Annotated in this window: 49 protein-coding genes; 26 read left to right on the forward strand and 23 right to left on the reverse strand. The window is 66.6% G+C overall.

The window, feature by feature from the left end:
• The coding region (locus tag BMW72_RS18845) for a hypothetical protein (protein WP_208598222.1) at positions 1-346 on the forward strand (346 nt) is incomplete at its 5' end.
• A gap of 52 nt (positions 347-398) precedes the next feature.
• On the opposite strand, the gene BMW72_RS15365 is transcribed toward BMW72_RS18845, so the two are convergent.
• Positions 399-1,676, reverse strand: coding sequence for a uracil-xanthine permease family protein (locus tag BMW72_RS15365; RefSeq protein ID WP_092112100.1), 1,278 nt, complete (start codon positions 1,674-1,676; stop codon positions 399-401).
• A 105-nt stretch (positions 1,677-1,781) separates the two neighbouring features.
• Between BMW72_RS15365 and BMW72_RS15370 the strand changes: the two genes are divergently transcribed.
• Complete coding sequence (locus tag BMW72_RS15370; RefSeq protein WP_092112102.1) at positions 1,782-3,347, forward strand: carboxylesterase/lipase family protein; 1,566 nt, start codon at positions 1,782-1,784, stop codon at positions 3,345-3,347.
• 118 nt (positions 3,348-3,465) lie between these two features.
• Positions 3,466-4,893, forward strand: coding sequence for an NCS2 family permease (locus BMW72_RS15375; RefSeq protein WP_277871556.1), 1,428 nt, complete (start codon positions 3,466-3,468; stop codon positions 4,891-4,893).
• A 73-nt stretch (positions 4,894-4,966) separates the two neighbouring features.
• Here the strand turns inward: BMW72_RS15375 and BMW72_RS15380 are convergent, their stop codons facing one another.
• The 5 genes from BMW72_RS15380 to BMW72_RS15400 are packed head-to-tail and all read right to left on the reverse strand — an operon-like array spanning position 4,967 to position 10,064.
• On the reverse strand, positions 4,967-5,731 hold the full coding sequence (locus tag BMW72_RS15380) for a FadR/GntR family transcriptional regulator (protein WP_092112108.1): 765 nt from the start codon (positions 5,729-5,731) through the stop codon (positions 4,967-4,969).
• Entirely contained in the window at positions 5,715-6,503 is a 789-nt protein-coding gene (locus BMW72_RS15385; protein ID WP_241983998.1) for a 3-oxoacyl-ACP reductase, read from the reverse strand. The genes BMW72_RS15380 and BMW72_RS15385 overlap by 17 nt, the downstream gene beginning before the upstream one ends.
• Before the next feature lie 21 nt (positions 6,504-6,524).
• Positions 6,525-7,886, reverse strand: coding sequence for an aldehyde dehydrogenase family protein (locus tag BMW72_RS15390; RefSeq protein WP_092112110.1), 1,362 nt, complete (start codon positions 7,884-7,886; stop codon positions 6,525-6,527).
• Complete coding sequence (locus tag BMW72_RS15395; protein ID WP_198410942.1) at positions 7,883-8,710, reverse strand: gamma-glutamyl-gamma-aminobutyrate hydrolase family protein; 828 nt, start codon at positions 8,708-8,710, stop codon at positions 7,883-7,885. Before BMW72_RS15395 ends, BMW72_RS15390 begins: the two co-directional genes overlap by 4 nt.
• Complete coding sequence (locus BMW72_RS15400; protein ID WP_174843178.1) at positions 8,697-10,064, reverse strand: glutamine synthetase family protein; 1,368 nt, start codon at positions 10,062-10,064, stop codon at positions 8,697-8,699. Before BMW72_RS15400 ends, BMW72_RS15395 begins: the two co-directional genes overlap by 14 nt.
• A gap of 265 nt (positions 10,065-10,329) precedes the next feature.
• On the opposite strand from BMW72_RS15400, the gene BMW72_RS15405 reads away from it, so the two are divergent.
• The gene (locus BMW72_RS15405) at positions 10,330-11,874 is read left to right on the forward strand and encodes an amino acid permease (protein ID WP_092112114.1); all 1,545 of its coding nucleotides are present in this window, start codon (positions 10,330-10,332) and stop codon (positions 11,872-11,874) included.
• Positions 11,875-11,893: 19 nt separating this feature from the next.
• Here the strand turns inward: BMW72_RS15405 and BMW72_RS15410 are convergent, their stop codons facing one another.
• Together BMW72_RS15410 and BMW72_RS15415 are read right to left on the reverse strand one after the other, a co-directional pair.
• A complete protein-coding gene (locus BMW72_RS15410) occupies positions 11,894-12,769 on the reverse strand; it encodes a fumarylacetoacetate hydrolase family protein (RefSeq protein ID WP_092112116.1) in 876 nt (291 codons plus the stop codon).
• Between the two features lie 9 nt (positions 12,770-12,778).
• On the reverse strand, positions 12,779-14,362 hold the full coding sequence (locus tag BMW72_RS15415) for a DNA-3-methyladenine glycosylase 2 (protein WP_255576056.1): 1,584 nt from the start codon (positions 14,360-14,362) through the stop codon (positions 12,779-12,781).
• A 74-nt stretch (positions 14,363-14,436) separates the two neighbouring features.
• Between BMW72_RS15415 and BMW72_RS15420 the strand changes: the two genes are divergently transcribed.
• From BMW72_RS15420 to BMW72_RS15430, 3 genes are all read left to right on the forward strand, one after another.
• A complete protein-coding gene (locus tag BMW72_RS15420) occupies positions 14,437-15,828 on the forward strand; it encodes an FAD-binding oxidoreductase (protein WP_092112118.1) in 1,392 nt (463 codons plus the stop codon).
• A 51-nt stretch (positions 15,829-15,879) separates the two neighbouring features.
• Positions 15,880-17,124 (forward strand): PrsW family intramembrane metalloprotease, encoded by a 1,245-nt coding sequence (locus BMW72_RS15425; protein WP_092112120.1) that lies wholly within the window; start codon positions 15,880-15,882, stop codon positions 17,122-17,124.
• Positions 17,125-17,336: 212 nt separating this feature from the next.
• Entirely contained in the window at positions 17,337-17,708 is a 372-nt protein-coding gene (locus BMW72_RS15430; protein WP_092112122.1) for an FKBP-type peptidyl-prolyl cis-trans isomerase, read from the forward strand.
• 90 nt (positions 17,709-17,798) lie between these two features.
• Here BMW72_RS15430 and BMW72_RS15435 read toward each other — a convergent pair whose 3' ends face one another.
• Both BMW72_RS15435 and BMW72_RS15440 read right to left on the reverse strand, forming a co-directional pair.
• Positions 17,799-18,044, reverse strand: coding sequence for a DUF167 domain-containing protein (locus tag BMW72_RS15435; protein ID WP_092112125.1), 246 nt, complete (start codon positions 18,042-18,044; stop codon positions 17,799-17,801).
• A 66-nt stretch (positions 18,045-18,110) separates the two neighbouring features.
• Positions 18,111-18,554 carry a pyridoxamine 5'-phosphate oxidase family protein gene (locus BMW72_RS15440; protein ID WP_092112126.1) on the reverse strand — a complete coding sequence of 148 codons (444 nt, stop codon included), beginning with the start codon at positions 18,552-18,554 and terminating at the stop codon, positions 18,111-18,113.
• A gap of 219 nt (positions 18,555-18,773) precedes the next feature.
• On the opposite strand from BMW72_RS15440, the gene BMW72_RS15445 reads away from it, so the two are divergent.
• On the forward strand, positions 18,774-19,136 hold the full coding sequence (locus BMW72_RS15445) for a hypothetical protein (RefSeq protein ID WP_134450413.1): 363 nt from the start codon (positions 18,774-18,776) through the stop codon (positions 19,134-19,136).
• Positions 19,137-19,156: 20 nt separating this feature from the next.
• On the opposite strand, the gene BMW72_RS15450 is transcribed toward BMW72_RS15445, so the two are convergent.
• The gene (locus BMW72_RS15450; protein ID WP_134450412.1) at positions 19,157-19,423 is read right to left on the reverse strand and encodes a protealysin inhibitor emfourin; all 267 of its coding nucleotides are present in this window, start codon (positions 19,421-19,423) and stop codon (positions 19,157-19,159) included.
• Positions 19,424-19,432: 9 nt separating this feature from the next.
• Positions 19,433-20,527 (reverse strand): M4 family metallopeptidase, encoded by a 1,095-nt coding sequence (locus BMW72_RS15455; protein WP_092112132.1) that lies wholly within the window; start codon positions 20,525-20,527, stop codon positions 19,433-19,435.
• A 71-nt stretch (positions 20,528-20,598) separates the two neighbouring features.
• On the opposite strand from BMW72_RS15455, the gene BMW72_RS15460 reads away from it, so the two are divergent.
• From BMW72_RS15460 to BMW72_RS15470, 3 genes are all read left to right on the forward strand, one after another.
• Positions 20,599-21,498: an LLM class flavin-dependent oxidoreductase gene (locus tag BMW72_RS15460; protein ID WP_092112134.1), complete on the forward strand. Its 900-nt coding sequence runs from the start codon at positions 20,599-20,601 to the stop codon at positions 21,496-21,498.
• Between the two features lie 50 nt (positions 21,499-21,548).
• Positions 21,549-22,664, forward strand: coding sequence for an AI-2E family transporter (locus BMW72_RS15465; protein WP_092112136.1), 1,116 nt, complete (start codon positions 21,549-21,551; stop codon positions 22,662-22,664).
• A 75-nt stretch (positions 22,665-22,739) separates the two neighbouring features.
• Entirely contained in the window at positions 22,740-25,676 is a 2,937-nt protein-coding gene (locus BMW72_RS15470) for an aminotransferase (RefSeq protein ID WP_092112138.1), read from the forward strand.
• A 32-nt stretch (positions 25,677-25,708) separates the two neighbouring features.
• Here the strand turns inward: BMW72_RS15470 and BMW72_RS15475 are convergent, their stop codons facing one another.
• Positions 25,709-26,041, reverse strand: a complete 333-nt coding sequence (locus tag BMW72_RS15475) for a DUF7882 family protein (protein WP_092112141.1) — start codon at positions 26,039-26,041, stop codon at positions 25,709-25,711.
• 207 nt (positions 26,042-26,248) lie between these two features.
• On the opposite strand from BMW72_RS15475, the gene rpsO reads away from it, so the two are divergent.
• Positions 26,249-26,518 carry a 30S ribosomal protein S15 gene (gene rpsO, locus BMW72_RS15480; protein ID WP_092112143.1) on the forward strand — a complete coding sequence of 90 codons (270 nt, stop codon included), beginning with the start codon at positions 26,249-26,251 and terminating at the stop codon, positions 26,516-26,518.
• Between the two features lie 169 nt (positions 26,519-26,687).
• Complete coding sequence (locus BMW72_RS15485) at positions 26,688-28,226, forward strand: amino acid permease (RefSeq protein ID WP_092112145.1); 1,539 nt, start codon at positions 26,688-26,690, stop codon at positions 28,224-28,226.
• Here BMW72_RS15485 and BMW72_RS15490 read toward each other — a convergent pair.
• Complete coding sequence (locus BMW72_RS15490; protein ID WP_092112147.1) at positions 28,223-29,014, reverse strand: SGNH/GDSL hydrolase family protein; 792 nt, start codon at positions 29,012-29,014, stop codon at positions 28,223-28,225. The genes BMW72_RS15485 and BMW72_RS15490 overlap by 4 nt on opposite strands.
• A gap of 425 nt (positions 29,015-29,439) precedes the next feature.
• Between BMW72_RS15490 and BMW72_RS15495 the strand changes: the two genes are divergently transcribed.
• The 3 genes from BMW72_RS15495 (at position 29,440) to BMW72_RS15505 (ending at position 33,156) form a co-directional block, all read left to right on the forward strand.
• Positions 29,440-31,734: a polyribonucleotide nucleotidyltransferase gene (locus BMW72_RS15495; protein ID WP_092112149.1), complete on the forward strand. Its 2,295-nt coding sequence runs from the start codon at positions 29,440-29,442 to the stop codon at positions 31,732-31,734.
• 163 nt (positions 31,735-31,897) lie between these two features.
• Complete coding sequence (locus BMW72_RS15500) at positions 31,898-32,746, forward strand: SGNH/GDSL hydrolase family protein (protein ID WP_166787777.1); 849 nt, start codon at positions 31,898-31,900, stop codon at positions 32,744-32,746.
• 74 nt (positions 32,747-32,820) lie between these two features.
• Positions 32,821-33,156 (forward strand): ArsR/SmtB family transcription factor, encoded by a 336-nt coding sequence (locus tag BMW72_RS15505; protein WP_198410943.1) that lies wholly within the window; start codon positions 32,821-32,823, stop codon positions 33,154-33,156.
• Positions 33,157-33,180: 24 nt separating this feature from the next.
• Here the strand turns inward: BMW72_RS15505 and BMW72_RS15510 are convergent, their stop codons facing one another.
• The 7 genes from BMW72_RS15510 to BMW72_RS15540 all read right to left on the reverse strand — a co-directional run bounded on the left by BMW72_RS15510 (position 33,181) and on the right by BMW72_RS15540 (position 40,924).
• Entirely contained in the window at positions 33,181-34,710 is a 1,530-nt protein-coding gene (locus BMW72_RS15510; protein WP_092112153.1) for a hydrogenase large subunit, read from the reverse strand.
• Complete coding sequence (locus tag BMW72_RS15515) at positions 34,710-36,158, reverse strand: proton-conducting transporter transmembrane domain-containing protein (RefSeq protein WP_092112155.1); 1,449 nt, start codon at positions 36,156-36,158, stop codon at positions 34,710-34,712. The genes BMW72_RS15510 and BMW72_RS15515 overlap by 1 nt, the downstream gene beginning before the upstream one ends.
• Entirely contained in the window at positions 36,158-36,817 is a 660-nt protein-coding gene (locus tag BMW72_RS15520) for a hypothetical protein (protein ID WP_092112157.1), read from the reverse strand. Before BMW72_RS15520 ends, BMW72_RS15515 begins: the two co-directional genes overlap by 1 nt.
• A gap of 12 nt (positions 36,818-36,829) precedes the next feature.
• Positions 36,830-37,783, reverse strand: coding sequence for a respiratory chain complex I subunit 1 family protein (locus BMW72_RS15525; RefSeq protein ID WP_092112159.1), 954 nt, complete (start codon positions 37,781-37,783; stop codon positions 36,830-36,832).
• The gene (locus BMW72_RS15530; protein WP_092112161.1) at positions 37,780-39,795 is read right to left on the reverse strand and encodes a proton-conducting transporter transmembrane domain-containing protein; all 2,016 of its coding nucleotides are present in this window, start codon (positions 39,793-39,795) and stop codon (positions 37,780-37,782) included. The genes BMW72_RS15525 and BMW72_RS15530 overlap by 4 nt, the downstream gene beginning before the upstream one ends.
• Complete coding sequence (locus tag BMW72_RS15535) at positions 39,792-40,277, reverse strand: NADH-quinone oxidoreductase subunit B family protein (protein WP_092112163.1); 486 nt, start codon at positions 40,275-40,277, stop codon at positions 39,792-39,794. Before BMW72_RS15535 ends, BMW72_RS15530 begins: the two co-directional genes overlap by 4 nt.
• A 182-nt stretch (positions 40,278-40,459) precedes the next feature.
• Entirely contained in the window at positions 40,460-40,924 is a 465-nt protein-coding gene (locus BMW72_RS15540; protein WP_092112165.1) for an Lrp/AsnC family transcriptional regulator, read from the reverse strand.
• Between the two features lie 131 nt (positions 40,925-41,055).
• Between BMW72_RS15540 and pdhA the strand changes: the two genes are divergently transcribed.
• From pdhA to BMW72_RS15560, 4 genes are all read left to right on the forward strand, one after another.
• Positions 41,056-42,156: a pyruvate dehydrogenase (acetyl-transferring) E1 component subunit alpha gene (gene pdhA / locus BMW72_RS15545; protein WP_092112167.1), complete on the forward strand. Its 1,101-nt coding sequence runs from the start codon at positions 41,056-41,058 to the stop codon at positions 42,154-42,156.
• Complete coding sequence (locus BMW72_RS15550; protein ID WP_370448715.1) at positions 42,156-43,214, forward strand: alpha-ketoacid dehydrogenase subunit beta; 1,059 nt, start codon at positions 42,156-42,158, stop codon at positions 43,212-43,214. Before pdhA ends, BMW72_RS15550 begins: the two co-directional genes overlap by 1 nt.
• Positions 43,211-44,719 carry a dihydrolipoamide acetyltransferase family protein gene (locus tag BMW72_RS15555; protein ID WP_092112169.1) on the forward strand — a complete coding sequence of 503 codons (1,509 nt, stop codon included), beginning with the start codon at positions 43,211-43,213 and terminating at the stop codon, positions 44,717-44,719. Before BMW72_RS15550 ends, BMW72_RS15555 begins: the two co-directional genes overlap by 4 nt.
• Before the next feature lie 400 nt (positions 44,720-45,119).
• A complete protein-coding gene (locus BMW72_RS15560) occupies positions 45,120-45,782 on the forward strand; it encodes a VOC family protein (protein ID WP_092112171.1) in 663 nt (220 codons plus the stop codon).
• Positions 45,783-45,786: 4 nt separating this feature from the next.
• On the opposite strand, the gene BMW72_RS15565 is transcribed toward BMW72_RS15560, so the two are convergent.
• Positions 45,787-46,686 carry a LysR family transcriptional regulator ArgP gene (locus BMW72_RS15565; RefSeq protein ID WP_092112173.1) on the reverse strand — a complete coding sequence of 300 codons (900 nt, stop codon included), beginning with the start codon at positions 46,684-46,686 and terminating at the stop codon, positions 45,787-45,789.
• A gap of 69 nt (positions 46,687-46,755) precedes the next feature.
• Between BMW72_RS15565 and BMW72_RS15570 the strand changes: the two genes are divergently transcribed.
• Complete coding sequence (locus BMW72_RS15570) at positions 46,756-47,379, forward strand: LysE/ArgO family amino acid transporter (protein WP_092112174.1); 624 nt, start codon at positions 46,756-46,758, stop codon at positions 47,377-47,379.
• Between the two features lies 1 nt (position 47,380).
• Here BMW72_RS15570 and BMW72_RS15575 read toward each other — a convergent pair whose 3' ends face one another.
• The gene (locus BMW72_RS15575; RefSeq protein WP_092112176.1) at positions 47,381-47,983 is read right to left on the reverse strand and encodes an SACE_7040 family transcriptional regulator; all 603 of its coding nucleotides are present in this window, start codon (positions 47,981-47,983) and stop codon (positions 47,381-47,383) included.
• 79 nt (positions 47,984-48,062) lie between these two features.
• On the opposite strand from BMW72_RS15575, the gene BMW72_RS15580 reads away from it, so the two are divergent.
• The 5 genes from BMW72_RS15580 (at position 48,063) to BMW72_RS15600 (ending at position 54,354) form a co-directional block, all read left to right on the forward strand.
• Entirely contained in the window at positions 48,063-49,670 is a 1,608-nt protein-coding gene (locus BMW72_RS15580; protein WP_092112178.1) for a carboxyl transferase domain-containing protein, read from the forward strand.
• 4 nt (positions 49,671-49,674) lie between these two features.
• Positions 49,675-51,705, forward strand: a complete 2,031-nt coding sequence (locus BMW72_RS15585) for an acetyl/propionyl/methylcrotonyl-CoA carboxylase subunit alpha (protein WP_092112180.1) — start codon at positions 49,675-49,677, stop codon at positions 51,703-51,705.
• Positions 51,702-52,868, forward strand: a complete 1,167-nt coding sequence (locus BMW72_RS15590; RefSeq protein ID WP_092112182.1) for an acyl-CoA dehydrogenase family protein — start codon at positions 51,702-51,704, stop codon at positions 52,866-52,868. The genes BMW72_RS15585 and BMW72_RS15590 overlap by 4 nt, the downstream gene beginning before the upstream one ends.
• A 29-nt stretch (positions 52,869-52,897) precedes the next feature.
• A complete protein-coding gene (locus tag BMW72_RS15595) occupies positions 52,898-53,404 on the forward strand; it encodes a MaoC family dehydratase (protein ID WP_092112183.1) in 507 nt (168 codons plus the stop codon).
• A 167-nt stretch (positions 53,405-53,571) separates the two neighbouring features.
• The gene (locus BMW72_RS15600) at positions 53,572-54,354 is read left to right on the forward strand and encodes an HpcH/HpaI aldolase/citrate lyase family protein (RefSeq protein WP_092112194.1); all 783 of its coding nucleotides are present in this window, start codon (positions 53,572-53,574) and stop codon (positions 54,352-54,354) included.
• Positions 54,355-54,476 lie beyond the last annotated feature (122 nt).

Genomic DNA, 54,476 nt, shown 5'->3' on the forward strand with positions numbered 1-54,476 from the left:
GGCGATTCTGCTCTGCGCCCTGCACCACCTACTGCTCCACAACCGACACTGGAAAATCCTGCTCCGAGACGACGAATACTGGCTGCAACCCGCCGCCGAGATCGACCCCGAGCAGGCGCTCATCGCCCTACCGAGCAAGAACCCGCTCATGCTGCCAGCCTCACCCGATCTGTCGGCCACCGCCCGGCGCGTGCCCGGCGGCTCAGCAAGCGACAGTGCTTGGGGTAGCGTTCTGCCTGCACGATCGCAGCACGGTCTTCACGCGCTCGACCAGCGACACGCCCTCGACCAGAGACAGGGGAACGACCCGCGACCGGGCCACCCACTCGACGATTACCGCCACTAGGCGGAACAGTCCCGCTGTTCGCGCAGTTTCGGTCATTCGCTTGGTGAGCGGGTCAGGCGGTTCGGCGGACCCGCGCCAGCCAGGTCATCAGGTGGTAGATCACGATGGCGGCTACGGTTCCGAGCGCGATGCCGTTGAAGCTGAGCGCTCCGGCATTAAGCGTGAAGTCGGCGATGCCGATGATCAGCGCGGTCGCTGCCGTGAACTGGTTCACCGGCTTGGAGAAGTCGACCTTGTTGTCGAGCCAGATCTTCACGCCGATGACACCGATCAGCCCGTAGAGCGCCGTGGTGACTCCGCCGAGCACACCGTCGGGGATCGTGAAGATGATCGCACCGATCTTGGGGGAGAGACCGAGCAGGATCGCGACGATTCCCGCAACCCAGTATGCGGCCGTTGAGTAGATGCGGGTCGCCGCCATGACGCCGATGTTTTCACCGTAGGTCGTGGTACCGCTGCCGCCGCCGAAGCCGGCGAGCATGGTGGCCAGGCCGTCGGCAAGCAAAGCCCGCCCGGTCAGCCGGTTCACCTTCGCATCCGTCATCTGGGCGACCCCCTTGATGTGGCCGACGTTCTCGGCGATGAGCACGAGCACAACCGGGAGAAAAGCGGGCAGCACGCCGAAGACGGCGGCCGGGTTCTCAAACGGGTTAGCCGGCGCGGTGAAGGGCGGCAAGCCGATCCAGGCGGCTTCGGCGACCCGACTGAAATCAACTTCGCCGAAAAAGACCGCCGCGATGTAGCCGACGACCACGCCGAGAAAGATCGACAGCCGGCCGAGGATGCCGCGAAACAGCACGGTGCACAAAATCACGGCGAGGAGGGTGATGAGCGCGGTGAGCGGTGCCTTCTCGAAGTTGGCCTTGGCGACCGGAGCGAGGTTGAAGCCGATCAGTGCGACGATGGCGCCCGACACGATCGGCGGCATCAGCCGGTCGATCCAGCCGGTGCCGGTGAGTTGCACGATGACGCCGACCAGGGCGAGCAGTACCCCGACGGCGAGGATTCCGAACAGAGCGCTGCTCATTCCGGCCGAGGCCGTTGCCGCGGTGATCGGTGCGATGAAGGCGAACGACGAGCCGAGATAGCTGGGCAGTTTATTGCCGGTGATCAGCAGAAAGAGCAGTGTTCCGATGCCCGAGAACAGCAGCGTCGTGCTCGGCGGAAAATCGGTGAGCAGCGGTACCAGAAAAGTCGCACCGAACATGGCGACGACGTGCTGCGAGCCGATTCCGATGGTCAACGGCCAGTTCAAACGTTCGCCAGGACCGACGACCTCCTGCGCCCCGACCGTTTTTCCGTCGCCGTGCAGGGTCCAGGGCAGTGCCATTGTGGTTCTCGTTTCTTCAGGTGCGTGATCTGACTCGAGCGTAGTCGCCGAGCAGTGCCGCTCGCACGGCATCGCTCTGACAGCGCCGCGGAATAGACTCGCTGCATGAGTCAACTCGCTGATCCCACCACCGAGGCAGGTCTTGAGGTGCGAGTATCCACCGGTCTGCTGCGCGGGGTGCGCGAGCGCGGAGTGCTCGCCTGGCGCGGAATCCCCTACGCGGCAGCTCCGGTCGGTGACCGGCGCTTTCGTGCCCCGCAGCCGGCACCGTCCTGGCGCGGGGTACGCGATGCGAGCGAGTGGGGCCTCGTCGCCCCGCAGAGTCACAAGGGGCAGTTTCGTGGCGCTCATCCACGCATCCCGCAGGGGGAGGACTGCCTCAATCTCAACGTGATCGCTCCCGACGAGCGGATGCGTCAGGGTGCGGGGCTGCAAAGCGCCCTGCGCCCCGTGATGGTGTTCATCCACGGCGGTGCATACAGCGTCGGTTCCAGCCGCGAGGTGCCGCGCCAGGGCGAGGGACTCGTTCGGCGCGGCGGCATCGTCTACGTCAGCCTCAACTACCGGCTCGGGGCTCTCGGGTACCTGGACTTTTCCCGGTATGCCACGCCGGAGCATCCGTTCGAGAGCAATCTGGGGCTGCGCGACCAGGTCGCCGCACTGCAATGGGTGCAGGGCAACATTCGCGCCTTCGGCGGAGACCCGGATGCCGTCACCCTGTTCGGTGAGTCAGCCGGCGGTAACGCGGTCACCACCCTGATGACCGTACCGAGTGCCGCCGGGCTGTTCCACGGGGCGATTGCGCAGAGCGCGCCGCCCAACGCGGTGTATCCGAGTGACCTCACCGCGCGGTGGGCTGGCGAGTTCGTGGACAGTCTGGTGGACAGCCCCGGACCGCACAGCAACGCGGATGCCGCCCGCCTGCTGCTCGCGACCGACCCGGCCAGGCTCGCCGAGGCGACGACGGCGCTCACCGTGCGCACACCAGACCAAGACCCGGGAACGATTCCCCTCTGCCCGGTCATCGACGGCGACTTTCTGCCTGAACGCCCGCTCGACGCCTTCCGGGATGGTCGGGCCGCCCGCATCCCGCTGATCATCGGCACCAACGCGCGGGAGGGCTCGCTGTTCAGCGGCCGCATCGACATTCTCGCCACGACGCCCCCGCGCATCCGCGCGATTTTCAAGAACACCAAGAAGAAGGCGAAAAAGGCGCTCAAAGCGCAGTATCCGGGAATTCCGGCGCTGCGGGCCGCGCTCGATTTCGGCGGTGACTACTCGTTCTGGTACCCGAGCGTGAAGGTCGGCGAACGCCATTCCCGCTATGCCCCGGTGTACTTCTACCGCTTCGACGCGGCGCCGCGCCTGCTGCGGCTGATGGGACTCGACGCCACCCACGGCCTCGAACTGTTTCCGTTGTTCGACCGGCTCGACGGCTGGTTCGGTCGTGGCATGACCGCGCTGGGCGGTCGTCGCGCCTTCCAGAACATCGGCGCCCGAATGCAGGACTGGTGGCTCGGCTTCGTAGCCGGCGGCGTGCCATCGGCTACGTGGCCGCGCTACGACGAAACCACCCGTGAGACGCTCATCATCGACCAAACCGACCACGTCGAAGCCGACCCGAATCGGGAACGACGTCTGGCCTGGGGACGGTTCGTGCCGCACGTGTGAGGGGTCGGTGCCGTCGTAGACTGGAACCTTGCGTTAAACGCCACGGCACCGGGAGCACACCATCAGCAGCACCGAAACACCCACTCACGCGGCCTCGCCGCAGCCGGCAGCACGTGGCCTGAAGGCCCGCGTCGACTCGTATTTCGAGATCACCAGCCGGGGCTCCACCTGGTCCCGAGAATTTCGCGGCGGCGTCGTCACCTTTGTCACGATGGCCTATATCGTCATTCTGAACCCGCTGATTCTCGGCGGCTTCAGCGCCGACCAGGCCGCCGTCGACGTGGAAGGCGGCTGGCTGCCCAATGAGCAGGTCGCCGCCGTCACCGCACTGACGGCCGGCGTCATGACGATTCTGTTCGGCGTCATCGCCCGCCTGCCCTACGGCTTCGCAGCCGGGCTCGGCATCAACTCGTTCCTCGCCGTGAGCGTCGTCGGCCAGGTGACCTGGGCTGAGGCGATGGGCCTCGTCGTCATCAACGGCCTCATCATCGTGCTCCTCGCTTCGACCGGCCTGCGCGCACTCATCTTCAACGCCATCCCGCGGCAGCTGAAAATCGCCATTACCGTCGGTATCGGCCTGTTTATCGCGTTCATCGGCCTTGTCGACTCCGGCTTCGTGCGCGCCAGCGGCGCGAACTCACCGCCGGTTCAGCTCGGTGACGCCGGCTCGATCGCTACCCTGCCGACCGCGGTCTTTGTCGTCGGGCTCATCATTATCGGCGTGCTTCTGGCTCGTAAGGTCAAGGCTGCGCTGCTGATCGGCATCGTGGCGACCACCGCCATCGCCGTGATCCTCGAGGCCATCTTTAAGGTCGGGCCCTCGTTCGGCACCAACCCGGCCGGCTGGAACCTGAACGCCCCGGTGCTGCCGACAAGCGTTGTCGCGCTGCCCGACCTCGGCCTGATCGGCCAGGTCTCCTTCGGTGCGTTCGAACGAATCGGCATGCTCGCCGCGGTGATGCTCGTCTTCACCCTGGTCTTCACCAACTTCTTCGACGCCATGGGCACCATGACCGGACTGGCCAGTGAGGCCGGCCTGGCCGATCAGGACGGCAAGTTCCCGCGGCTGAAATCGGCACTGATCGTGGAGGGCATCGGCGCCGTCGCCGGCGGGGCCACGAGCGCCTCCTCGAACACCGTGTTCATCGAATCGGGCGCCGGAATCGGTGAGGGCGCCCGCACCGGCGCGGCCAACGTGATCACCGGCATCCTCTTTCTGGCCGCCATGTTCTTTACCCCGCTGACCCAGATCGTGCCTCTCGAAGTGGCTGCCGCCGCGCTCGTGATCGTCGGAGCACTCATGGTGTCGCAGATTCGCCACCTCGACTTCACCGAATTCTCCAGCACCCTGCCCATCTTCTTGACCATCATCGTGATGCCGCTGACCTACTCGATCGCCAACGGCATCGGCGCCGGGTTCATCAGCTGGGTGCTCGTGCGCAGCCTGTCGGGCAAGGGCCGCGAGATCAGCCCGCTGCTCTGGGTTGTCGCGGCCGGGTTCGTGCTCTTCTTCGTGCGCGGCCCGGTCGAGGCGCTGCTCGGCTGAAGCCCTGATCGGTGACTAGCGCGGCGAACGGATGTCGGGGCTCACGCCCGTGAGATTGGCCCGCTCAGCCCGCCTATTCGAGAAAACCGCGCAGCAGCAGGGCGGTCCCGCTCAGGTGCTCCCGCATGGCGTCGGTTGCGGCATCCGGTCGACCGGTGAGAATTGCGATGACGATCTGTTCATGCTGCTTGTTGGAATGGGCGATGTTGGGCGCCAGCAGGGGAATGGCATCGAGCAATTCGTTGAGCCGCATGCGCACGTCGGCGAGGAGCGGCACGAGCGACGGCGAACCGGCCAACTCGCCGATATAGAGGTGCAGGCGGGAATCGACGCGGCGGTACTCATCGGCGTCGGCGGCCGCGGCCGCCTCCAGGCTCGACCAGAGCAGCTCACGTTCCGGCGGGGACAGCACGCGGCCGGCGGCGGCGCGGGCGCCGCCGACCTCGAGAATGTCCCGCAGGGTGAGCACGTCATCGATCTGGGCTGCGGTGATCGACGGGTGCGAGGCGCCGGTTGGGTTTTTCTCCGCCAGCAGCGGCGGCGCGGGCAGCACGTTGCTGACGAAGGTGCCGCCGTAGCGCCCACGCCGGGAAATCAGGTAGCCGGCCCCGGCAAGGGACGCTATCGCCTCGCGCAGCGTGTCGCGACTGACGCCCAATTGCGCAGCCAGTTCTCGTTCGGCCGGCAGCCGCTCGCCCGGCGCGATCAGACCCAGCCGCACCGTTTGCAGCAGTCGTTGCACCGTCTCTTCGAACGTGTTGGTGCCAGAAACAGGGCCCAGGAGCAGGTCACTGCTCAGGCCTGCCGTCGGCGGTCCGGCACTACTCTGGCGTGACATAGGCCGAGCTGATGCCACCATCCACCAGAAAGGTGGTGCCGGTCATGAAGGACGAGTCGTCACTGGCCAGAAAAGCAACGGCCGCCGCGAGCTCTTCGGGTTCGGCGAAACGACCGATCGGAATGTGAACCAGCCGCCGAGCTGCACGCTCGGGGTCCTTCGAGAACAGTTCCTGCAGCAGGAGCGTGTTGACCGGCCCCGGGCAGAGTGCGTTCACCCGAATGCCCTGGCGGGCGAACTGCACGCCCAGTTCCCGGCTCATCGCGAGGACTCCGCCCTTTGACGCGGTGTAGGAGATCTGGCTGGTCGCTGACCCCAGCACGGCGACGAAACTGGCGGTGTTGATGATCGATCCGCTGCCCTGACGCACCATATGGCGCAGGGCCGCGCGGCAGCACAGGTACACCGATTTGAGGTTGACGTCCTGCACTTTTTGCCAGGCGGGAAGTTCGGTCGTCTCAATGGAGTCGTCGTCGGGCGGAGAAATTCCCGCGTTGTTGAAGGCCACGTCGACCGATCCATAAGCCTCGAATGCGGTGTCGAAGAGATGATCCACCTGGTCCTGATCGGTGACATCGACCTTGACGAAGAGACCGCCGACCAGATCTGCGGCCGCCTGGCCGGCCGTGTCGTCGAGGTCACCGATGACGACGATGGCGCCCTCGGCGCTGAACCGCCTGGCGGTGGCCAGGCCGATACCACTGGCCCCGCCGGTGATGACGGCGACCTTGCCTGCCAGGCGCTGGGTCAGGTCGATGGGCGTGATACTCACAGGTTCTCCTTCAGTGTGGAACTAGTCAACCGCGATGAAAACGTTCTTGGTTTCAGTGAAGTGCAGGGGGGCATCCGGTCCCAATTCCCGCCCGAGTCCGGACTGCTTGAACCCGCCGAACGGGGTCGAGTAGCGCACCGACGAGTGCGAATTGACCGACAGGTTGCCCGACTCCACGCCGCGGGCAACGCGAATGGCCCGGCCGACGTCCCTGGTCCAGATCGAACCGGACAACCCGTAGTCGGTGTCATTGGCGAGCTTCACGGCATCGGTCTCATCGTCGAAAGGCAGCACGGTCACGATCGGGCCGAAGATCTCCTCGGTCACGCAGCGATCAAGACGGCTGGAGGGCGTGAGTACGGTCGGGACGATCCAAAACCCCGGGCCGGTCGGAGCGCTCCCGCGGAAGGCGACCGGTGCATCCGCGGGCAGATACGCCGACACGGCAGCGTGATGCTGTCGTGAGACCAAGGGGCCCATCTCGGTGGCCGGGTCGGTCGGATCGCCGACCCGTACCGCGGCGACAGCCGGTTCGAGCAGCTCCATGAACCGATCGAACACGCTGGCCTGCACCAGGATACGACTTCGCGCGCAGCAATCCTGGCCCGCGTTCTCGAACACGCCCGACGGCGCTGCAGCGGCAGCGCGTTCCAGGTCGGCGTCGGCGAAGACGAGATTGGCGCTCTTGCCGCCCAGTTCCAGGGTCACCCGCTTGACTTGGTCGGCACAGCCGGCCATGATCTGCTTGCCGACGGCGGTCGAGCCGGTGAACACGACCTTGCGTACGTCGGGGTGCGTCACAAACCGGTTTCCCACGACTGAGCCACGCCCAGGCAGCACCTGGAAAAGTCCTTCCGGCAGACCCGCGTCGAGGGCGAGTTCTGCTAAACGGATGCTTGACAGCGGTGTCCATTCCGCCGGTTTCAAAACCACGGCGTTTCCGGCTGCGAGGGCCGGCGCGAATCCCCAGGCACCGATCGTCATCGGAAAGTTCCACGGAGTGATGACACCGACCACGCCGAGCGGCTCGTGGAAGGTGAGGTCGATACCGCCCGCGACGGGGATCTGCTGCCCGAACATGCGCTCGGGAGCTGCCGAGTAATAGTCGAGCACGTCACGCACGTGCCCCGCTTCCCAACGCGCCTGCGTGATCGGATGCCCCGAGTTGCGGACCTCGATTGCGGCCAGGTTTTCCCGGTCAGCGTCGACAACTTCTGCGAATCGCCGTAAGACGCGGGCCTTGTCAGCGGGCACCACGCTGGCCCACACCGTCTGGGCCAGCACGGCACGGGCGATCGCCTCGTCGGTTTCGTCCAGGCCCCGGTGCTCGACGGTTTCACCGATCGATTCATCGGCCGGGTTGACGACGGTGTAGCTGCTCATGCTGTTTCCTTTTCTGCCCCTGCCGGATACCGTGCCGGATGCGGTTCTGGCTTGGCCCGGTGCTGCCTGGCCGCTCGAAAGTCGCGCGCGGCGCTGATCAGTCCGGCGAAGAGGCGAAGGTCGTCGGGCGTTTGTTCCGGATGCCACTGAACGGCCATCCCGAACGGCACCGTCGTCAGCTCCACAGCCTGCACGATGCCGGCATCCGTTGCGGCTGTCACCCGCAGACCGGCGGCGACGCGGTCTATGGCCTGGTGGTGGTACACCGGCACCGCCGGCAGGAGCGTTTGGTTGCCCAGCAGTTCGCTGAGCCTCGACTCTGGTTCGACGGCAACGTCGACGACATTGAACACACCGTTGCCGGCTTGATAGGTGGTGTCGCCGACCAGGTCGGGCAGATGCTGGTGGAGACTCCCACCGAGGGCGACGTTGAGCATCTGCGCCCCCCGACAGATGCCGAGAAACGGCAGTTCGCGGGCGATAGCCTGGTGCAGCAGCACCTCTTCCCAGGCGTCTCGATCGGGTCGGGGCTCGTCGGTCTGGGGATGGGCGGCCTGCCCGTAGCGAGCCGGGTCGACGTCTTTACCGCCGGTGACGACCAGGGCGTCGAGCCCGTCGAGCACCCGGTTGGCGATGGCGGCGTTCACGGGCTGGGGCGGCAGCAGCACGGCGATGCCGCCGGCGTTGGTGATCGCGTCGAAATAGACGCGCGGCAGAATCGCGGCCGGCACATCCCAGACCCCGGTCTGGGCTTGTTCGAGATAGGTGGTCAGGCCGATCACCGGTCTGGCGTCAGAGTCACTGAAAGTCTCAGAGTCGCTCAAAGCCGCGCACCCGCTCCCAGTCGGTCACGGCGGCGTTGTAGGCGTCAACCTCGATGCGAGCGTTGTTCAGGTAATGCTCGACGACCTCGGTGCCGAACGCCTCGCGGGCGGCGACGGAACCGGCGAACAGTTCGGCCGATTCGCGCAGAGACGACGGAACTCGCGGCACGTTGCTGGTGTACGCGTTTCCCTGGTAGGCGGGTTCCAGCTCGAGTTCGTGCTCGATGCCGTACAGGCCAGCCGCGATCAAGGCTGCGACAGCCAGATATTGATTGACGTCGCCGCCGGGAACCCGGTTCTCCACCCGCAGAGCCGCGCCGTGCCCGACGACGCGCAGGGCACACGTTCGATTGTCGAGCCCCCAGGCCAGCGCTGTCGGCGCGAAACTACCCGGCACGTAACGCTTGTACGAGTTGATGTTGGGGGCGGAGAACAGGGTCAGTTCCCGCATGAGCGCAACCTGTCCGGCCAGGAACTGTCGGAAGAGCGTTGACATGCCGTGTTCAGCCTGGGCGTCGTGAAAGACCGGTTCACCTCCCGGGCCCTGCAGGCTGATGTGGATATGGCAGCTGTTGCCCTCGCGCTCGTTGAACTTGGCCATGAACGTGAGGCTCTTACCGTGCGCGTCGGCGATCTCCTTGGCGCCACTTTTGTAGACGGAATGGTTGTCACAGGTGGCCAGGGCGGTCGCATAGCGGAACCCGATCTCCTGCTGCCCGAGATTGCACTCGCCCTTCACTCCTTCGCAGTACATGCCGGCGCCGTCCATGGCAAGGCGAATATCGCGCAGCAGCGGTTCCATTCGAGTGGATGCCAACAGCGAATAATCGATGTTGTAGTCGCTCGCCGGCGTGAGGCCGTGATACCCCTTCTTCCAGGCCTCGCGGTAACCGTCGTCGAAGACGATGAACTCGAGCTCGGTTGCACAGAACGGCTTGAGACCATGTTCGGCCAGTCGGTCCAGTTGCCGGCGCAGAATCTGACGCGGAGAGGCGAGCACTGGCTTCTCGTCGAGCCAGTGCAGGTCGGCGGTGACGAGCGCTGTTCCGGGCAGCCACGGGGCCAACCGCAGCGTGTCGAGGTCCGGGATCATCGCCATATCGCCGTAGCCGTGCGACCAGCTCGACGTGGCATAGCCATCGACGGTGTTCATCTCGACGTCGACGGCGAGAAGGTAGTTGCAGCATTCCGCGCCATGAGCGGCAGCATCCTCCAGGAACAGCCGCGCGGAGAGTCGTTTACCAACGAGTCGGCCCTGCATGTCGGTGAACGCGACGATCACCGTGTCGATCTCGCGGTTGGAAACCAGAATGGTCAGGTCGTCGAGGGTGAGGTTTCCGGATCGAGTATTCACTGGGCTTCTCCTCGGTGCCGTTGAGTCGGTGCGGATGAGTCGGTGCGGGTGAGGCGTCAAACGGGTCAATCGTGCAATTTGCAACCATTAGACCACACTTCATCAGCGCGGGAGCGGTGCTCGGGCTTTGATTCACGAACCTGATTTTCTTCAAAGGTATATACAGCGAACCATTCCCCGCCTAGCATCGTGGCAACCTCACTGAACGATTGCGCCCCGCCTTCGGCTAAGTCCTCGGGTGCGCGACGAGCGCAAAGGAATTGAGATGTCCAAAGACACCTTGAAAGTTTCGGGCGTGAAGTACACCACGGCGCAGGCCGGCTACTTCGAGAAGCGCCGCCTCACCCGCAGCGCGGGCATCTGGGGCCTGTGGGGCCTGGCCGTGGCTGCGGTGATCTCCGGTGACTTTTCGGGCTGGAACTTTGGTATCGACTTCGCCGGTTTTGGCGGAATGCTGGTCGCCTTCCTGCTGCTCATCGTCATGTACTACGGGATGATCTTCAGCATCGGCGAGATGGCGTCTGCGATGCCGCACACCGGCGGGGCCTACTCGTTCGCCCGCGCCGCCATGGGCCCCTGGGGCGGGTTCGTCACCGGGCTGGCCGAGACCATCGAGTACGTCGCGACCACCGCCGTCATCGTGTATTTCTCAGCTTCCTACGCCGACGGGATCACGCAGGAACTGCTCGGTGTCTCCCTGCCGCCGTGGGTGTGGTGGCTCATCCTGTACGTCGCTTTCATCGCACTCAATGCTGCCGGAGCGGCCATCTCCTTCAAATTCGCCATCGTCGTCGCGATCATCTCCATTGCCATCCTGCTGGTGTTCTCGGTGATGGCCGCGTTCTCCGGTTTGTTCAGCTGGGACAGCCTCTTCAATATCACGCCGGATGCCGGTCAGAGCGCCTTCCTGCCACACGGAATCGTTCCGATCCTGTTCGCGCTGCCGTATGCCATGTGGTTTTTCCTGGGCATCGAGGAACTCCCGCTGGCCGCCGAGGAATCGCACAATCCGGTGCGGGATATCCCGCGGGCCGGCCTCATCGCTCGCACCACGCTGATCGTAACGGGCCTGCTTGTGCTGTTTCTCAACACCGGAGTGGTGGGTGCGTCCGAGATTGCCGGATCGAGCGAGCCTCTGCTCGATGGGTTCCGAGCGATTGTGGGCGACGGCGCCGCAGCGGTGCTGGCCCTGTTCGCGCTGATCGGGCTCTTGGCCTCGTTGCAGGGGATCATGTTCGCCTACGGACGGAACATGTATTCGCTGTCGCGGGCCGGCTACTACCCGAAGTTTCTGTCACTCACCGGAAAACGTCAGACCCCGGCCATCGCCCTGCTCGTGGGTGCGGTCATCGGTTTCGTCGCCCTCGTGCTGGTCGATTCGCTCGGCGGGGCCGGGGGCGTCGCGGGAGCCATCGTGCTCAACATCGCGGTCTGGGGTGCTGTGATCGCCTACGTGCTGCAGATGGTGTCGTTTGTGCTGCTGCGCAGAAAGTTCCCGAACGCGAGCCGCCCGTACCGCAGCCCCTGGGGCGTTCCGGGTGCCGTCATCGCCGGCATCCTCTCACTGGCGATCTTCTTCGGGTTCTTCATCAACGAACCGGCACGCCCGGCGATTGCGGCCATCGCCGTGGTCTACCTGGTGATGCTCTTGGCCTTCGCCTTCTGGGGGCGCAAGCGACTCGTTCTTTCACCCGAGGAGGAATACGCGGTCTCGGGCGGGTTGCACCGCGACCCGCAAGCGGATGGCTACGGCGGCACGGTCGAGGATGAACTGCTCGCCCGCGACGGCAAGGACGACCCGCGCCTCTGACCAGGACCTCGGGGCGCGGCTAGATCTCGCGACAGTGCGTCGTGAGCATGCCGATCTTGTCGATCGAGATGGTCACGGTGGAGCCGTCGCGCAGAAAGATCGGCGGTTTGCGGCTGTAACCGGCACCGCCAGGGCTGCCGGTGGAGATGAGGGTTCCCGGCATCAGCGTCGAGGTTTTGGACAGGTAGGCGATGATCTCCGCGACGGTGCGCACCATGTCGCCGCTCGAGGCGTCCTGCAGAATGCGACCGTCGACGTGCGTGGTCAGCCATAGGTTCTGCGGGTCGCCGATCTCATCGGCGGTGACGACGAGCGGACCGGTGGGCGTGAAACCGTCGAAGGACTTGCAACGGGACCACTGGGCCTCGGAGAACTGCAGGTCGCGCGCGGTGATGTCGTTCACGACGGTGTACCCGAAGACATAGTCCAGCGCGTTGGCAACCGACACGTTGTGCGCTGGGCGACCGATGATCACACCGAGTTCGGCTTCGTAGTCGACCTGGGTGGTGAGGTCACGCGGCCAGGTGATGGTCGAGCCGTGCCCGGTGAGCGAGTTCGGCCAGAGCGAGAAAACGGTCGCCGCCGTCTCGAGGCGCAGGCTCAGCTCGGACGAGTGCGCGGCGTAGTTGGCGCCAATCGCGATGATCTGCGGCGGGCGCAGCACCGCGGAGGAATGCCGCAGCTCGTCGATCGGCGTTAGTGCTGCACCGTTCGAGACGGCATCGAGGCTGAGCGCGCGAATACGTTCGTACCCGGCCTCGCCCTGTTCGAGCAGGTCCTGCAGGTCGCGGGGGGCATCATCGATGACCTCGTCGAGGAACAGCGCCGCATCATCGAAGATCACGGCCAATCGGGGAACGGAGGAGCCGTCAACTCGTAGATGCGCAAATTTCACTCTTCTAGGCTAACCGGCGCGGCCTGCGGGTTTCGCTGTGGGGTGCTCCAACCCTCGGTCGGTCTGCTTGGAGGAGTCCCATGCAGCAGCCACAGGAGCGCCGGCCGCGCGCCACAGGTGCATTCCGGCGTAACTGCGCCAGGGCGCCCAGCCAGCCCCGCGGGCGGCGAGGGTGCGCGGTTCCACCGCCAGGCCAAGCCGGCCAGCGCCCTGCCGCAGTGCCAGGTCGCTGGTCAGCAGAATATCGGGGCTGCCGAGCACCCGCATGGCCACGTAGCCGGCCGTCCACGGTCCGATACCGGGCAGGGCCATCAGGCTCCCCTCCAATTCTGCGCGGGTCTGTCCGGGGGACAACGCCAGATCACCCGCTGCCAGTGCCTGCGCGACCCGCAGAATGGTCTCGATGCGGGCGCGGGGCCCTCGTAACACCGCCAGGCCGCCCGCAGCGATCTGGGCCGGGGTGGGGAACAGTAGCTGCAGCTCGGGGCCGGGAAGTCGGTCGCCGAGGGCGTCGGCCAGCCTGGTCAGCGCGGTGCGGGCCGCAGCGACAGAGATCTGCTGCCCGATCAGCGCCCGGAACAGGGATTCCTCGGCGTCTATGCTGCCAGGTACGCGGATTCCGGGAGTCTGCGCGACCGAGAAGGCCAACGCCGGGTCAGTGGCCAGGTGGCGGTCGATCGCCTGGGCATCGGCGTCGAGGTCGAACAACCGGCGGATCCGACTCACCAGGGGGGCCAGGTCGGTGAGGTGCGCCAAGCGGATGCTGCAAGTCAGCGCGGGGGCAGCATCCGTTCCCGACAGGGTCACCTCCACCACGCCCGTACCGTGCGGCAGTCGAACCGTGCGGGCGTAGCTCGTGTCGGTGGCCGTTTCGACGCCGGGCAGGGCGCGCGTTCCGAGAAAGCGCAGCACGCCGGCGCCGTCGAACGGTGTTCGAGCCGGCAGTTGCAGCGTGATTCTGGTTTCGGCGATGCCGGAGGAGGTTGTCTCCGGCGCGGAACGGCGGCTGGAACGCACCTGGGACGGGGTGCGTTCGTAGACAGCGACGACGGTGTCGTTGAATTGGCGAACACTGCCGAAGCCGGCGGCGAAGGCCACGTCGGTGATCGGCAGGTCGGTGCCCAGCAGCAGCAGGCGGGCCGTCTGAGCCCGGTGCGCCCTGGCGAGGGCGAGCGGACCCGCGCCGAGTTCGGCGACGAGCACCCGGGTCAGGTGCCTTGGCGTGTAGCCGAGGCGGGCGGCGAGCCCCGGCACACCGTCACGCTCGACGACGCCGTCCGAGATGAGTCGCATTGACCGGGCGGCGAGGTCGTCGCGCATGTTCCAGGCCGGTGAACCGGGCACAGCATCGGGCAGGCAGCGTTTACAGGCCCGCAAGCCGGCCTCGTGGGCGGCCGCCGCAGTGAGGTAGAACGTCACGTTGCCGGGTTTGGGCGTCGTCGCCGGGCAGCTCGGCCGGCAGTAAACGCCGGTGGTGTGCACGCCGGTGATGAACTGGCCGTCGAACCGGGTGTCCCGGGAGCACATGATGCGATACCGTTCGGCGAAATCCGGGTCGGCGAGCCTGATTGCGGGGGAGGAGGAAATGGTCACTCTCCGAGCCTGCCACGCGCAGGTGGCAGCCGGTAGCGGAAATCAGACACGGCACGGCTCGATAGGCTGGGACGATGAACGCACTGCTGCGCCTCCAGTTTGAGCTCGGCGATATCGTCAGCGTCGACCCCCTCGACCTCGCGGCAAACCGCACCGACAAGTCCGGCTGGGTCGCCGACGGCATGCCGCTCGCCATCGTACGTGCCACGACGGTTGACCAGGTTCAGGCCGCGCTGCGTATCGCCACCGAATTTCGGGTCACCGTGGTCACCCGTGGCGCCGGAACCGGCCTCTCCGGCGGAGCCTGCGGCACCGACGGATCCATCGTGCTGAGCGTGGCCGGGCTGACCCGTATCCTCGAAATCAACCCGGACGACGAACTCGCCGTCGTCGAAGCCGGCGTCCTCAACCAGGCCCTCAACGACGCCCTCGCGCGGCAGAACCTGTGGTTCGCCCCCGACCCGGCCAGCAAAGCCATCTCCACCGTCGGCGGCAACATCGCCACGAACGCCGGGGGGCTGCTCTGCGCGAAGTACGGGGTCACCCGGGAGGCTGTTCTCGGCCTGACCGTCGTGCTCGCCGACGGCAGCCTGCTGCGCACCGGGCATCGAACCGTGAAGGGCGTCACCGGTTACGACCTGACCGCCCTACTCACCGGCTCAGAGGGAACGCTCGGCGTCATCGTCGAGGCGACCGTGCGGGTGCGGGCACTCACCGAGGGCACGATCGCCACGATCGGCGCCGTTTTCAACACCGTCAGGGCTGCGGCCGCGGCCAGCGCGGCTATCACGGCCGCACGCATCCGCCCCGCCGTCATGGAACTGATCGACCCGGTCGCTCTGGGGCACGTGGCAACCTACCTCGGCCCGGAGGGATCGGCCGGGTTACCGCTCGGCCGCGGCGCCTTCCTGCTCGTGCAGACCGACGGGCCGGCGGCGCTCGCCGAGGCCGACGCCGCGCTCATCGTGCTGCGCGAAGCCGGCGGCGAAGCCACCCTCTCAACGGATGCTGCCTCCGGTGACCGCCTGCTGGCCATCCGCCGCGCCATGCACCCTGCCCTCGAACAGTTGGGCCAGGTGCTCATCGAAGACGTGTCCGTGCCCCGCTCGCGCATGGCCGAGATGTTCGACGCGATCGCCGCGATCAGCGCCCGCACCGGCATTTCCATTCCCACGGTCGCCCACGCCGGCGACGGCAACCTGCACCCGAACTTCGTGATCACGCGCCGACCGGGCGCGGCGGCGGATGCGGAGGTGCCCGACGAGATCTGGGCTGCCGCCGACGAGATGTTTCAGGCGGCCCTCAAACTCGGCGGCACACTCACCGGCGAACACGGCGTTGGGGTGCTCAAGCGTCGCTGGCTGCGCGACGAGATCGGTGACACCAGCCTCGCCCTGCAACGCCGGCTCAAGGCGGTCTTCGACCCGCTGGGCCTGCTGAACCCCGGCACCATGTTCGACGACTGATCCGTTCGAGCCGTTCGACGACCGAGCCGCCCGCCCCGGTAATCTCAAGTCATGAGTCTCCACCAGCCGCCCGGTCGCCAGCCGACCGCGCACCACGTTCAGGTGAGTCCCAGCCCGGTGCAAGCGGTCTGGCGCGAGCCGCTTCCCCCGCGTAACCGGGGGCGAATCGTCATGTTCGGCGGCGGTCTCGTGCTCGCCGGGCTGGCCCTGCTCGCCGTGTTCGCCTACCTCACGACGTTCCTCAGTAGCGGCGCGCTGCTGTTCGGGATGCTCCTGGCGCTGGTGCCACTCACGCTCGTGCTGTTCGCGGTGCGCTGGATCGACCGCTGGGACCCGGAGCCGCGGCCAGCCCTGCTGTTTGCGCTGCTCTGGGGCGCCGGCATCTCCATCGTCAGCGCGCTGGTCTTCGACCTCGGCGTGCAGATCACGATCGCGGCCAGCGCGGGCGCGCTCGCCGGGAGTGATTTCGCATCCGCTGTCATTCAGGCCCCGATTGTGGAGGAAGTGGCCAAGGGCTTCGGAATACTGGTGCTGTTCTGGGCGGTGCGCCGCCACTTCGAGGGCCCCGTCGACGGTGTCGTCTACGCCGGGGCGATCGCCGCCGGCTTTGCCTTCTCGGAGAATATCCAGTACTTCGGGCTGGCCCTGACCGAGGGCACCGCGCAGACCGTCGGCATCACCTTTCTGCTACGCGGGGTATTCTCACCGTTCGCGCACGTCACGTTCACCATCTGCATCGGGCTCGCCCTGGGTCTGGCCGCACGACGCGGCGCCACCAAGAGCGGCGCGGTCGGCTACTTTCTGTTCGGACTGGTTCCCGCGATCGGTCTGCACGCACTCTGGAACGGTGCCACCTTCGTGCTCGCCGGCGACGCTTCCGTGCTCGGCTACTACGTGGTGGTGCAGGTGCCGCTGTTCATTGCCGCCATTCTCGTCGTGGTGTTTCTGCGCCGGCAGGAAGCCCGGATCACCCTGCGCCGGCTGCACGAATATTCCCAGGCCGGCTGGTTCACCCCGGCCGAGGTGTCGATGCTCGGCACCGGTGCCGGTCGACGTCAGGCGCTCGCCTGGGGTACAGGCCAGGACCGGCTGAAGAAGCTCGCCATGCGCCGGTTCATAGCGGATGCGACGCGCCTCGCCTTCGTGCGCGACCGCCTCGTGCGCGGCCAGAGCGCCCCGGCACTGCAAGCCCAGGAAGCGCACCTGCTCAACCTCCTCATGCAGCATCGCGCCGAGGTACTCGCACAGACGCTGCCCGGGTTGGCTGCAACGGCGTTCCAGAAGCGCCGGGACTGACTGTTCCGGCAGCGCACGGTTTCGACCATGCGCCGTTCCGGCAGTGCACAACAGAAACTCGCCGCCTCGGTGGTGTGGCAGTGCCGACGACTCTCCCGATGCGACGAGTTGGTGTATATCAAGAGTGCACCCCGCGGCGGCCCGGCGCAAGTATAAATTTTCGAGGGTCCACCCGGCGTGCAATCCGGCGCAGAATCCGGTTGGATGGGGGGATGACTGATTTGAATTCCAAGCCCGAAATTGACTTCCCAGAGGGCGCCGCGCCCGACCAACTCGAGATCGTTGATGTCGTCGTCGGTGACGGCGCCGAGGCGACCGCCGGCGCCACCGTCGACGTGCACTACCTCGGCGTTGAGTTCGCGTCCGGCGACGAGTTCGACTCGTCCTGGAACCGCGGCCAGTCGATCAACTTTCCGCTGCGTTCGCTCATCGCAGGCTGGCAGGAAGGGATCCCCGGCATGAAGGTCGGTGGGCGTCGCAAGCTCGTCGTGCCGCCGCACCTCGCGTACGGACCGGCCGGTTCCGGCCACCGGCTCTCCGGCCAGACCTTGATCTTCGTCATCGACCTGCTCGGCGTCAGCTAGGCCGCATAACCGGGAATCACCCTGGACGGGACGCGGCGGCTTCAGCCGGGTCCCGTTCGGTCTGTGTGCGGTGCCGGCCGGTGCCGCCGACTAGGACCGGTCGATGCGCAGGTGTTTGATTTTCGACGTGTGACCCCGGATGATGCTCACATCACGCTTGGCCACCATGAAATGCTTGGCCAGCAGGGCCACCAGGGCGTCGTTGGCTGCACCCTCGACCGCCCGCTGCTGCAGGAACACCGTCACCGAAGGGTGATCCGGCGTACCATCAGGGTCGTCGACCACGAGCGGACCCTTACGGCTGCCGGGCTTCACGTGCACCGTGAGGTTGAGCATGGCGGGCACGGCGCTCCTGTTGGCCCCGGGTTGTGGTGGGGCGCCCTCCAACGGTAGCGCCCTGGTTCAGGTCAGGGTCGCCGTCGGTTCCGGCCCGAGCGTGAACCGCCGCCCCGTGACGGACTCCGGCACGATTTCAACGAAGACCGGCTTGACCGTGGGAATCAGCGGGCGTAACGGCAACGCCGCAGCATCATCGATCTCACGCTGGGTCTGGAGTGCCCGGGCTGTTCCGTGCACAACGACACTCCAGGCGTCGTCGCGACCCACACCATCCGTTTCGAAAGCGACCCGGTTGTTCACAGTGAGTTCGATCAGTTTGGTGCCCGACGCGGTGCGGAACAGCAGGCGCCGATCGGCGGCCACGAAGTTGACCGGAAAAATGTCGGGGATGCCGCCGACGGCCACGGCGACGCGACCCAGACTGGCCGAGAGCAACGCATTCCAGCACTCATCCTCACTGAGAATCTGCACGGGGACGGAGGCCGCGTTCACGTCGTCGAAAGTCATGGTCCATCGTCACATGCCGGGCCGGTCAGAGCGAGCGTGGCGGCACGATTTTCGTACGCTCACGGCAAACAGGGGCGCATATCTGTTGCCCCCACAATGCGGCACGCTGGCCCTGTCAGCTGGAAATTTGCCCATCGGGGCAGGTATCTGGCGGAGCCGGCGTTTGGCCCGATCTGGTTTTGCCGTGTGCCGCAATCTGTTTTCAAAAAAAGTTCCACAGTGAGTGCTCTACCCGAAGTACCGGCGACAACGCCGAGCAGCAGTCCTCCCACTTCCCGGCGGTTCGCCGTATCGGCACCTCGAGTGTTCTACCCGGCACTCGGCATCATTCTGGCCGTCGTCATGATCGGTGTGTGCGTGGCCATCTACAAGGCCTTCCGCATCGAACACGAGGTTCTCGTCGTTGCTGAACGCCGCCAGCGTCGCGAGGAGATGGCTCGCCGCATCGGCAAGACCGTCACCGCTCACCTCGAGGAGAACTTCGACGACCACTTCGGTGAGCAGGTCGACGGACATATCGAAGCGGCGCTGACCGACGATCCGGCACGGCGGCCGCGCTGGGGCCGTCGGCCGAAGGCCTGATCCTCAGCGGGATCGGGGCGCTACATTCCGTTGGCGGCCTTGACCCGGTTGACCAGATCACGCCAGGGACCGTTCACCTGTGGTTCGGCCAGGACGACTTCGTGCGGGGCGCACCGAATGCGGTATGCGAACCGATCGGGGGTGGCCTCACTGTCGGTGACATCGTCCCAGGGCAGCGAGTTGAGAAAATCGGCCCACGTCGCCGGGTCGGGTTGCTCTTCGACTCGGACTTCCCAGGTCAGGCGGATTCCCGCCATCCCGCCACTGCGCGAGACAATCACTTTCATACCGCGATGTTACTCCGGCCCGGCCAGCACCCCGACCGTCGCCCAGGCTCGCAGAACCGCGTCGTGGGCGGCACCACCGATGCCATACAAGGTCGCGGCCGTTTGGGCCGTGGCCGCAGCGAAGGCCGCGAAATCACTTGCGCGGCCGACCCCCGTGCCGGTGAGCGTGTCATACCAAATGCGGCCGGGGGTCTCCCAGGCGTTACCGCCGAGGGCCTCGGCGACCAGATAGAACGCTCGGTTCGGAATGCCCGAATTGAGGTGCACTCCGCCGTTGTCGTCTTCGGTCTCGACGTACCCGGCCATGCTGCTCGGCTGTGGATCTTTGCCGAGAACATCGTCGTTGTACGCGGTACCCGGCGCCTTCATCGAACGGAGGGCAACACCCTCGACCTGGTCGGTGAACAGACCCTCGCCGATCAGCCAACTGGCCTCGTTCGTCGACTGGGTCTTGGTGTGCTGCTCGACCAGCGCACCGAACACGTCGGAGATGGACTCGTTGAGCGCCCCCGACTGGCCCTGGTACTGAAGGTTGGCGGTGAACTGGGTGACACCGTGGGTGAGCTCATGCCCGATCACACTGGGCGAAATGGTGAATCGATTGAAGACCTGGCCGTCGCCGTCGCCGAAGACCATGCGCTCGCCGTCCCAGAAGGCGTTGTCGTACTGCTTGCCGTAGTGCACCGTCGCGTCCATCGGCAGACCGGCACCGTCGATGCTGTCCCGCCCGAACTGCGTCCAGAACAGGTTCTGGGTGGCGCCCAGGCTGGTGTACGCCTCGTTCACCGCCGGGTCGCTGCCGGCCGGCTGACCCTCGGCGCGTACCCGGCGACCGGGTAGGCGTTCCTGGCCGTCGGCATCCGAAATGGTGCGATCAGACTGGCCGGGTGTGCGAGCCGGCAGGGTGCGAGCCCCGGAATAGGGAAACGGATGCGCCCCGCCCCGCAACTGCCGAATCTGTGAGTCGCGCAGCAGTGACTGCCGTGCCGCGGCTGCGGCCTGCGCGAATCGGGGATCGTCGAGTTTTGCCAGCCGCACCAGCAGGTATGGCGGAACGATCGTGCAGTACTGATGGGGACCGGGGCCCAGCTGCGGAGTGTTCATGTGCAGAGTCTGGCACCGGCCGCCGACATTGCAACAGCGAGTCTTCACGGCGCGCAAAATAGACTCGACCCATGCGCTTTGGAATCGTCATTCTCCCGCAGGACCCATGGCGGGTTGCCCGCAGAAAATGGCTGGGCGCCGAGCGATACGGCTTCGACCACGCCTTCGCCTACGACCACCTGTCGTGGCGCTCGCTCGCCGACGAACCCTGGAACGCGACCGTGCCCACCCTCACCGCGGCGGCGGCCGTGACCGAGCGCATCAGCCTCGGCACCTTTGTCTCATCACCGAACTTTCGGCACCCGGTGCCTTTCGCCAAGGAAATCGCCACGGTCGATGATGTGTCGAATGGGCGGTTTTTGCTCGGCATCGGGTCGGGCGGCACCGGTTTCGACGCGACGGTGCTGGGCCAGCCGGAGTACACGCCCCGGCAGCGGCACGAGCGGTTCGCCGAATTCGTCACCGACCTCGACCTGCTGCTGCGTGGTGAAGAGTCGGAGACGACCGCGGGGATCAGCTTCACCGGTGACTGGTACACCGCCCGGAACGCACGCATGGTGAAACCCGCCGCCGTTGATTCCACGCGCTCCCGGGTTCCGTTCTTGATCGCCGCCAACGGGTCCAGGGGCCTCGGGCTGGTCAGCCGCTTCGGGCAGGGCTGGGTGACGACGGGCCAGGACGGCGCGCAGGGGGAGCTCTGGTGGTCCAGTGTGCGCGATCTCAGCGAACGCCTCGAGGACGCCGCCCTCGCGGCCGGGCGCGACCCCGCCACGATCGACCGCTACCTCTCGCTCGATAGCGGCGGAACGTATTCCCTGCAGAGCATAAACGCGTTCGACGATGCCGTCGGCAGGGCCGCCGAGCTCGGTTTCACCGATGTGATCAGTCATTGGCCGCGGGAGCACGGCAGTTACGCCGGAGACGAAGCCGTCCTCGACACGGTCGCGGACGCACTGCACCGATTCGAGTAAAGAGACCGGTCGATCGGTGTTTCCGCCCGGCGGATGTCTAGGCTGGGTTCATGCGCGCACACGATGACCCCACGACCCTGGTTCCTCGCACCCCGCTGACCGACCGGCTCGGCTGGCTCGGATTGCGCAGCGGACAGATTCTGCTCGTCATCATCCTTGCCTCTGCGGTGATCTTCGGCCTGGTTCAGCTCAAGCTCGTCGTGATTCCGGTTTTGATCGCCATCATTCTCGCCGCGGCGCTCAGCCCGGTCATCAACGGCCTGCGCAAACGGGGCGTCGCCGCTATCCTGGCCACCTGGATCACCCTGCTCGGGGGTATCGGGGTCTTCGGCGGCATCATCACGCTCATCGTCTTCGCCGTGCGCGACCAGTGGGACGAGCTGTTCACCTCCGCCTCCGAGGGCATCGACCACCTGCAACAGTTTCTGATCGACGGACCGATCCAGGTCGACGAAAAGCAGATCGACGACGCCCGCACGGCGGTCGCGGACTTTCTCACGAGCAGCCAGTTCGGAACCGGGGCGCTCGCCGGGGCATCCGTTGTCTTCGAGCTGGTCACCGGGGCCGTGCTTCTCGTGGTTATCCTGTTTTTCTTCCTCAAGGACGGCGGCCAGATCTGGAACTTCTTCCTGACGCCGTTCAAGGGCGAGCGCCTCGCCCGCGGACGCCGCATCGGCCACACCTCGCTGCGCGTGCTCGGCGGTTACGTGCGCGGCACGGCGATCGTCGCCGCCGTCGATGCGACCGCGATCGGCATCGGCCTGGCCATCCTGCAGGTGCCGCTGGCCCTGCCACTGGCCGTCATCGTGTTCCTCGGTGCGTTCATTCCGCTGATCGGCGCCACCGCGGCCGGGGTGCTCGCCGCTTTGGTCGCCCTCGTGGCGAGCGGGCCGGGGGTCGCGCTCATCGTGATCATCATCGTCATCGCCGTCAACCAGCTCGAGGGCAATTTTCTGCAGCCGGTCGTCATGGCGCAGTCGCTCAAGCTGCACCCGCTCGTCATCCTGGTCGGGTTGACCGCCGGAACCATCGTCGGCGGCATCGTCGGCGCCGTGCTCTCGGTGCCGATCGCGGCCGTCGCGTGGGCCATAGCGAAAGCCTGGAACACCCCGGACGCCCCGCGCCCGCGCGCGATCCCGCCCAAGCGGCGGGTGCGCAAGCGCTGAACCCGCGGCATCCGTTCCACCGTGTTGGTTTGAGTACCCTGCTCGCTGTACCGCCGCCCGCGTGACTGGAGAACCATGAACGAGCCAAGCCCCTTTCACCTGCCGAGGCCACGGCTGACGCTCGAGCAGGCGACCGACCTGGCCCGAGACCGGTTCGGCATCACCGGCACCGTCACCGAACTCGGCAGCCACCAGGACCGTAACTTTCGCATTGAAACGGATGCCGGCGCCGTCGTTCTCAAGGTCGCCAACCCGGCCGTGGCCACGGTTGAGCTCGAGGCCCAGAACGCGGCGCTGCAGCACCTCGTCGGCCTGAACCTTGACCTGCCTGCACCCGTCGCCGGCATCGAGGGCAGCCGGATCGTGCACGCCACGATCGACGGGCAGAACCTCGACCTGCGGCTGCTGACCTACGTCGACGGACATCCGCTGACCGAATCGGCGCGACTGTCGGTCGGGCAGATCCGTTCGCTCGGTGACGTCGCCGCTCGCCTCGTTCATGGCCTGGCCGACTTCGAACACCCGGGAACGGACCGATTTCTGCAATGGGACCTGCGGCGCGGCGGCGCGGTCATCGACGCGCTCCTGCCCGCCGTCGACGACGAGGCCCGCCGCGTGCGGCTGCGCACGGTCACCGACACCGCCCGGCAGCGCATCGCCCTGGTCGCGGACGACCTGCGCGTGCAGACGATCCACGGCGACCTGACCGACGACAACGTCGTGAGCCGGGACGGCGCTGCCGGCACCATCACCGGGGTCATCGACTTCGGCGATGTGGCCCGGGGCTGGCTCGTTGCCGAACTCGCCGCGACCTGCGCCTGCGTGCTCTACCGCAGCCCGCAGCATCCGCTGGCCATCCTCGACACGATCGAGGCCTTCGCCGCACGGGTAGCGCTCACCGAGGCCGAACTCGGCGCCCTCTGGCCGTTGATCCTGGTGCGCACCGCGGTGCTCGTCGTCAGCGGCGAAGCGCAGGTGCAGCTCGACGGCGACAACGACTATGCCGACGCGAACCGGGCCCGCGAGTGGCTCGCCTTCGAGACGGCGGCCGCCCAGAACAGTGCCGAACTCGAAGCATTGATCCGCTTCACGGTGGCCGACCAGGCGGTGGCCGAGCAGCGCCAGCCGATCGGGGCAACCGAGCATCCGCTGCTCGGACCGCTCGACCCGGAAGCCCGCATCGACCTTTCGGTGACGAGTGCTGCGTTCGACGCCGGCAGCTGGCTCGAACCGGGGATCGACGAGCGAGTGGCGACGGATGCCGCTGCCCGCCTCGGCCTTGCCGTCACCGGCTACGGCGAGTTTCGACTGTCCCAGACCAAAATCGACACGGCCGACGAGTCGATCACCCTGCACCTCGGCGTCGGGGTGTATCTGCCGGAGGGGAGCCCGGTCACGGCTCCGATCGACGGGACCGTCGTCGTGGTCGATTCCACCACGGTTCGGTTAGACGGCGCCGACTACGATCTGTGGCTGACCGGGGTTGCCGCGACCGCCCTCGACGGGGAGGTCATCCGGGCGGGCGCCGCACTGGGCAGCGTTACCGCCCACTCCCGACGCGCACGACACGAAACGGCCATCGCCGGTGTGATGGTGCAGACCAGCCGGCTGCGCGGCATCCGTCCCCCGCGCTTCGTCGCGCCGTCGACGGCTGCCCTCTGGCAGCGGGTCTGCCCCGATCCGTCCGCGCTGCTCGGGCTAACGCCCCTGCGCTCGCTCGCCGACCCGGCCGTCCTGCTGCAGCGCCGCGACGCGTCGTTCGCCAGGGTGCAGGAACACTATTACGCGGCGCCGCCGCAGATCGAACGCGGCTGGAAGCACCATCTCATCGACACCCACGGGCAGAGCTACGTCGACATGGTCAACAATGTCACGACGGTCGGCCACGGACACCCGCGCATCACCGAGGCTGCGCGCAGCCAGTGGTCGCTGCTCAACACCAACTCCCGCTTTCACTACGAAGAACTCGTGCGCTTCACCGAACGCCTCGCCGAGCTGGCCCCCGACCCCCTCGACACGGTCTTTCTGGTCAACAGCGGCACCGAGGCCGTTGACCTGGCCCTGCGCCTGGCCCTCAGCTACACCGGTCACGACACGGTCCTGTCGGTGCGGGAGGCCTACCACGGCTGGTCTATGGCAGCGGATGCCGTCTCCTCGTCGGTCGCCGACAACCCTCGGGCGCTGGAAACCCGCCCGGACTGGGTGCACCTGGTCGAGGCGCCGAACGCCGTGCGCGGCAAGTATCGGGGCATGCAGTCGGCGCCGCAGTACCTGAACGACCTCGACGGTGACCTGCAGGCCCTCTCCGCCGAGGGGCGCACGGTCGCCGCCTTCATTGCCGAACCGGTGTTCGGCAATGCCGGTGGGGTGCTGCTGCCCGACGGCTACCTGAGCGGCGTTTACGAGCGGATGCGCGCCCGCGGTGCGCTCTGCATCGCCGACGAGGTACAGGTGAGCTACGCGCGCCTCGGCCGACACTTCTGGGGCACCGAACAGCAGAACGTGGTGCCGGACATCATCACCATCGCCAAGGCGATGGGTAACGGGCATCCGCTCGGAGCGGTCATCACCCGCCGCGACGTGGCCGAGCGCTTCGCCGATGACGGGCCGTTCTTCTCCTCAGCCGGCGGCAGCCCGCTCAGCTGCCGGATCGGCCTCACCGTGCTCGACATCATGCGTGATGAGGGCCTGCAACAGAACGCCGAGGTTGTCGGCCGGCACCTCAAGCGGGGCCTGGAACGGCTCGGGGAACGATTCGATTCTGTCGGCGCCGTCTACGGCATGGGGCTCTACCTCGGCGTCGAACTGGTCAGCGATCGGGCCAAGTTCACACCCGCCACTGCCCTTGCCGCCCGGCTGTGCGACGAACTGCTGCTGCGCGGCTGTATCGTGCAGCCCACCGGAGACTTCAAGAATGTGCTCAAGATCAAGCCTCCGCTCTGTCTCAGCATTGCCAGCGCCGACCATTTTCTGCGCGCACTTGACGGAGCGCTGAGCGAGTTGTGCGCCTGAGTCGGACGAGGTACCCAGATGATACCCGCGGGCTACCGCCGCGACTTGACCAGCGCGGGGGCCGACGGCTCCGGTTCGGCGACGAAGACCAGGCCGCCTGCACTGTTGGCCGAGAGCATGAGCGCTTCGATCCAATCCCGATTGACCGACGGTGTTCGGCTGCCGAAGTATCGGTAGTACAGCGTGCTCGTGGGGTCGAGCCAGATCGCGCTGCGACCGCTGCCCTCGTCGGGCGAATCGGTCCACGTAAAGATGAAACTCTCGCGTCGGCGCAGCTTGGTGCTAATCACGATCTGCAGGTGCATGAGGGCTCGATCGTCGAAGGTGATCACGATGCCCGGATTGCCGTAAAGCAACGTTCCCATAGGTGCCCCTCCTCGATGATTCCACCACTGTAGCGGTACGCGGACGAGGGGACGGACCGGCCGGGTTGTCGCGTGTTTGCGCCCGGTGACCGCACCGGTCGCCCACTCTGCTAAAGTATGTAGGTTGCCGTTCAACGGCCGCGGATAAAGAGAGCTCAGGCATTCAGCCAAGGGCACCGCGCAGTGAGAGAAAGGGGATCCCACTTTATGGCACTCGAACCAGATGCTAAGAAGGCGATCATCGAAAAGTACGCTACCCACCCAGGCGACACCGGGTCCCCGGAAGTTCAGATTGCAATGCTCACCCAGCGCATTCTTGACCTCACGGAGCACCTGAAAGAGCACAAGCACGACCACCACTCACGTCGTGGCCTGCTTCTTATGGTTGGTCAGCGTCGCCGTCTGCTCGGTTACCTGTCGGACATCGACATTACTCGATACCGCACACTGATCGGCAGCCTCGGCCTGCGTCGCTAATTTTCTGCAATTGATGTGCAGGAAGCTGCGCAGCGATGACAACGCGAACTTCTTCAGAACGGGCCGTCACCTTTTAGGTGGCGGCCCGTTCTGTACACCCCCTTCGAACTGGGGGTACAGCGGACGCTAGAATATGGGGTTGGCAACAAAAGAACGGACACCGCACAATATGAGCCTCTGGCGCACCAAGAGTATTGAAGATTCGATAGCAGACTCGCTCGAGAAGGGCCACAGCCTCAAACGAACCCTCGGCACGTGGGACCTCATGATCATGGGTGTTGCCGTGGCCGTCGGCGCGGGAATCTTCTCCGTCGGCGCCAAGGCCGCCGGCAGCTACGCCGGACCGTCGGTCACGCTGGCCTTTCTGCTGGCAGCCTTCACCTGTGCTCTCGCGATCATGTGTTACGCCGAGTTCGCCTCGGCGGTTCCCGTCGCCGGATCCGCGTACACGTTCACCTACGCCACTCTCGGTGAGCTGCTCGCCTGGATCATCGGCTGGGACCTCATCCTGGAGATGCTCACCGCGGCCGCCGTGATCGCGAAATACTGGGGCATCTACCTCAGTACCGTCTTCGATCTGGCCGGCTGGAACGTTCCCGCCACGATCACCGTGCTCGGCCTCGAGGTGAGCTGGGGTGCCTTCGTCATCGTCGCCATCTTCACCGCCCTGCTCGTGCTCGGCACCCAGCTCTCCGCCCGTGTTGCGAGCGTCTTCACGATCATCAAGGTCGCCATCGTCGTTTTCGTCATCGTCGTCGGCGCGTTCTTCATCAATCCGAAAAACTACACCCCGTTCATCCCTGCCGAAGTCCCAACGACCGGCGGGGATGATGACGTCTGGATGCAGTCGTTATTCTCCTTCATGACCGGTGCGGCCCCGGCCCAGTACGGCCTGTTCGGGCTGCTCGCCGGTGCCTCCCTGGTCTTCTTCGCCTTCATCGGGTTCGATGTCGTCGCCACGAGCGCCGAAGAAGTCAAGAACCCGCAAAAGACCCTGCCCCGGGGCATCTTCGCCGGTCTCGCGATCGTCACCGTGCTCTACCTCGGCGTGAGCCTGGTTTTGACCGGCATGGTGCCGTACACGGTGCTGGCCGACGACCCCGACGCCTCCCTGGCAACCGCCTTCGTGGCCGTCGGCGCCGGCTGGGCTGCGCAGGTCATCTCGATCGGAATTCTGGTCGGACTCACGACGGTGATTATGGTGCTGCTACTCGGCCTGTCGCGGGTGCTGTTCGCGATGAGCCGCGACGGCCTGCTGCCGCGCTGGCTCAGCGTTACGAGTGACAAGCGCCGCACTCCCGCGCGCATTCAGATCATCTCCGGTGCCGCCGTTGCGCTGATCGCCGGCCTCACCGACGTCGGCGTGCTCGAGGAGATGATTAATATCGGCACGCTGTCGGCCTTCGTGCTGGTGAGTATCGCCGTTGTCGTGCTGCGCAAGAAACGCCCGGATCTGCCGCGCGCTTTCAAAGTACCGTTCTCACCGGTGCTGCCGATTCTGTCGGCCGTGCTCTGTACCTGGCTGATGCTGAACCTCACCACCCTCACCTGGGTGCGGTTCGCGGTCTGGCTGGTCCTTGGATTCATCGTGTACTTCGCCTACGGTCGTCGCCATTCCGTGCTCGGCATCAAGCAGCGTGCTGATGCCAAGGCAACCCTCGACGCCCCCACGCAAGCCACGCCCGTCGAGGCCAAGCCCGTCGACTAGTTTCCGGTGACGGTGGACTCGCCGTTATCCTGAGCTTCGTGCCCGATCGACACCGACGCGACCCCGCTCGAACCGAGGCGGTCGCGGGCAAGATCCAGGCGTTCGGCCATTTCCGCGGCGAGGAATTCTCCCCATAAGCGGTAGTCCGTCGAATTTTGGTATCGGCCGAAGACCAGGAAGGCGTTCTCGGTCAGCGGGAGGTAGACCGACCGCGGCACGGCTCGGCAGACCCTCTCCGTGCGCACGGTCAAGTGTCGGGCGTGGGCGTTGGCGACGGAACCGAGCAGGCTGTCAAAGGCAGGAATCGTTCGAATCGGCTGGATATCCATCACGTACACGTATGTACCATCGAGAGTTTCTCGCTCGAGAGCCCGGAGCAGTAGGCCCATGTTCTGCTCCCAGGATTTCTCCGAAGTGAGATTCACCGCGTCATTCACACCGACAAAGATGACAACCGCGTGGACTTGGCTCAGGTCGTGCCCAATGAGCAGATCCGGAAGCTTCTCTAAAATTCCAAAAGGATCGGCCGCCAGGGTTACGTCGGCACCGCGGCCGGTTCGGGCTGAAAGCGCGCGGGCCAGGGACCCCGGCAGCGCAAGATCATGGCTGCTGACCCCCCAGCCCGAAGCGGGGCCACCGCCCACAATGAGCACACGATCACTGTCGCCCCCTGGTGAGTGCGCCTGCGGGAGATCGGTCGGGCGCGGGATGCTGGCGCTGTCCTGCCGGATGAACCCCATCCACGCGCGCATGATCCCGACAATCAGCAGCCTGTTGAGTCCCTGCACCGTCGCAACCTCCTTTCAGTTACCTCTCACTCTGCCCGAGGCTTGGGCCCGGTTCGCTGACTTCGTGGCACCAGTTCGGGGCTCATTCACCGAGACCGGCTGGCGAGGCGGCATCCGCTCAACACCGTCCGGAATCGGCAAAAACTTTCGGTCTGATAAGCTGACGGCGGTCCTTCCTTGGAAGCGGCCGAGCAACCGGAGCGCAGCTGGCATGATGCTGGTCCTCGGTGGTGGTTTCCCAGACGCGCAGCTTCTGGTGAATTTCTACTGGTGGCCAGCACAGCGACAGTGTGAACGGAAAGAAACGTTGACACGAGGCCTGATCCTGCCTGTTCGAGCTCCTCGTCCCACTCGTGCGCCACATGGGCACGCGAGCCTTCGTCGCCAGAATGGCGAGAAGCAAACTTAAAGGAGAAAACCCCCACATGGAGGGTCCAGAAATCACGTTCGCCGAGACCGTTATCGACAACGGCAAGTACGGCAAGCGCACCATCCGTTTTGAAACCGGGCGTCTCGCCCAGCAGGCGCAGGGTTCTGCTGCCGCCTACATTGACGAAGAGACGATGCTGCTGTCCGCCACGAGCGTCAGCAAGCAGCCGAAGGACAACTTCGACTTCTTCCCGCTCACCATCGACGTCGAAGAGCGCATGTACGCTGCCGGCCGCATCCCGGGCAGCTTCTTCCGCCGCGAAGGTCGTCCCTCGACCGACGCGATCCTCACCTGCCGTCTGATCGACCGGCCGCTGCGTCCGTCGTTCGTCGACGGACTCCGCAACGAGATCCAGGTTGTCATCACCGTACTGGCCATCGAGCCCGACGAACTGTACGACGTGCTCGCGATCAACGCGGCCTCCATGTCGACCCAGCTCGCCGGCCTGCCGTTCTCCGGACCGATCGGCGGCGTTCGCGTCGCCCTCATCCCCGACGAGAACGGGGGCGGCCAGTGGGTTGCCTTCCCGAAGCACTCACAGCTCGACGACGCCGTCTTCAGCATGGTCGTCGCCGGCCGGGTTGTCACCGACGCCAACGGCGCGCAGGACGTCGCGATCATGATGATCGAGGCCGAAGCCACCGACGCCGCCTGGAACCTGATCAAGGGTGGCGCCATCGCGCCGAACGAAGCCGTCGTCGCTCAGGGCATCGAAGCGTCCAAGCCCTTCATCAAGCAGCTCGTCTTCGCACAGCAGCAGGTAGCGGATGCCGCCGCCAAGCCGACCGCCGACTTCGCCCTGTTCCCGCCCTACCAGCCGGCGACCTACGACGCCGTCGCGGCGCTGTCCTACGACCAGCTGGGGACGGTCTACACGATCGCCGACAAGGTCGAACGTCAGAACGCCGACGACGCACTCAAGGCATCCGTCAAGACCGCCATCGCGGCCAAGGTTGACGCCGGTGAGCTCGACGCGAGCGCCAACACCCAGGTCAACGCGGCCTACAAATCAGTCACCAAGCTCGTCGTGCGCTCCCGCGTGCTCAACGAGGGCATCCGCATCGACGGCCGTGGGCTGGCCGACATTCGTCCCCTCGACGCCGAGGTTGCGGTCATCCCGCGCGTGCACGGCTCGGCCATCTTCCAGCGCGGCGAAACCCAGATCCTGGGCGTCACCACACTGAACATGCTCAAGCTCGAGCAGTCGATCGACTCGCTGAACCCCGTCACCAAAAAGCGCTACATGCACAACTACAACTTCCCGCCCTACTCGACCGGTGAAACCGGTCGCGTTGGAACGCCGAAGCGCCGCGAGATCGGCCACGGAGCGCTCGCTGAGCGCGCCCTGGTTCCCGTGCTGCCGACGCGTGAGGAGTTCCCGTACGCCATCCGTCAGGTGTCAGAAGCGCTCAGCTCCAACGGATCCACCTCGATGGGTTCCGTCTGCGCCTCCACCCTGTCGCTGCTGAACGCCGGAGTGCCGCTGCGCGCGCCCGTCGCCGGCATCGCCATGGGCCTGATCAGCGACACCGTTGACGGCCAGACCCGCTACGCGGCCCTGACCGACATCCTCGGCGCCGAAGACGCCCTCGGCGACATGGACTTCAAGGTGGCAGGCACGAGCGAATTCATCACCGCAATCCAGCTCGACACCAAGCTCGACGGCATTCCCGCCTCGGTTTTGGCTGGTGCGCTGACGCAGGCGAAAGACGCTCGCACCACGATCCTCTCCGTGCTGAACGCGGCGATCGACGCTCCCGACGAGATGGCGCCCACAGCGCCCCGCGTCATCAGCGTGCAGATTCCCGTTGACAAGATCGGCGAGCTGATCGGCCCGAAGGGCAAGACCATCAACTCGATCCAGGACACCACCGGTGCCGACATCTCGATCGAGGAAGACGGCACCGTGTACATCGGCGCCGTCGACGGACCGTCGGCCGAGGCCGCTCGCGCCCAGGTTAACGCCATCGCGAACCCGACCAACCCGGAGGTGGGCGAACAGTTCCTCGGAACCGTCGTCAAGATCGCCGCGTTCGGTGCCTTCGTCTCGTTGCTTCCGGGCAAGGATGGTCTGCTGCACATCTCCGAGGTGCGTAAACTTGCAGGTGGCAAGCGCGTTGAGAACGTCGAAGACGTACTCGGCGTCGGCCAGAAGGTTCTCGTGGAAATCACGAAGATCGATGACCGTGGCAAGCTGTCGCTCGCCCCGGTGCTCGACGAGGCTGCTGACACCGAGGGCCGCGCTGCGGCTTCCGACAGCGCCGACGCGTCGACCGAGGTCTCGAACTAAACGAACACCGTGCCCCAATAGATCTCCCGATCACCTCTCGCCAGGTCGGTCGGGCAGACGGAAGGCCCGCACTGCTTGCAGTGCGGGCCTTTTCGCGCGCCGGGCAGGGCAGAACTGCTCGTGCGCCTTGTCGACCTCGCGCACCGGGTTTACCGTTGCGCGCATGACTAATCACCGGAACGTTGTGTCTTTCCTGTCGCGCCTCGGCGCCGTTTCCCTGCTCACCGTCGGCCTGGTGGGCGGCATCGCGGCCGCCCCCGCTCTCGCGCAGTCCACCGCGACACCCACCGTCGCATCCGCTCTCGGCTATGTCGCCCTCGGCGATTCCTTCACTGCCGGTCAGGGGGCACCGCCCTACGTCTCCGACGGCACCGCCTGCCTCCGCAGCAAGCGGGCCAGCTACCCGGCCTTCGCGGCGCTCGTGAGCCCGTATCGCCTCACGTCCAACCGGGCCTGCTCCGGTGCCAGCACAGCGGATGTCCCGGCTCAACTTCTCGGAGTCAGCCCGGCCACCGCCCTGGTCACCCTCACCGTCGGCGGCATCGATGCCGGCTCCAACATCGTCCTGGCGGCTTGCGCCCCCAGTCCGGCCAGCCTGGTCTGTCTGGGCGCCATCGACAACAGCATGGCCCAGCTGGCCCTTCTCCCGCCCAAGCTCGTGGGCGCCTACACCGCTGTGGCCTCAGCGCTGCCGCAGGCGAGGATTGCCGTATTGAGCTACCCGCGCCAGTTCAAGCCCGGCTTCACTCCGCTCGGCGACGTGCTCAACACGGCGACCGACGCCCTGAACACGGCGATCGCCGGATCCGTCGCGGCCATGGCGACCCCGCGCATCCGCTTCATCGATGCCTCGCAGGAATTCGCCGGACACGGCATCGGCTCCCGGGTGCCGTACTTTGCGTTGGATCCGCTGAACCCGCTCGCACCGGCAAACTTTCACCCTAACGCGCTTGGGAACAGCCTCGGGTACACCCGTGCGCTCGCCAACGACGGTGTGTTGCGTCGGCCGTAGCCCGCACGGAGTCAGAAACCGGCAGCCGCCGCGATCTAAATGAAGGAATCATCAAGTAGCGATATACTTAAGCTGTGCTGTCTTCCGGTTTGCCCGCTGCCCAATTGAAGTCCGACCTGTTCAAGTCGCTCGGGCATCCTTTGCGGGTGCAGGTTCTGGAACAGCTCGTAGCCGGAGAACGTTCGGTCGGTTCGCTCGCCGAAGCGCTCGGCTGCGAGCTCTCCAACCTGTCGCAGCAGCTCGGGGTGCTTCGACGCGCCGGCGTGGTCATGACCCGCCGCGAGGGAAACTCCATCTTCTACGCACTGCGCGACCCGAGCACGATCGAGCTGCTTGCCGCGGCCAAACGCATGGTGCTCGCCAACCTCGCCGATTCGCACGCCCTACTCCGCCACCTGGAACAGGAATAGTTCCTAAGTCGGGGCGCAGGGGCGTTACAGGTCGTTGCCGGCGTAAGAGAGGTTGAAGCTCTTGTTGGCCAGCGGAAAGTCGGGAACGATCGTCTCCGACAGGGCGTCGGGCAGGGCGGGCCAGTTCAGGAACGACGGGTCGACGACCTTCACCCGGGCGAGCGTTCCGTCGGCGGCGAGCTCGACCCGATGGGTCGCGGTTCCGCGCCAGGCTTCGACCAAGGCGAGTCCGGTGCCGGCCTGTGCCGGGTTCACGCGGAACGCGCTTCCGGTGTGTCCCTGCAACCGGTGGAGCAGGTCGACCGCGATCGCGGTGGACACCTCGACCTCGCGCGCGCGAACGGTGTACCGCGCGAGCACATCGCCTCCTTCCTCGGTCACGACGTGGAAGACTTCGCCGAGATTGACGAACGGATGCTCGTTGCGGGCGTCCGTGTCGATGCCGGAGGCGCGGGCGACGTAGCCGAGCGTTCCGATCATGGTCGCGTGCGCGTTGGACAGCCGGGCGGTGCCGGTGAAACGGCCGCGGACGATGGCGTGCCCGAGCGTGATTCCGACCAGTTCGGCCATGGCAGCGCTGATGCGCACGAGGTCGGCCGCATCGGGAAGGGAAATCACCCGGGTGCCGCCCACGCTGAGAGCACCGCGCAGCAGTCGGTGACCGGTGATCGTTTTGTTGATGCGCAGCAGCTGCTCGCGCAACCCCAGGGCGTGGGCGTCGATGATGCCGAACCCTACGTCGTTGGCGAGGGAACCGAGGTCGGTCACGTGGTTGTACAGGCGTTCCAACTCGAGCAGCAGCGCGCGCAGCAGCCGATCGGGCTCGGAAACTTCGATGCCGGCGGCCTGTTCGACGGCCATGACGAAGGCCAGGGAGTGCCCGACGGCGGTGTCGCCGCTGATTTGTTCGGCCAGGAGCACTCCCTCCGCCGCGGTCTTACCCTCGAACACCTTCTCGACTCCGCGGTGCAGGTACCACTGGCGCGCTTCCATCCGCACGATGGTCTCCCCGACGACGGAGAACCGAAAGTGGCCGGGCTCGATGATGCCGGCGTGAATGGGACCGACGGCGATCTCGTAGACGCCGGGGCCTTCCACAGGCACGAACGGGAACGACTCGGTGTCGGGCTCGAACTCGGGCACGACGGCGTTGGCGCGCAGCATGGGGTACCAGCCGCGCGGCCAGTGGCCGTGGCGTACGAGGCGGTGCGGCTGCGGATGATTGCGGGGGACGACCCCGTACAGGTCGCGGATGCCGCGCTCGAAGTTGCCGGCCGGCAGGGACCTCTCGGCGAGGCTCGGAATCCAGGCATCATCTCGCGGCACGGTGACGCAGAGGTCAGCCCGCAACACCGCGGTGGTGCCCACGAAGGAGTAGACGATGCGAAAGTCATTTTCGTCTTCGTGGCAGGCGACCAGCGCCAGGCGGCTGCCGGCGTCGAGCAAGGCGCCGGCGGCCTGCGGTAGTTGGGCACGGTCGAGGTGACGCAGTTCGGCGTCGCCGGACGCCAGATTATCGGCATCCACGTCTTCGGGCGTTCGCTCGTCAGTCATCAGTTGGTTCCTCCCAGAACGGCCGTGGCCTGCAGCAGCAGGGTGCCGATCGGTTCGGCCACGAACGCGACCGTCGCTGTCGTGGCCAGGGCCAGGATGATGGGCAGGCGCGGGCCGTGCGACGAGTAGTCGGGTGTGAACGCGGTGCCGGCTGGGGGAGCCCCGATGGTCATCTGCACGGTGAGACGGGTGAACGCGGCAAAGATGACGAGCAGCAGCACGAGGGCCGCTCCGACCACGCCGCCGAGACCCACCGACCAGCCGGCCATGATGATGCCGACTTCGGAGAAGAAGATGCTGAACGGGGGAAACCCGACGATGGCGGCCATGGCGATCAGCCAGGGCACCGCGAGGCCGGGGCGTCGCACCAGCAGGGCGCGCACGTCCGTGATTACCGGGGTGCCCTCGACCTTGAGAATGCGTCCCGAGATTACGAACAGGGTTGCCTTGATCAGGCCGTGGCCGAGAATGTACAACAGCACGGAGGGGAGCGCGGCCGGGCCGATGGCCACGCCGATCGCCATGAGGCCCATGTGTTCGATGCTGGAGTAGGCGAGCATCCGCTTGTAGTCGCGTTGGCGAATGAGCAGGGAGGCGGCCACGAGCAGGGAGAGCAGGCCGCCGATGCTGAGCATAGTGCGCAGAAATTCCGGGCCGATCACGAGATTGGTGATCGACTGGATGCGCAGGATGGCGTAGAGCGCGACGGAGAGCAGCACGCCCGACATCAGGCCGGAGACCGGCGCGGGGGCCTGACTGTGGGCATCCGGCAGCCAGCTGTGCATCGGGGCCAGGCCCGACTTGGTGGCGAATCCGAGCACGGCGAGTGCACCGCCGGCGGTGATGAGCGCGGGATCGAGGCCTCGCGCGGACTGGCTCAGCATCATCCAGGACAGGGTGGGGGTGTCGGTGCCGACCGAGGCGGCGTAGATGAGCACGATGCCGAGCAGTGCGATGGCGACTCCGACCGAGCCGAGGATGACGTATTTCCAGGCTGCCTCGAGGGACCGGCGGGTGCGGTGGTGTCCGACCAGGAACGCGGTGGCGATGGTCGTGGCTTCAACGGCGGCCCACATCAGGCCGATGCTGTCGGCGAGTACGGCGAGGGACATCGCGGCCAGGAACAGGGCGATGAGCGCCTCATAACCGGCGGCGTCCCTGGTGCGGCTCGATGCGGCGCTGCTGAGACCGCCCCAGGTGGAGATGAGGCCGACCGCTCCGACGACGCTGAGCATGTAGGCGGAGAGGGCGTCGGCGCGCAGCATGCCGCCGCCGCTGTCGGGAACGGAACCGCTCAGCACCGCGCCGACCAGTACCAATCCAGAGCCGAGCACCGCGGTCGACGCGGCGACGCCGACGAAACGGCGGAGCGCCGAGCCGCGAAGCAGGAGGCTGAGCCCGGCCAGGACGAGCGGGCCGACCAGGGGAATCCACAGTACAAATGACATCAGTCGTGCAACTCTCTGAGCTGATCGACGGCGGTGCCGCCGAACTTGGTGCGCATGCGGCCGGCGAACACGTGCAGGATGAGCACGACCAGCAGCACGTCGAGGGAGACCGCGAATTCGAGCAGAATCGGAACACCGCCGCTGGTCAGGAATGCGATGGTGGCGATGCCGTTGTCGAGCAGCAGAAAACCGATGAGCTGGGAGCGGGCGCGGCGGCGGCTGATCAGCAGCAGAAAGCCGATGAGGACCATGGCCAGGCCGATCGGGGCGGCATGGCCGGTCGTCGTATCACCGAGGCCGAAGACGCGGCTGACCACGACGTAGCTGAGAATGGTCAGCAGGGTGACGGCGAGCAGGGCGGCGGTCGGGTTGAGCCGGGGTGATTCCTGAATCTGTTTGATCGACGCTTTGGATTGGTGGGCGAGCACCCACGGCAGGCCGACGCCCTTGACCGAGAGAATCAGCAGCGACACGAGCACCAGTTCGGGCTCACCCTCGGCGATGCCGATCACGGCGACGAGTGCGGCGAGGGCGATGCCCTGCAGGGCCAGCAGCCGAATGGACGCGAGCAGGGAATGACGCCAGACCATGAGCGCGCTCGTGAGCAGCAGGGCGCCGGTGCACAGGCCGATCAGCTGGGGATAGAAGGTTTCAAACACGACGGATGCTCCTCAGGCGACCAGGTAGGAGGCGGTGACGGCCAGGAAGGCGAGGGCGAAGGAACCAGCGAGCAGCTCGGGCACCTGGAACAGGCGCACCTTGGCCAAAAAGATCTCGCCGACGCTCAGCAGCACACCGAGCACGAGCACCTTCACGGCGATGCTGACAACGCCGACGGCCAGGGCGAGGGCGCTGAACTCGGTGACGACGCCCCACGGCACGACCAGGTTGCTGACCAGGCCGAGCAGGGCAGCGAGCTTCAGCCAGGAGCCGACTTCGAGCCAGGCCAGATCGCGGCCGCTCGCTTCCAGGGTCATTGCCTCGTGCAGCATGGTCAGTTCGAGGTGGGTGCCCGGGTTGTCGATCGGTAGGCGGGCGGTTTCGGCCATGATCGCGATCGACAGGGCCACGAGGGCGAGCACGCTGACCGGCGAGATGATGACCGCGGGGGAGAACAGCCTGGTTTCGACAATGGCCGAGATGGTGCTCGTTTGGGCGGGAATCGAGAGGGCGTAGACCGCGAGCAGCAGGGTCGGTTCGACGAGTGCGGCGACGGTCATGTGCCGGCTGGACCCCATGCCGCCGAACGCTGTTCCACCGTCGAGTCCGACCAACGCCAGTGCGACGACGCCGATCAACATGACGGAGACGATGACGAACAGGTCGCTCGGAATGGACGGGAACGGGATGGTGCCCACGAGGGGCAGCAGTACGCAGAGCAGCAGGCTCGAGACCATCAGAGCCACCGGTCCGGCCGTGAGCATCCAGCTGCTGCCCTCGGCACGCACCGGGTTCTTCGCCAGCAGCTTGCGCACGTCACGCCAGGGCTGCCAGATTCCGGCACCGGCACGGCCCTCGATGGTGGCCCGTACCTGGCGGATCACGCCCATGAGCAGTGGGGCGAGAAAGACGAACAGCACAACCTGCACGAAGGCGATGATGATGGCGCTCAGCGTGGCGTTCATAGCGAGACCACAATCAGGACGATCAGAAGGGCGACGAAGGAGTAGGAAAGATACCGGTGGATGCTGCCGTTGGCGACCTGCCGCACGACGATTCCATAGCGTTGGAACAGGTTGAGCACCGGACGGTACAGCCGGGTTTCGAAGACGTCAGAGACACGTTGTTCCACCTGTACCCGTTCCACCAGGTAGCGCGACTCTGCCACGTGGGTGACCTGCACGTCGCGCGACGGCCTGAGCACGTCGTCGAAGACCCGCACGAGCGGTTCGGCGTAGGAGGTGGCGGTGTACTGCATGCGCGGGCGCGCCCGGGAGCCGCCGCCGCCCCAGGGCAGGTCGACGGTGCGGTGCGGATGCCGACGGGCCGAAACGATGATCGACACGATCACCGGGATGGCGACGAGAGCGGAGAGCACGACGAGCATGATCGGGTCGAGCACCGCGCCGATGCCCGGCAGGGACACCCCGCCGAGGCCGACCGACTGTACGGCGGCTGTCGGGTTCGGGCTGACCGTGTGCGCCACGAGCGCGGCTACCGGGCCGGGGAGCAGCCCGAGGGCCAGCACGGAGAGTGCGCCGAGGGCGAGAGCGAGCTGCATGAGCGGCGGCACCTCATGGGCATCCGCTGCTGCAGTGCTGCGCGGGCGGGCGAGAAAGGCGATGCCGTACGCCTTGACGAAGGTGAGCAGCGCGAGGCCGGCGGTGAGGGCGATCACGGCGACGGCGAGGGGCATGGCAACGGATGCCGCGACCGAGACGACCGCTCCGTCAAGGCGGCCGCCGTGGATGAGCGACTGGAGCAGCATCCACTCGGCGACGAAGCCGCTCGTGATCGGGATGGCGGCCGCGCCGAGGCTGGCCACGCCGAACGCGGCGGCGGTCACCGGCATGCGGGCGCCGAGCCCGCCGAGCCGGTCGAGGTTGCGCTCCCCGGTGGCGTGGATGATGGCGCCGGCACCGAGGAACAGGGTTGATTTGAACGCGGCGTGGCTGACGGCGAGCAGCAGGGCGGCGACGAGCGCGGCATCCGCTGCCGCTGTGGCGTCGTAGCCGCGCAGCAGCATACTCGCGCCGAGTCCGAGAAAGACCAGGCCCATGTTTTCGGTGGTCGAGTACGCGAGCAGCACCTTGAGATCGCTCGAGACGGAGGCCTGCAGAATGCCGTAGAGAGCGGAGGCGCCGCCGATGAGCATGATCGCGATGCCCCACCAGGCCGGGCCGTCGGGCAGCAGGCGCACGCACACCAGCAGGCCGCCGTAAACGCCGACCTTGACCATGGCGCCGCTCATCGCGGCCGACACGTGGCTCGGCGCCTCGGGCAGCACCCGGGGCACCCAGACGTGCAGCGGCACGAGTTCGGCCTTACCGCCGAAACCGAGCAGGAACAGCACGAAGGCCACATTGGCTGGCCAGGAACCCGATTCGATCTGCAGGTTGGCGAAGCTCGTACCGCCCGACGCTGCGGCGAGCACGGCGAATCCGGCCAAAATGAAGAAGAAGCTCAGCTGCGACATGGCGGAGTACCAGATTCCGGCCGAGGCAACGCTGGCGCGGCTGGCGTGGTCGGCCAGCAGCAGCACGGTGGAGCCGAGCGTCATGATCTCCCAGGCCAACAGGAACGACACCGAGTCGGTCGCGGCCGGAACGAGCTGCATCCCCACGAGGAACACCGGCATGGCCACCCAGGCCGTGCGACTCGCATCGGGCCCGCGGGTGGAACTCATCGAGTACAGCGACACGAGAATGCCGACCCCGGAGACCACGAGCATGAACAGGCCGCCGAGGCGATCGGGGGCCAGCAGCAGCGGGTCCATCGGCAGAGCGATCGGAATGAGCAGACCGCCGGTGGCGCCGAGCAGGGCGGCGAGGCCGGTGACGAAACCGGTCACGGCGATGAGGGTGCAGAGGATGCCGCCCGCCCGCGACCGCAGGGACGGTGCCGCCATAAGGGCGCTCACCACGGCCAGCGCGCCGAGGCCGAGTTGCAGGAGCAGGCCGGCTCCGATGCCGGTCATCGGCCGGTCATCCGGCGCAGCGCCCGCACAATGTCGGCCGGTTCCGGCGGACTGCCCGGAACCTCGATGTCGACGTGCACGAAGTCGGACACCGGCCCCATGATGCCGTAACCGTCGCGAAAGGGGCCGCCGTGCAGGGCGCAGTCACCGACCGCGATCACGAACCGGGGGGTAGGGGTGGCTTCGATCGTGCGGCGTAGCGGTTCGGCCATGTTGCGGGTCACACTGCCAACGATGAGCAGCACGTCAGCGTGCCGGGGTGACGGCACCAGCCGCGCGCCATAGCGTTCCACGTCGTAGACCGGTCCGAACGCGGCCGAGACTTCGAGGGCACAGTCGTTGCAGCCGCCGGCGTTGATGAAACGTACCTGCACGCTGCCGCCGAAGACCTCGGCTCCGTCAAACATCGGTGGTGCGGATGGTGCCGGTTCGGCGATGCGTGCGCCGTGACGAATGAGGGTGGCCAATCGCAGGAAACTCATACGAGTCCCCGGTGTGCATGCATGTTCACGAAGCTGGTGCCTTCTGTGGGGAGCGCGAAAGTCGAAGGTGTCGGGCAGGCGACGGATTTTGCGGTGCGTCTGGTTGAGTGCAAGACTACCAGCGCAAATAACTTCATTACTTCTTTATATAACTATATGAAGACTTTAGCAAATAGATGGTGTTAGCCACGGCGGTCGAGCAACGGGGTGAGACGGTAGGGGATGACCTCGCCCATCGCGAGCGAGGTCTCGGTGCGTTCCACCCCGTCGCAGGCGAGGATCGTGCCGTCGATGCGGAACAGGTCGGCGGCATCCGTGCACACCACCCGCACGAGCAGATCGGCCTGCCCGCTCATGCCGTGCGCCTGCACGATCTCGGGGATCAAAGCGAGGTCGATCACGATCTGGGCGAGCCGCTTCTGCTGCACGTGCACCTCAATGAAGGCGGTCAGCGGGTAGCCGAGCGCGGCCGGATTGATGCGGCGATCGAAGCCGAGAAAGGCGCCCGAATCTTCCAACCGCTTCATGCGGGCCTGCACGGTATTGCGAGACAGGCCCAGCGTATCGGCGAGCGCGACGAAGGTGCTGCGCGGGTCGGCGGAGAGCGCCTGAAGGAGCTGTGTATCGGTCTTGTCGAGGCTGTACATAGTGCAAAACATTAACACGGTCTGACGCGCCTGAATAGGGCACTCTGCTCACTATTTTTGGCAGTGGTTGTGCTGCCTGTCGGGTCGACATAGGCTCACGTCAACTTTAGCAATGACGCTCGGAGCGACCCATGATTGATTCCTCCCCCCGGCCGGTGCAACTCCTCTCGCCCGATGGCGAGCGGATGCCCGCCGGCGACTTCGACCCGTGGGTCGAAGATCTCGACGGCCCCGCCCTGCTCGCCCTCTACCGTGACCTCGTTGTGGTGCGCCGCATCGACACCGAGGCGACCGCCCTGCAACGTCAGGGCGAACTCGGCCTGTGGCCGCCGCTGCTCGGCCAGGAAGCCGCCCAGGTCGGTTCGGCCCGTGCGCTGCGCAGCGACGACTTCGTCTTTCCGAGCTACCGCGAGAACGCGGTCGCCTACTGCCGCGGAGTCAACCTCACCGACATCGTCACAGTCTGGCGCGGCAACACTCAATCCGGATGGGACCCGTACACCGTGAACGTGGCCACCCCGGCGATCATCATCGGCGCGCAGACCCTGCACGCCACCGGCTGGGCACTCGGCGCCCAGCGCGACGACGTCGACTCGGTCGCCATCACCTATTTCGGCGACGGCGCCACGAGCGAGGGCGATGTCAATGAAGCCATGGTCTTCGCCGCGAGCTTCCAGGCCCCGGTGGTCTTCTTCTGCCAGAACAACCACTGGGCCATCTCCGAACCGGTCGGCGTGCAGGCCCACCGCAACATCGCCGATCGCGCTCCGGGCTTTGGCATTCCAAGCCTCCGCATCGACGGTAACGACATGATAGCGGTGCTGGCGGCCACCCGCATCGCCCTCGACCGGGCCCGCACCGGCGGTGGCCCCACCTTCATCGAAGCCGTCACCTACCGCATGGGGCCGCACACCACAGCGGATGACCCCACCCGCTACCGCGATCCCGCCGAACTCGCCGAGTGGAAGACGCGGGACCCGCTACTGCGCCTGCATCGCCTGTTGACGGCGCTCGGTGAGATCACCCCCGAGGTCGAGGCGGCCACCCAGGCCCTCGCCGATGCCGCGGCGGTCGAACTGCGCGCCGGCTGCATCGGCATGCCCGACCCCGAACCGCTGAGCGTGTTCGACCATGTCTATGCCACCCCCAATGCCACCCTCGAGCGCCAGCGCACCGACTACGCCGGCTACCTCACGAGCTTCGATAGCTCCGAACAGAACCCAAAGGCGTGATGACCATGACCACCCTGATGACTCCCGCCGCGGTCTCGACCCTTCCCGGCCTCACCGCCCCGGCCCCCACCCCGCTGACGCAGACCACGACCCTCACCCTGGGCAAGGCGATCAACGAAGGCCTGCGCCAGGCCATGCTCGACGACCCCAAGGTCGTGCTGCTCGGCGAAGACATCGGTGCCCTCGGCGGTGTCTTTCGGGTGACCAGCGACCTGCTCGCCCAGTTCGGCGCTCGCCGGGTTATCGACACGCCGCTCGCGGAATCCGCCATCATCGGCACCGCCGTCGGTCTCGCCTACCGCGGATACCGCCCGGTCTGCGAGATCCAGTTCGACGGCTTCATCTTTCCCGCCTTCGACCAAATCGTCAGTCAGGTCGCCAAGTTCCACTACCGCACCCAGGGCGCCGTGCGCATGCCGATCACCATCCGGGTGCCGTTCGGCGGCGGCATCGGAGCGGCCGAGCACCACTCGGAATCACCGGAAGCATACTTTACCCACACCTCCGGCCTGCGCGTGATCGCTGTCTCCAACGCCCAGGATGCCTACAGCCTTATTCGGCAGGCCATAGCGAGCGACGACCCGGTGCTGTACTTCGAGCCGAAGCGTCGATACCACGTCAAGGGGGAGGTGGTGCCGGAGATCGGCGCTCCGATGGAGCAGGCCGTCGTCGTTTGCCCGGGAAGGGATGTCACGCTCCTCACCTATGGCGCGCTCGTGTCCACCGCGCGGGAGGCGGCGCTCGCCGCCTTCGACGAAGGCGTGTCGATCGAGGTCATCGACCTGCGCTCACTGTCACCGGTGGACTACGCGGTTGTGGAGGCATCCGTTCGGAAAACCGGGCGGCTGGTCGTGACGCACGAGGCGGCCCAGTCGGGCGGACTGGGCGGCGAGATCATCGCGACCGTTACCGAACGCTGCTTCAGCTACCTGGAATCCGCGCCGGTGCGGGTGACCGGCTTCGATGTGCCCTATCCGCCGGCCAAGCTCGAAAGCCACCACCTGCCCGACCTCGACCGCATTCTTGACGGCGTCGACCGGGTCATGGGGCGACGATGATCAAGGTGTTCAAGCTGCCCGACCTCGGTGAGGGGCTCACCGAGAGCGAGATCGTGGCCTGGCTGGTGGCGCCCGGCGACGAGGTCACCCTCAACCAACACATTGCCGACGTGGAAACGGCCAAGGCCGTCGTTGAACTGCCGAGCCCGTTCGCCGGAGTGGTGCGCGTGCTGCACCAGCCGGCCGGGGTGGTCGTGCACGTCGGCGACCCGATCGTCTCCTTCGATATCGGCGGCGAGCCTGACCCGTTATCGACAGCGGATGTTGCCGCGCCTGCCGCCGCCGCTACCGAGCAGCGCGAGGCGAATCTGGTCGGCTACGGCCCGGCTGTGGAACGCGGCGGTCATCCCCAGCGCCGAGCGCGTGCGGGCAGTGGCCCGGCGGCCGTGGCCGGCCGGCCGGCGTCCGATCAGGCTATTGGCGAGAAAGCTGCTCCCGCTGACCATGTACCATCCGCCGCACCGCCTGCAGCCGCGCTGGCCGCGGCAGACCGGGTGATGCCCGACGCGGCATCCGTCGATCAGCCCGCCGCTGCATCCACTGCGCTTGGTGTTGCATTAGTGGGGGAGCGCCCGCGCTCGACGCCGCCGGTGCGCGCCCTGGCCCGCGACCTCGGCATCGATCTCACCACGGTCACCGGAACCGGGCGCGACGGCCTGATTACCCGGGACGACGTACGCGCCCACCTCACCCGTTCCGTGCCAGTGCCGGTGCCGGTGCCACAGACGATGCCGCAAGTCCCCTCGGGTGCGCTGCCCGGCTCCCCAGCCGGAATTCAGGCCGCAACGCCGGCCGGAGCGTTCGAGCGCGAAACGCGCACGCCGATCAGGAGCCTGCGCAAACTCACCGCTGCGGCCATGGTGCACAGCGCCTTCACAGCGCCGCACGTGACCGAGTTCCTCACCATCGACGTCACGCCCACCCTCGAACTGCTCGATTCCCTGCGCGCTGACGGCCGGTTTGCCGACGCCGGCATCGGCATCCTCGCGGTGGTGGCTAAAGCGCTCTGCCTCGCCGTCGGCCGCACCCCCGCGGTCAACGCCCGCTGGGATGAGCCGGCCGGCGAAATCGTGCAGTTTCATCACGTGAACCTCGGCATTGCAGCGGCCACCCCGCGCGGCCTGCTCGTGCCGAACATCGTCGACGCTGACCGCCTCGATCTGCGCGGTCTCGCCGCCGCGCTCGCCGCACTCACCACGGCTGCCAGGGCCGGAACGACCACCCCGGCGGCGCTGGCCGGCGGAACGATCACTATCACCAATATCGGCGTGTTCGGCATCGACGCCGGCACGCCCATCCTCAACCCGGGGGAGGCGGCGATCCTCGCGCTGGGCGCCATCCGCTCCCAGCCGTGGGAGTATCGCGGGCAGGTCGCGCTGCGCAAGGTGCTCACCCTCAGCCTGTCATTCGACCACCGTCTGGTCGACGGCGAGCAGGGTTCCCGCTTTCTCGCCGACATCGCCACCATCCTGGCCGACCCGGCCCGCGTGCTGACCCTGGTCTAACCTCGCCGGTGCCGTGACGGCAACCCCCACACAGCCTTCTCTGCCTCGGATCATGTCTTGGTGGCGTGTGCCTGGTGGCTAATTCAGGAAATCCTCTCCGTGACAGGTGTCTTCGGGCTGTTTTCAGCTCTCCTCGCGGCGGTTTTCCTGAATCGGCCACGCAACGGGCCGGCAATTCTGCCGGTGACCTGACAGCAATTCAGGCCGCGGATCGCGTCCTGGTGACGTGTGCTTGGTGGCTAATTCAGGAGATCCTCTCCGAGACCGGTGTCTTTCGGGCTGTTTCGGCCCTCCTCTCGGCGGTTTTCCTGAATTAGCCACGCAACCGGTCGGCAACTCGTGGGAGTTATGCACGACGCGGGCGGTTGACCGGGGTACGACGGCGGAGGACAGTGGAGGCATGAACGCTCACGGTGCACTGCTCGCCCCCTTTTCGACGAAAAAACAGCTCGCGGGCACCGCTTTCGTGCACCTCGACGGATGCCTGCACGCCACGTTTCGCACCACAGACTTCGCGTCAGCTCTCGAACTGGTCAACAGGGTCGGCGCGGTCGCCGAGGAGCTGAATCACCACCCCGACGTGCGCCTGGGCTACGGGACCGTGTCGCTCGTGCTCACCTCGCACGACGCCGGGGGAGTGACCCTTCGCGATCTCGAGCTCGCGGCCCGAGTGCAGCAGATCGCCGACACCCTCGGCGCCACCGCGCGTTCCGCCCAGCCGGCTCGCTACGACATCGCGATCGACTGCACCGACGCGGATGCCGTGCGCCCGTTCTGGCGGGTCGGCCTCGGCTACATCGAGGTCGCCGGCGAGGATGGCATCGAATTGGTCGACCCGCGCGGACTGGCCCCGAAGGTGTGGTTTCAGCACATGGAGATCGCCCGCACCGCCCGCAACCGGATTCATCTCGATGTGTACGTGCCGAGCGACGATGCCGAAGACCGGGTCGCAGCCGTGCTCCTGTGCGGTGGTGTGTTGCTCACCGACGAGCACGCGCCCGACTGGTGGGTGCTCGCCGACGTTGAGGGCAACGAGCTCTGCGTCTGCACCGCCGCGTTCTGAGCCGTTAGAACGGGCGCAGCGTCGCCCGGGCTTCGGCCCGCACCGCTGCCGAGACGGCATCGAGCAGCGGCGAGGTGAGATTCCAGCGTTGCCAGAACAGCCCCACATCCACCGCCGACTCGGGGGCGAGATCGATCAATCGCCCGTCGGCGATCTCGGCGGCGCATTGCTGTTCCGGCAGCATGCCCCAGCCGAAGCCCAGCAAGATGGCCCGCACGAAGTCGTTCGACGTAGGAATGTAATGCACCGGCCCGCTGCTGCCCCTACCCATGCGTTCGCGCAGAAACGCCTCCTGCAGGTCATCATTGCGTTCAAAGGCCACGACTGGCGCGACGGTCAGGCCAGTCAGGCCGGCGCCCGCCGGCAGCCAGCGGGTGATGAACCCGGGCGTGGCGACCGCGTGATACCGCATCTGGCCGAGCGGCTCGGTGACGCAACCCTGCATGGCCTCGCGCGTGGACGTGACCGCGGCCATGACCGTTCCTGCACGCAACAGATTCGTTGTGTGTTCCTGGTCTTCCCGATGCAGGTCAAAGGCCACGCCGAGGCTCTCCCCGAGCCCGGCGAGGGCATCGAGAAACCAAGTGGCGAGGCTGTCCGCGTTCACGGCGAGAGACACGAGGAATGCGTCTCCGTCGGAGCGACCCTGCTGCAACTCGCGCACGGTATCGGCTTCGAGCAGCTCCACCTGGCGCGCATACCGTAGCAGCACGTTGCCGGCGTCGGTGAGGCGCACCGGCGTCGTGCGTTGCACCAATACCCGCCCGCAGGTTTGTTCTATCGCTTTTACGCGCTGGGAAATCGCGGACGGCGTCACGTGCAGTCGGGCGGCGGCTGCGTCGAACGAGCCCTCGTTGACGAGCGCCAGCAGGGTGGCGAGCTGTTCGAGGGTGAATCGCTGCATTAGGTCAGCTTATCCAACTTAAGAAACAATAGCTGTACTGAACAGGCTCGAGCACCTAGCGTTGCACGGGTGACCTCCACTCTTCTGCCGGCCCTGCTGGGCCTCGCCACCGGCCTCTCCCTCATCATCGCGATCGGGTCGCAGAATGCGTTCGTGCTGCGCCTCGGCATCGAGGGGCGCAACCGGGTCATCGTGCCGGTGGTCGTGATCTGCGCCCTGTCGGACGCCGTGCTCATTCTGGCCGGAGTGCTCGGCCTCGGGGTGGTCGTGGCCGCTGTGCCGGTGGCGATCATCGTGATACGCGTTCTAGGCTCCGCCTTTCTGATCATCTACGGCCTCGTCGCGGCCCGCCGGGCACTTCGCCCCGGCGTGCTCGTCGTGTCGGGCGTCGGGGTCACGACCGGAATTCGGGTCGCCGTCGCGAGTGCGCTCGCCCTCACCTGGCTGAATCCGCACGTCTACCTGGACACCGTGTTGTTCCTCGGCGCTGTCGCCAACCAGCAGGGCGCGGTAGAACGCTGGTGGTGGGCAGGAGGCGCCATCGCGGCCAGCTTCGTCTGGTTCTGTGCGCTCGGCTTCGGTGCCCGACTGCTGCGCCCGATGTTCGCCAAGCCGGCAGCGTGGCGAGTGCTCGATGCGGTGATCGCCGTGGTGATGATCGCCCTCGGCGTGCGCCTGGCTCTCGGGTCCTAGGTCAGACCTGAACGGGCAGGCCGAGGGCGGCGAGGGCCATCTCCTCGAGCAGGGCCTGCACGGCCGGCTGAGCCGCGGCGCGCGCGCTGTGCGGGGTCGAATTCAGGAGCCCGAAGGTGGCGTGCGCTCGAATGCGCAGCTGTCCCTCGTCGATCGCGGGATGAATGCGCTGCAGGACCCCCACCCAGAGTTCCACGTATTCGCGCTGCAGTGCCCGAACCCGGTGTCGGTCCGGCTCTGCCAGGCTATCGAGATCGCGGTCCTGCACACGGATCACGTCGGGGTTCGCCAGGGCGAAGTTCACGTGAAAGCGCACGAGCCCCTGCACGGCGGCCACGGCATCCGTTGTCGCTGTGACGACCGACCGGCCCCCGATGATCAGATCCTCGCTCACGTCGATCAGCAGCGCGGCGAGCACGGCTGGCTTGCCGCTGAAATGGCGGTAGACCGCCGGTCCGCTCACCCCTACGGCCGCGCCGAGGTCCTCGATCGAGACACCGTTGAAGCCTGAGCGGGCAAACAGGGTGGCCGCCGCCGTAAGCAGGGCGGTGCGACGGTCGGCCTTCGCCTGGCTGCGCGGAGTGGTTCTCAAGATACTGGACATTTGAGTTAACACTAGCTAACCTAATTTGAGTTACCAATCATTAACTGTGATTGGCGCCAGTCAAAGGAGACAGTCGGCGATGCACGCACTCAGCAGTGAGCTCGACCCGAATGCTCCCGTCTTTCGCGCCAATGACAGCGCGCAGCGCGCCCTCGTCGCCGATCTTCGCTCCCGCCTCGCCTCGGCGGCGCTCGGCGGCCCCGAGACCTCAAGGCAGCGGCACGTGGCCCGCGGAAAACTCCTGCCGCGGGACCGCGTCGACCGGCTGCTCGATGACGGCAGCCCTTTTCTCGAAATCGCGCCGCTCGCCGCCACGGGCCTGTACCACGATGACAGCCCCGGTGCGGGAATCATCGCCGGAATCGGTCTCGTGCACAATCGGCCCGTGCTCGTCATCTGCAATGACGCCACGGTCAAAGGCGGCACCTACTATCCGCTCACCGTCAAGAAGCATCTGCGCGCCCAGGAAATCGCCCTCGAGAACCGGCTGCCCTGCGTCTACCTGGTCGACTCCGGCGGTGCCTTCCTGCCCCGGCAAGACGAGGTCTTTCCCGACCGTGACCACTTCGGCCGCATCTTCTACAACCAGGCACGGATGTCCGCAGCCCGCATTCCGCAGCTCGCCGCCGTGCTTGGTTCCTGCACCGCCGGCGGCGCTTACGTTCCGGCGATGAGCGACGAGACCGTGATCGTGCGGGGCCAGGGCACGATCTTTCTCGGAGGGCCGCCGCTGGTGAAGGCCGCGATCGGGGAGATTGTCTCGGCCGAGGAGCTCGGCGGCGGCGAGCTGCACTCCCGCATCTCCGGTGTCACCGACCACCTTGCCGAGAACGACGAACACGCCCTGCAGATTGTGCGCGACATCGTCGCGACCCTGCCCGCGCCCGGGCCGTCGGCCTGGCCGGTGCTGCCCGTGCGTGAACCGGCTGCGCCCATCGACGAGCTCTATGGCGCCGTGCCGGTCGACGTGCAGCAGCCCTACGATGTGCACGAGGTCATCGCCCGGCTCGTTGATGCGAGCGAATTCCACGAGTTCAAGCGGGAGTTCGGCGCCACCCTGGTCACCGGATTCGCCCACCTGCACGGCCATCCGGTGGGCATCGTCGCCAACAACGGCATTCTGTTCTCCGAGTCGGCGCAGAAAGGCGCCCACTTCATTGAGCTGTGCGACCAGCGCGGCATCCCGTTGATCTTTCTGCAGAACATCTCGGGCTTCATGGTCGGCAAGGATGCCGAGGCCGGCGGCATCGCCCGGCACGGCGCCAAAATGGTCACCGCCGTCGCCACCACCCGCGTTCCCAAACTCACCGTTGTCATCGGCGGTTCATTCGGCGCCGGCAACTATTCCATGTGCGGCCGCGCCTACTCGCCGCGCTTCCTCTGGATGTGGCCGGGCAGCCGCATCTCGGTGATGGGCGGCCCGCAGGCATCAGCGGTGCTCGCGACCGTGAAACGCGAGCAGATCGAAGCGCGCGGTGACGAATGGTCGGCCGAGGCCGAAGCCGCGTTCAGGCAGCCGATCACCGACCAGTATGAGCAGCAGGGCAGCCCGTATTATTCCACCGCCCGGCTCTGGGACGATGGCGTCATCGATCCGGCCGATACCCGCACCGTGCTCGGCCTCGCCCTCGAGATTTGCGCCGCGGTGCCCCTGCCTGTCCCCGCCCTCGGCCTGTTTCGGATGTGAACCGATGACCACTCTCTTCGATATTGTGCTGGTCGCCAATCGCGGCGAGATCGCCTGCCGCATCCTGCGCACGCTGCGGGAGCGGGGCATCCGCTCCGTTGCGGTCTACAGCGACGCCGATCGCGGCGCCCGCCATGTTCAGCAAGCGGATGCCGCGGTGCGCATTGGACCCGCCGCCCCGGCCGAGAGCTACCTCAGCATCGACGCTATTCTGGCTGCTGCCGCGCAGACCGGCGCCCAGGCCATTCACCCGGGCTACGGGTTCCTCAGCGAAAATCAGGCCTTCGCGCGGGCCTGCGCCGACGCCGGCATCGTCTTCATCGGACCGAGCGTTAACGCGCTGGCCGTGATGGGCGACAAGATCCGTTCCAAGAACCACGTCGCCGGCTTCGGAGTGCCGATCATCCCCGGAATCGCACGGCCGGGGCTCAGCGACGAGCAGCTCACCCTGGCCGCCGCCGAGGTGGGGTACCCGTTGCTGATCAAACCCTCCGCCGGCGGCGGCGGCAAAGGCATGGAGATCGTCGAGAGCGCCGACCAACTTGCCGACGCCCTGCGCACCGCCCGTCGGGTTGCCGCGAACGCGTTCGGCGACGACACCCTCTTTCTGGAACGGCTCGTCTCCGCCCCCCGGCACATCGAGGTTCAGGTGCTCGCCGACAACTACGGCGCCGTCATCCACCTCGGCGAACGTGAGTGCTCGCTGCAGCGACGCCACCAGAAAGTCATCGAGGAAGCACCGTCACCGCTGCTCGACGCGGCCACCAGGGCACGCATCGGCGAGGCCGCCTGCGCGGCCGCCCGCAGCGTCGACTATCGCGGGGCCGGTACCGTCGAATTCCTGGTCGCCGCCGACGCTCCCGATGAGTTCTTTTTCATGGAGATGAACACCCGCCTGCAGGTCGAACACCCGGTCACCGAACTCGTCACCGGCGTCGACCTCGTTGACTGGCAGCTGCGCATCGCCGCGGGGGAGCCGCTCGGGCTCGCCCAGAGCGATATATGCCTGAATGGGCATGCAATCGAGGCCCGCGTCTATGCGGAGAACCCCACCCGCGACTTTCTGCCGATGACCGGCACGGTGCTGACCCTCCGCGAGGCCGTCGGCGACGGAATTCGCGTCGACAGCGCCCTACTGCCCGGCCTGCAGATCGGTGGTGCCTACGACCCGATGCTCGCCAAGGTCGTGGCCTGGGGTCCCGACCGGGCCACCGCCATCGCCCGCCTCGAGCGTGCCCTCGCCGACACCCTCGTGCTCGGGGTGCAGACCAACCTGGAATATCTCCGGCTGCTGCTGCACGAACCGATGGTTCGCGCCGGTCAGCTCGACACCGGGCTGATCGAACGCACCCTGCCGCATCTCGCCTTTCGGCAAGCCGACGACCACGTTCTGGCGGCAGCGGCCCTGCTGCTGCACGCCGACGCGAACGAAGCGGCCAGCTCGAGCTGGCAGCGGCCGAGCGGCTGGCGTCTGGGTGAGCACCGCCCCGCTCGGTACGAGCTCAAAGTGGGCCGCGCGATGGTGAGCGTGGCCGTTCTCGGGGAGCCGGGTGCAGCATCCGTTCGGGTCGGCGACGCTGCGTTGGCCGTCGGCAGATTTGCGCCGATCGACGCCGGGCGTGTGCGCGTGGAGTTCGCGGGAGAAACTCGCGTCTACGACCTGGCCCGCACCACCGGCCGGCTCTACCTCGGTCACGATGGCGTCGCCTTCGACCTCGGGCTGCCGAGCCGCGCCGAACACCTGGCCGAGCAGCTCGCCGGGCGGGACCGGGTGGCCGGCGCCCTGCAGCCCGAGGTGCGCTCCCCGATGCCGGGCACCGTTGTCGCGGTGCCGGTCACGAGCGGAGATCGCGTGATCGCCGGGCAGACCCTCGCCACCATCGAGGCGATGAAGATGGAGCACAAACTCGTGGCGCCCCACGCGGGAACCGTCACGATCAGCGTCGCCCCCGGCGAGCTCGTGTGCCTCGACCAGATTGTCGCAACTGTCACCCCCGATGCCACAACCACCCCAGACCAGGGAGATCCACAATGAGCTACGAACTCAGCCCCGCCCAGCAGGGCCTCAGCGACCAGGTGCGCGACTTCGCCGACACCGTCGTCGCGCCGGCCGCCTACGAGTACGACACCCTGCGCAGCCTGCCCTACGGCATCATCGACCAGATGGGCGAAATGGGGCTGTTCGGCCTGCCCTTCCCAAAAGAATACGGCGGCCAGGGCAGTGACTATTTCTCGCTCTGCCTCGCCGTCGAACAGCTCGGACGCGTCGACCAGAGCATCGCCGTCACCCTCGAGGCGGGCGTGGGCCTGGGCATCATGCCGGTGTACCGTCGCGGCACGGAACAGCAGAAGCAGGAGTGGGTGCCGCTGCTCGCGAGCGGCAAAGCCCTCTCCGCATTTGGCCTCACCGAAGCGGATGCCGGCTCCGACGCCGCCGGCACCAAGACCACCGCAGAACTCGTGGACGGCCACTGGGTGATCAACGGCAGCAAGCAGTTCATCACCAATTCCGGCACCGAGATCACCCGGCTGGTCACGGTCACCGCCGTCACCGGTCAGTCCACCCGCGGCGACGGTTCGATCAAAAAGGAACTCACCGCCATTCTGGTGCCGACGCCGGCACCCGGTTTCACGGTACTGCCCGCCTACGACAAGGTCGGCTGGCACACCTCCGACACGCATCCGCTGCTCTTCGACAACGTGCGCGTACCCGAAGCGAACCTGCTCGGTGAGCGTGGCCGCGGTTTCGCCAACTTCGTGCAGACCCTCGACGAGGGCCGCATCGCCTTCGCCGCACTGTGCGCCGGGGCGGCGCAGGGCTGCCTGGACGAGTCGGTGCGCTACGCGAAGAGCCGCAACGTGTTCGGTCGAGCCATCGGTTCCAACCAGCACATCGCCTTCAAGCTGGCCCGCATGCAGGCGCGCGCACACAGCGCCCGCCTCGCCTACTACGACGCGGCGCTGAAAATGATCAACGGCAAACCCTTCAAGATGGAGGCGTCGATCGCCAAGATGATCGGCAGCGAAGCGGCCATGGACAACGCCCGCGACGCCACCCAGATCTTCGGCGGTTACGGCTTTCTGAATGAAAACCCGGTCGCCCGGCACTATCGTGATTCCAAAGTGCTCGAACTGGGCGAGGGGACGACCGAAGTGCAACTCATGGTCATCGCCCGGTCGCTCGGGTTCGCTGCCTGACGCGGCACGACGAGACCGAGGAGAAGCGCATGCCCGAGGGCCCAGCCGCGTCGGCAGAGGAGCGAACCGTCATCGAACAACGCGGCCTCTACTTCGAAGAATTCGACCTCACAGCTCTCTATCAGCACCGGCCGGGCCGCACGGTGACCGAGGCCGACAACGTGCTGTTCACGACGATGACCATGAACACACAGGCCCTGCACCTCGATGCGGCGTGGTCGGCCACCCAGCCGTTCGGGGAACGCCTGGTCAACTCCATGTTCACCCTCTCGACCATGGTGGGCAGCTCCGTTGCGCAGCTGACCCAGGGCACGATCGTGGCGAATCTGGGGTTTTTGGCCGTGACCTTTCCGCATCCGCTGCATCACGGCGACACCCTCTACTCGGAGACCATCGTCACCGACAAGCGGCTGTCGACGAGTCGGCCGGGGCAGGGCATCATCACCCTGGAACATTCCGGCCGCAACCAGCACGGTGTCGTTGTCGGCACGGCCGTACGCACGGTGCTGGTCTGGTGCCAAGGGGCAGCGCAGTGAGCGGCCCGTTCGACGGCGGCCCGTTCGACGGCGACCCGTTCGAGCGGGGCTCCTTCGATTCGGGCCCGTTCGACGAGTTCGGTGAGCCGGCGGGCCCAGACCCGTTCGATGGCAGTCCGGCCGGGCTCAGCCCGTTCACACCGGCACCGTTCAGCCTCGGACCCGCGCTGTTGTTCTGCCCGGCCGACCGACCCGAACGCTACGTGAAGGCGATCGAGCGGGCCGATGCGGTCATCCTCGACCTCGAGGACGCCGTTGCGCCCGCCGATCGGGCGGCGGCGCGGCGGGCGCTGATCGAGCAACCGCTTGACCCGGCCCATACCATCGTGCGTATCAATCCGGCCGACACGGCCGATTTCGCCCTCGACCTGGCCGCCCTCGAACGCACGGACTACCGCGACGTCATGCTCGCCAAGACCATCAGTGCCGGCCAGGTGGAACGGCTCGCGGCGTATCGGGTGATCGCCCTGTGTGAGACCGCCGCCGGCGTGATCTCGGCCACGGAGATCGCCGCCGAACGCAACGTCGTCGCGCTCATGTGGGGCGCCGAAGATCTCGTCGCCTCCCTCGGCGGCACCTCCAGCCGGTTCGCCGACGGCCGCTACCGCGATGTCGCGCGCCAGGCCCGGTCGCTGGTGCTGCTCGCGGCCGGGGTACACGACAAGGCCGCCATTGATACGGTGCACCTCGACATCACCGACGCCGCGGGGCTGCACGACGAGGCAGCGGATGCCGTCGCGAGCGGCTTCACCGCGACCGCCTGCATCCACCCCAGCCAGGTCGCTGTCATTCGTGCGGCCTACCAGCCGACCGCCGCCGAGGTGGACTATGCCCTCGGACTGCTCGAGGCCGCAGCAAGTGCCCGCGGCGTCTTCCAGCACGAGGGTCGCATGGTCGACGGCCCGGTGCTGCGGCACGCGGAGGCCGTGTTGCGTCGGGCCGCGCGCTGAGCTGCGCCGGGCCCACCTTTGGAAACTGGGCCCATGATCTGGCGGTTTCTGGGGGTCGTTGCAACACCGGGTGGTCTATTCAGTAGTCAGCAGTTTAGCGAAGCGCTCGGCGGGGGTGTCCC

This window comes from Cryobacterium luteum (genome assembly GCF_900110125.1).
Lineage (GTDB): Bacteria > Actinomycetota > Actinomycetes > Actinomycetales > Microbacteriaceae > Cryobacterium > Cryobacterium luteum.

Coding starts and splice junctions, on each gene's coding strand:
- BMW72_RS15500 (WP_166787777.1), top strand. CDS start 31,898: ATGACTAATCACCGGAACGTTGTGTCTTTCCTGTCGCGCCTCGGCGCC.
- BMW72_RS15595 (WP_092112183.1), top strand. CDS start 52,898: ATGCCCGAGGGCCCAGCCGCGTCGGCAGAGGAGCGAACCGTCATCGAA.
- BMW72_RS15510 (WP_092112153.1), bottom strand. CDS start 34,710: ATGACTGACGAGCGAACGCCCGAAGACGTGGATGCCGATAATCTGGCG.
- BMW72_RS15560 (WP_092112171.1), top strand. CDS start 45,120: ATGAACGCTCACGGTGCACTGCTCGCCCCCTTTTCGACGAAAAAACAG.
- BMW72_RS15515 (WP_092112155.1), bottom strand. CDS start 36,158: ATGTCATTTGTACTGTGGATTCCCCTGGTCGGCCCGCTCGTCCTGGCC.
- BMW72_RS15495 (WP_092112149.1), top strand. CDS start 29,440: ATGGAGGGTCCAGAAATCACGTTCGCCGAGACCGTTATCGACAACGGC.
- BMW72_RS15485 (WP_092112145.1), top strand. CDS start 26,688: ATGAGCCTCTGGCGCACCAAGAGTATTGAAGATTCGATAGCAGACTCG.
- BMW72_RS15525 (WP_092112159.1), bottom strand. CDS start 37,783: ATGAACGCCACGCTGAGCGCCATCATCATCGCCTTCGTGCAGGTTGTG.
- BMW72_RS15370 (WP_092112102.1), top strand. CDS start 1,782: ATGAGTCAACTCGCTGATCCCACCACCGAGGCAGGTCTTGAGGTGCGA.
- BMW72_RS15430 (WP_092112122.1), top strand. CDS start 17,337: ATGACTGATTTGAATTCCAAGCCCGAAATTGACTTCCCAGAGGGCGCC.
- BMW72_RS15455 (WP_092112132.1), bottom strand. CDS start 20,527: ATGAACACTCCGCAGCTGGGCCCCGGTCCCCATCAGTACTGCACGATC.
- BMW72_RS15540 (WP_092112165.1), bottom strand. CDS start 40,924: ATGTACAGCCTCGACAAGACCGATACACAGCTCCTTCAGGCGCTCTCC.
- BMW72_RS15440 (WP_092112126.1), bottom strand. CDS start 18,554: ATGACTTTCGACGACGTGAACGCGGCCTCCGTCCCCGTGCAGATTCTC.
- BMW72_RS15535 (WP_092112163.1), bottom strand. CDS start 40,277: ATGAGTTTCCTGCGATTGGCCACCCTCATTCGTCACGGCGCACGCATC.
- BMW72_RS15580 (WP_092112178.1), top strand. CDS start 48,063: ATGCACGCACTCAGCAGTGAGCTCGACCCGAATGCTCCCGTCTTTCGC.
- BMW72_RS15420 (WP_092112118.1), top strand. CDS start 14,437: ATGAACGCACTGCTGCGCCTCCAGTTTGAGCTCGGCGATATCGTCAGC.
- BMW72_RS15550 (WP_370448715.1), top strand. CDS start 42,156: ATGACCATGACCACCCTGATGACTCCCGCCGCGGTCTCGACCCTTCCC.
- pdhA (WP_092112167.1), top strand. CDS start 41,056: ATGATTGATTCCTCCCCCCGGCCGGTGCAACTCCTCTCGCCCGATGGC.
- BMW72_RS15465 (WP_092112136.1), top strand. CDS start 21,549: ATGCGCGCACACGATGACCCCACGACCCTGGTTCCTCGCACCCCGCTG.
- BMW72_RS15365 (WP_092112100.1), bottom strand. CDS start 1,676: ATGGCACTGCCCTGGACCCTGCACGGCGACGGAAAAACGGTCGGGGCG.
- BMW72_RS15475 (WP_092112141.1), bottom strand. CDS start 26,041: ATGGGAACGTTGCTTTACGGCAATCCGGGCATCGTGATCACCTTCGAC.
- BMW72_RS15530 (WP_092112161.1), bottom strand. CDS start 39,795: ATGACCGGCATCGGAGCCGGCCTGCTCCTGCAACTCGGCCTCGGCGCG.
- BMW72_RS15565 (WP_092112173.1), bottom strand. CDS start 46,686: ATGCAGCGATTCACCCTCGAACAGCTCGCCACCCTGCTGGCGCTCGTC.
- BMW72_RS15425 (WP_092112120.1), top strand. CDS start 15,880: ATGAGTCTCCACCAGCCGCCCGGTCGCCAGCCGACCGCGCACCACGTT.
- BMW72_RS15390 (WP_092112110.1), bottom strand. CDS start 7,886: ATGAGCAGCTACACCGTCGTCAACCCGGCCGATGAATCGATCGGTGAA.
- BMW72_RS15555 (WP_092112169.1), top strand. CDS start 43,211: ATGATCAAGGTGTTCAAGCTGCCCGACCTCGGTGAGGGGCTCACCGAG.
- BMW72_RS15590 (WP_092112182.1), top strand. CDS start 51,702: ATGAGCTACGAACTCAGCCCCGCCCAGCAGGGCCTCAGCGACCAGGTG.
- BMW72_RS15585 (WP_092112180.1), top strand. CDS start 49,675: ATGACCACTCTCTTCGATATTGTGCTGGTCGCCAATCGCGGCGAGATC.
- rpsO (WP_092112143.1), top strand. CDS start 26,249: ATGGCACTCGAACCAGATGCTAAGAAGGCGATCATCGAAAAGTACGCT.
- BMW72_RS15450 (WP_134450412.1), bottom strand. CDS start 19,423: ATGAAAGTGATTGTCTCGCGCAGTGGCGGGATGGCGGGAATCCGCCTG.
- BMW72_RS15575 (WP_092112176.1), bottom strand. CDS start 47,983: ATGTCCAGTATCTTGAGAACCACTCCGCGCAGCCAGGCGAAGGCCGAC.
- BMW72_RS15380 (WP_092112108.1), bottom strand. CDS start 5,731: ATGTCACGCCAGAGTAGTGCCGGACCGCCGACGGCAGGCCTGAGCAGT.
- BMW72_RS15470 (WP_092112138.1), top strand. CDS start 22,740: ATGAACGAGCCAAGCCCCTTTCACCTGCCGAGGCCACGGCTGACGCTC.
- BMW72_RS15435 (WP_092112125.1), bottom strand. CDS start 18,044: ATGCTCAACCTCACGGTGCACGTGAAGCCCGGCAGCCGTAAGGGTCCG.
- BMW72_RS15460 (WP_092112134.1), top strand. CDS start 20,599: ATGCGCTTTGGAATCGTCATTCTCCCGCAGGACCCATGGCGGGTTGCC.
- BMW72_RS15405 (WP_092112114.1), top strand. CDS start 10,330: ATGTCCAAAGACACCTTGAAAGTTTCGGGCGTGAAGTACACCACGGCG.